Annotated in this window: 53 protein-coding genes (1 of these 53 only partly in view); 27 read left to right on the forward strand and 26 right to left on the reverse strand. The window is 72.6% G+C overall.

The genetic code is table 11. The features are described from left to right. Nucleotides 1-732, forward strand: a 732-nt coding sequence (locus ABD296_RS21690; protein ID WP_344269915.1) for a helix-turn-helix transcriptional regulator, incomplete at its 5' end; no start/stop codon positions are given. A 15-nt stretch (nt 733-747) separates the two neighbouring features. Here ABD296_RS21690 and ABD296_RS21695 read toward each other — a convergent pair. Both ABD296_RS21695 and ABD296_RS21700 read right to left on the reverse strand, forming a co-directional pair. Beyond that, nucleotides 748-1,872 carry an SRPBCC family protein gene (locus ABD296_RS21695; protein WP_344269917.1) on the reverse strand — a complete coding sequence of 375 codons (1,125 nt, stop codon included), beginning with the start codon at nt 1,870-1,872 and terminating at the stop codon, nt 748-750. A gap of 79 nt (nt 1,873-1,951) precedes the next feature. Then, nucleotides 1,952-2,740 (reverse strand): SRPBCC family protein, encoded by a 789-nt coding sequence (locus ABD296_RS21700; protein ID WP_344269920.1) that lies wholly within the window; start codon nt 2,738-2,740, stop codon nt 1,952-1,954. Nucleotides 2,741-3,275: 535 nt separating this feature from the next. Here ABD296_RS21700 and ABD296_RS21705 point away from each other — a divergent pair. The 4 genes from ABD296_RS21705 to ABD296_RS21720 are packed head-to-tail and all read left to right on the forward strand — an operon-like array spanning nt 3,276 to nt 7,275. After that, nucleotides 3,276-4,529, forward strand: coding sequence for an extracellular solute-binding protein (locus ABD296_RS21705; protein WP_344269923.1), 1,254 nt, complete (start codon nt 3,276-3,278; stop codon nt 4,527-4,529). Then, entirely contained in the window at nt 4,530-5,471 is a 942-nt protein-coding gene (locus ABD296_RS21710) for a carbohydrate ABC transporter permease (RefSeq protein WP_344269926.1), read from the forward strand. Then, nucleotides 5,468-6,295, forward strand: coding sequence for a carbohydrate ABC transporter permease (locus tag ABD296_RS21715; RefSeq protein ID WP_344269929.1), 828 nt, complete (start codon nt 5,468-5,470; stop codon nt 6,293-6,295). Before ABD296_RS21710 ends, ABD296_RS21715 begins: the two co-directional genes overlap by 4 nt. Further along, on the forward strand, nt 6,292-7,275 hold the full coding sequence (locus ABD296_RS21720; protein WP_344269932.1) for an ROK family protein: 984 nt from the start codon (nt 6,292-6,294) through the stop codon (nt 7,273-7,275). Before ABD296_RS21715 ends, ABD296_RS21720 begins: the two co-directional genes overlap by 4 nt. Before the next feature lie 32 nt (nt 7,276-7,307). Here the strand turns inward: ABD296_RS21720 and ABD296_RS21725 are convergent, their stop codons facing one another. Beyond that, entirely contained in the window at nt 7,308-7,610 is a 303-nt protein-coding gene (locus ABD296_RS21725; protein ID WP_344269935.1) for an ArsR/SmtB family transcription factor, read from the reverse strand. Nucleotides 7,611-7,700: 90 nt separating this feature from the next. On the opposite strand from ABD296_RS21725, the gene ABD296_RS21730 reads away from it, so the two are divergent. Then, the gene (locus ABD296_RS21730) at nt 7,701-8,057 is read left to right on the forward strand and encodes a VOC family protein (RefSeq protein WP_344269938.1); all 357 of its coding nucleotides are present in this window, start codon (nt 7,701-7,703) and stop codon (nt 8,055-8,057) included. 710 nt (nt 8,058-8,767) lie between these two features. Continuing rightward, nucleotides 8,768-10,042, forward strand: coding sequence for an HNH endonuclease signature motif containing protein (locus ABD296_RS21735; protein WP_344269941.1), 1,275 nt, complete (start codon nt 8,768-8,770; stop codon nt 10,040-10,042). A 641-nt stretch (nt 10,043-10,683) separates the two neighbouring features. On the opposite strand, the gene ABD296_RS21740 is transcribed toward ABD296_RS21735, so the two are convergent. From ABD296_RS21740 to ABD296_RS21750, 3 genes are all read right to left on the reverse strand, one after another. Next, complete coding sequence (locus ABD296_RS21740; protein ID WP_344269942.1) at nt 10,684-11,316, reverse strand: NADPH-dependent F420 reductase; 633 nt, start codon at nt 11,314-11,316, stop codon at nt 10,684-10,686. A gap of 63 nt (nt 11,317-11,379) precedes the next feature. Then, nucleotides 11,380-11,724, reverse strand: a complete 345-nt coding sequence (locus ABD296_RS21745) for a winged helix-turn-helix transcriptional regulator (protein WP_344269944.1) — start codon at nt 11,722-11,724, stop codon at nt 11,380-11,382. 10 nt (nt 11,725-11,734) lie between these two features. Then, nucleotides 11,735-12,643 (reverse strand): LysR family transcriptional regulator, encoded by a 909-nt coding sequence (locus ABD296_RS21750; protein WP_344269946.1) that lies wholly within the window; start codon nt 12,641-12,643, stop codon nt 11,735-11,737. A 71-nt stretch (nt 12,644-12,714) separates the two neighbouring features. Here ABD296_RS21750 and ABD296_RS21755 point away from each other — a divergent pair, with 71 nt between their 5' ends. Next, a complete protein-coding gene (locus ABD296_RS21755; RefSeq protein WP_344269947.1) occupies nt 12,715-13,731 on the forward strand; it encodes a YeiH family protein in 1,017 nt (338 codons plus the stop codon). A 6-nt stretch (nt 13,732-13,737) separates the two neighbouring features. Here ABD296_RS21755 and ABD296_RS21760 read toward each other — a convergent pair whose 3' ends face one another. The 7 genes from ABD296_RS21760 to ABD296_RS21790 all read right to left on the reverse strand — a co-directional run bounded on the left by ABD296_RS21760 (nt 13,738) and on the right by ABD296_RS21790 (nt 22,711). Beyond that, a complete protein-coding gene (locus ABD296_RS21760) occupies nt 13,738-14,823 on the reverse strand; it encodes a DUF5937 family protein (RefSeq protein WP_344269949.1) in 1,086 nt (361 codons plus the stop codon). A 10-nt stretch (nt 14,824-14,833) separates the two neighbouring features. Further along, nucleotides 14,834-16,771: a CocE/NonD family hydrolase gene (locus tag ABD296_RS21765; RefSeq protein WP_344269951.1), complete on the reverse strand. Its 1,938-nt coding sequence runs from the start codon at nt 16,769-16,771 to the stop codon at nt 14,834-14,836. Continuing rightward, a complete protein-coding gene (locus ABD296_RS21770; RefSeq protein ID WP_344269952.1) occupies nt 16,768-17,640 on the reverse strand; it encodes a substrate-binding periplasmic protein in 873 nt (290 codons plus the stop codon). The genes ABD296_RS21765 and ABD296_RS21770 overlap by 4 nt, the downstream gene beginning before the upstream one ends. Before the next feature lie 30 nt (nt 17,641-17,670). Further along, on the reverse strand, nt 17,671-18,432 hold the full coding sequence (locus ABD296_RS21775) for an amino acid ABC transporter ATP-binding protein (protein ID WP_344269953.1): 762 nt from the start codon (nt 18,430-18,432) through the stop codon (nt 17,671-17,673). After that, nucleotides 18,429-19,241: an amino acid ABC transporter permease gene (locus ABD296_RS21780; protein WP_344269955.1), complete on the reverse strand. Its 813-nt coding sequence runs from the start codon at nt 19,239-19,241 to the stop codon at nt 18,429-18,431. Before ABD296_RS21780 ends, ABD296_RS21775 begins: the two co-directional genes overlap by 4 nt. Nucleotides 19,242-19,534: 293 nt before the next feature. Continuing rightward, a complete protein-coding gene (locus ABD296_RS21785) occupies nt 19,535-20,740 on the reverse strand; it encodes a serine hydrolase domain-containing protein (RefSeq protein ID WP_344269957.1) in 1,206 nt (401 codons plus the stop codon). 87 nt (nt 20,741-20,827) lie between these two features. After that, the gene (locus ABD296_RS21790) at nt 20,828-22,711 is read right to left on the reverse strand and encodes an ABC transporter ATP-binding protein (RefSeq protein WP_344269958.1); all 1,884 of its coding nucleotides are present in this window, start codon (nt 22,709-22,711) and stop codon (nt 20,828-20,830) included. Between the two features lie 113 nt (nt 22,712-22,824). On the opposite strand from ABD296_RS21790, the gene ABD296_RS21795 reads away from it, so the two are divergent. After that, entirely contained in the window at nt 22,825-24,024 is a 1,200-nt protein-coding gene (locus ABD296_RS21795) for an aminotransferase class V-fold PLP-dependent enzyme (protein ID WP_344269960.1), read from the forward strand. Between the two features lie 4 nt (nt 24,025-24,028). Here ABD296_RS21795 and ABD296_RS21800 read toward each other — a convergent pair whose 3' ends face one another. Then, nucleotides 24,029-24,448 (reverse strand): CBS domain-containing protein, encoded by a 420-nt coding sequence (locus ABD296_RS21800; RefSeq protein WP_344269962.1) that lies wholly within the window; start codon nt 24,446-24,448, stop codon nt 24,029-24,031. Nucleotides 24,449-24,742: 294 nt separating this feature from the next. Further along, complete coding sequence (tnpB, locus tag ABD296_RS21805) at nt 24,743-26,095, reverse strand: IS607 family element RNA-guided endonuclease TnpB (RefSeq protein WP_344269964.1); 1,353 nt, start codon at nt 26,093-26,095, stop codon at nt 24,743-24,745. A 264-nt stretch (nt 26,096-26,359) separates the two neighbouring features. Here tnpB and ABD296_RS21810 point away from each other — a divergent pair, with 264 nt between their 5' ends. Next, nucleotides 26,360-28,735, forward strand: coding sequence for a D-alanyl-D-alanine carboxypeptidase family protein (locus ABD296_RS21810; RefSeq protein ID WP_344269965.1), 2,376 nt, complete (start codon nt 26,360-26,362; stop codon nt 28,733-28,735). Here ABD296_RS21810 and ABD296_RS21815 read toward each other — a convergent pair. From ABD296_RS21815 to ABD296_RS21835, 5 genes are all read right to left on the reverse strand, one after another. Then, nucleotides 28,732-30,162, reverse strand: a complete 1,431-nt coding sequence (locus ABD296_RS21815; RefSeq protein ID WP_344269966.1) for a pyridoxal phosphate-dependent decarboxylase family protein — start codon at nt 30,160-30,162, stop codon at nt 28,732-28,734. The two genes, ABD296_RS21810 and ABD296_RS21815, sit on opposite strands and share 4 nt — an antisense overlap. Continuing rightward, a complete protein-coding gene (locus ABD296_RS21820; RefSeq protein ID WP_344269968.1) occupies nt 30,152-31,510 on the reverse strand; it encodes an MFS transporter in 1,359 nt (452 codons plus the stop codon). The genes ABD296_RS21815 and ABD296_RS21820 overlap by 11 nt, the downstream gene beginning before the upstream one ends. Next, nucleotides 31,507-32,112, reverse strand: a complete 606-nt coding sequence (locus ABD296_RS21825; protein ID WP_344269970.1) for a TetR/AcrR family transcriptional regulator — start codon at nt 32,110-32,112, stop codon at nt 31,507-31,509. Before ABD296_RS21825 ends, ABD296_RS21820 begins: the two co-directional genes overlap by 4 nt. Before the next feature lie 62 nt (nt 32,113-32,174). After that, nucleotides 32,175-33,383, reverse strand: coding sequence for a PucR family transcriptional regulator (locus ABD296_RS21830; RefSeq protein ID WP_407061496.1), 1,209 nt, complete (start codon nt 33,381-33,383; stop codon nt 32,175-32,177). 317 nt (nt 33,384-33,700) lie between these two features. Continuing rightward, complete coding sequence (locus ABD296_RS21835) at nt 33,701-34,312, reverse strand: TetR/AcrR family transcriptional regulator (RefSeq protein ID WP_344269974.1); 612 nt, start codon at nt 34,310-34,312, stop codon at nt 33,701-33,703. Between the two features lie 167 nt (nt 34,313-34,479). Here ABD296_RS21835 and ABD296_RS21840 point away from each other — a divergent pair, with 167 nt between their 5' ends. Both ABD296_RS21840 and ABD296_RS21845 read left to right on the forward strand, forming a co-directional pair. Then, the gene (locus ABD296_RS21840) at nt 34,480-34,665 is read left to right on the forward strand and encodes a hypothetical protein (RefSeq protein ID WP_344269977.1); all 186 of its coding nucleotides are present in this window, start codon (nt 34,480-34,482) and stop codon (nt 34,663-34,665) included. A gap of 11 nt (nt 34,666-34,676) precedes the next feature. Beyond that, entirely contained in the window at nt 34,677-35,840 is a 1,164-nt protein-coding gene (locus ABD296_RS21845; RefSeq protein WP_344269979.1) for a cytochrome P450, read from the forward strand. Here the strand turns inward: ABD296_RS21845 and ABD296_RS21850 are convergent. Next, nucleotides 35,827-37,047 carry an alpha/beta fold hydrolase gene (locus ABD296_RS21850; RefSeq protein ID WP_344269981.1) on the reverse strand — a complete coding sequence of 407 codons (1,221 nt, stop codon included), beginning with the start codon at nt 37,045-37,047 and terminating at the stop codon, nt 35,827-35,829. The genes ABD296_RS21845 and ABD296_RS21850 overlap by 14 nt on opposite strands. Nucleotides 37,048-37,155: 108 nt before the next feature. Between ABD296_RS21850 and ABD296_RS21855 the strand changes: the two genes are divergently transcribed. Continuing rightward, a complete protein-coding gene (locus tag ABD296_RS21855; protein WP_344269983.1) occupies nt 37,156-37,752 on the forward strand; it encodes a TetR/AcrR family transcriptional regulator in 597 nt (198 codons plus the stop codon). Nucleotides 37,753-37,768: 16 nt separating this feature from the next. On the opposite strand, the gene ABD296_RS21860 is transcribed toward ABD296_RS21855, so the two are convergent. Further along, nucleotides 37,769-38,362, reverse strand: a complete 594-nt coding sequence (locus tag ABD296_RS21860; protein ID WP_344269985.1) for a TetR/AcrR family transcriptional regulator — start codon at nt 38,360-38,362, stop codon at nt 37,769-37,771. 87 nt (nt 38,363-38,449) lie between these two features. On the opposite strand from ABD296_RS21860, the gene ABD296_RS21865 reads away from it, so the two are divergent. Next, entirely contained in the window at nt 38,450-39,592 is a 1,143-nt protein-coding gene (locus tag ABD296_RS21865) for an FAD-dependent oxidoreductase (protein ID WP_344269988.1), read from the forward strand. 17 nt (nt 39,593-39,609) lie between these two features. On the opposite strand, the gene ABD296_RS21870 is transcribed toward ABD296_RS21865, so the two are convergent. Next, complete coding sequence (locus ABD296_RS21870; protein WP_344269991.1) at nt 39,610-40,152, reverse strand: dihydrofolate reductase family protein; 543 nt, start codon at nt 40,150-40,152, stop codon at nt 39,610-39,612. Nucleotides 40,153-40,271: 119 nt separating this feature from the next. Between ABD296_RS21870 and ABD296_RS21875 the strand changes: the two genes are divergently transcribed. After that, on the forward strand, nt 40,272-40,706 hold the full coding sequence (locus tag ABD296_RS21875; protein WP_344269994.1) for a hypothetical protein: 435 nt from the start codon (nt 40,272-40,274) through the stop codon (nt 40,704-40,706). Between the two features lie 123 nt (nt 40,707-40,829). Beyond that, nucleotides 40,830-41,465, forward strand: a complete 636-nt coding sequence (locus tag ABD296_RS21880; protein ID WP_344269996.1) for a DUF2752 domain-containing protein — start codon at nt 40,830-40,832, stop codon at nt 41,463-41,465. Here the strand turns inward: ABD296_RS21880 and galE are convergent. After that, entirely contained in the window at nt 41,462-42,472 is a 1,011-nt protein-coding gene (gene galE / locus ABD296_RS21885; RefSeq protein WP_344269998.1) for a UDP-glucose 4-epimerase GalE, read from the reverse strand. The genes ABD296_RS21880 and galE overlap by 4 nt on opposite strands. A gap of 293 nt (nt 42,473-42,765) precedes the next feature. On the opposite strand from galE, the gene ABD296_RS21890 reads away from it, so the two are divergent. From ABD296_RS21890 to ABD296_RS21930, 9 genes are all read left to right on the forward strand, one after another. Beyond that, the gene (locus tag ABD296_RS21890) at nt 42,766-43,431 is read left to right on the forward strand and encodes a response regulator transcription factor (RefSeq protein WP_344269999.1); all 666 of its coding nucleotides are present in this window, start codon (nt 42,766-42,768) and stop codon (nt 43,429-43,431) included. Between the two features lie 116 nt (nt 43,432-43,547). After that, on the forward strand, nt 43,548-45,020 hold the full coding sequence (locus tag ABD296_RS21895; RefSeq protein WP_344270002.1) for a hypothetical protein: 1,473 nt from the start codon (nt 43,548-43,550) through the stop codon (nt 45,018-45,020). A gap of 69 nt (nt 45,021-45,089) precedes the next feature. Next, the gene (locus ABD296_RS21900; RefSeq protein ID WP_344270004.1) at nt 45,090-46,238 is read left to right on the forward strand and encodes a DegT/DnrJ/EryC1/StrS family aminotransferase; all 1,149 of its coding nucleotides are present in this window, start codon (nt 45,090-45,092) and stop codon (nt 46,236-46,238) included. A 2-nt stretch (nt 46,239-46,240) separates the two neighbouring features. Beyond that, on the forward strand, nt 46,241-47,584 hold the full coding sequence (locus ABD296_RS21905) for an SDR family NAD(P)-dependent oxidoreductase (protein ID WP_344270006.1): 1,344 nt from the start codon (nt 46,241-46,243) through the stop codon (nt 47,582-47,584). Next, a complete protein-coding gene (locus ABD296_RS21910) occupies nt 47,514-48,701 on the forward strand; it encodes a glycosyltransferase (RefSeq protein WP_344270009.1) in 1,188 nt (395 codons plus the stop codon). The genes ABD296_RS21905 and ABD296_RS21910 overlap by 71 nt, the downstream gene beginning before the upstream one ends. After that, nucleotides 48,698-50,143 carry an O-antigen ligase family protein gene (locus tag ABD296_RS21915; protein WP_344270012.1) on the forward strand — a complete coding sequence of 482 codons (1,446 nt, stop codon included), beginning with the start codon at nt 48,698-48,700 and terminating at the stop codon, nt 50,141-50,143. The genes ABD296_RS21910 and ABD296_RS21915 overlap by 4 nt, the downstream gene beginning before the upstream one ends. Continuing rightward, nucleotides 50,140-51,498: a lipopolysaccharide biosynthesis protein gene (locus tag ABD296_RS21920; protein ID WP_344270015.1), complete on the forward strand. Its 1,359-nt coding sequence runs from the start codon at nt 50,140-50,142 to the stop codon at nt 51,496-51,498. Before ABD296_RS21915 ends, ABD296_RS21920 begins: the two co-directional genes overlap by 4 nt. 2 nt (nt 51,499-51,500) lie before the next feature. Then, a complete protein-coding gene (locus tag ABD296_RS21925; protein ID WP_344270017.1) occupies nt 51,501-52,280 on the forward strand; it encodes a sugar transferase in 780 nt (259 codons plus the stop codon). A 25-nt stretch (nt 52,281-52,305) separates the two neighbouring features. Continuing rightward, nucleotides 52,306-53,232, forward strand: coding sequence for a hypothetical protein (locus ABD296_RS21930; protein WP_344270020.1), 927 nt, complete (start codon nt 52,306-52,308; stop codon nt 53,230-53,232). A 28-nt stretch (nt 53,233-53,260) separates the two neighbouring features. On the opposite strand, the gene ABD296_RS21935 is transcribed toward ABD296_RS21930, so the two are convergent. Both ABD296_RS21935 and ABD296_RS21940 read right to left on the reverse strand, forming a co-directional pair. Next, the gene (locus ABD296_RS21935; protein WP_344270023.1) at nt 53,261-53,398 is read right to left on the reverse strand and encodes a hypothetical protein; all 138 of its coding nucleotides are present in this window, start codon (nt 53,396-53,398) and stop codon (nt 53,261-53,263) included. 196 nt (nt 53,399-53,594) lie between these two features. After that, nucleotides 53,595-54,770 carry a Rieske (2Fe-2S) protein gene (locus ABD296_RS21940; RefSeq protein WP_344270026.1) on the reverse strand — a complete coding sequence of 392 codons (1,176 nt, stop codon included), beginning with the start codon at nt 54,768-54,770 and terminating at the stop codon, nt 53,595-53,597. A gap of 680 nt (nt 54,771-55,450) precedes the next feature. Here ABD296_RS21940 and ABD296_RS21945 point away from each other — a divergent pair. Together ABD296_RS21945 and ABD296_RS21950 are read left to right on the forward strand one after the other, a co-directional pair. Next, complete coding sequence (locus ABD296_RS21945) at nt 55,451-56,368, forward strand: sensor histidine kinase (RefSeq protein WP_344270029.1); 918 nt, start codon at nt 55,451-55,453, stop codon at nt 56,366-56,368. Further along, nucleotides 56,365-56,466, forward strand: the 5' end (the start) of a protein-coding gene (locus ABD296_RS21950) for a response regulator transcription factor (RefSeq protein WP_344270033.1). 543 nt of this gene lie beyond the right edge of the window; only the first 102 of its 645 coding nucleotides appear in the window; the start codon lies at nt 56,365-56,367; its stop codon lies off the right edge, out of view. Before ABD296_RS21945 ends, ABD296_RS21950 begins: the two co-directional genes overlap by 4 nt.

The following is a 56,466-nucleotide window of genomic DNA, read 5'->3' on the forward strand; positions in this document are numbered from 1 at the left end:
CCCCCCTCCCTGGCCCTGCCCGCGGACCGTCCCGGCCACCCCCCCGCCCGGCTGCGGCTGCCCGGCGGCGCGGGCCTGGCGCACCCGCTGGCCCGGCTGCTCGCCGCCCCGCACCTGGTGGAGGCGCTGGCCTACACCGGCCACCGGGCGCGCGCCGTCCGCGCGGCCGAGGACTTCACCCGCTCGGCGGACGCGACCCGCACCGCGGGACGGCTCGCGCTCGCCCGCCGCTGCGCCGCGCTGCTCGCCGAGTGCGACGACGAGGCCGCCGCGCACTTCACCGAGGTGCTGCGGCTGCACGAGTCCGCGGACGCGGTGTTCGAGCTGGCCCGCACCGAGCTGCTGTTCGGCGCGCGGCTGCGGCGCGGCCGGCGCCCGCGCGCCGCCCGCGAGCACCTGCGCACCGCGCTGCGGATCTTCGAGCGGTACGGCGCCGTCCCGTGGACCGGTCAGGCCCGCGCCGAACTCCGCGCGGCGGGCGACGCGGGCCCGGCCCCGGACCCGGAGACCGCTGCACCGCGCACCGCCTCCGGGCCCGGGGAGCCGCCCGCGCTGACCGGCCTGACCGCGCAGCAGGCGCACATCGCCCGGATGGTCGCCGAGGGCGCCACCAACCGGGAGATCGCGGCGCGGCTGCTGCTCAGCCCGCGGACCATCGACCACCATCTCCGCAACGTCTTCACCCGGCTCGGGATCCGCTCGCGCGTCGAGCTGGCGCGGATGATCCGCTGACCGCCCGCGCCCGGCCTACCGGGAGGCCTCCTCGTACTCCTTGTCCTTGGCGGTCTTGCCGTCCTTCGTGTCCTTGCTGTCCTTGGCGTCCTTGCTGTCCTTGCTGTCCTTGGCGTCGGCGCCGCGGGTGCTCTTGGAGGCGGACTCGCTCTTGGCCTTCCGCCCGTTCCCGGACTCGGCGTCCTCCTCCTTCAGCGCGTCCTCGTGGGTCTTGACGACCTCGCTGTCGCGGATCTCGCCGCGCCAGCCCTCGATCTCGTCGGCGTGGGTCAGCGACTGGGTCATCACGTGCCGGCGGAAGTGCTTGAGCTCCAGCCGGACGCGGCGGCCCTGCGCGCGCCAGATGTTGCCGGTGCGCTCGAACAGGCCCTGCGGGTGGTACTCCAGGACGACCAGGACGCGGGTGAGGTTCGGCGCCAGCTCATGGAAGCTGACCGTCCCGTCCACGTGGCCCTTGGGGGCCTTGGAGCGCCAGACGACGTGCTCGTCCGGCACCTGCTCGATGATCGTCGCCTCCCAGGTCCGCTTGGACCAGAAGATCTTCGCCTGCCAGTTCAGCTTCTCCTCGTCCGCCTGGTCGACGCTGATGACCTTCTTCATGAAGGACGGGAATTCCTGGAACTGCGTGAACTGGTCGTACACCAGGCGGCGCGGCGCACCGATGTCGGTGTGCTCGATGATGTTGGTGACCTTGACCTTCTTGCCACCGCCGCCCTTGCCGCCGCCCTTCTTCAGGATGCCGCCGACGGTGTCCTTGAGCCGGCCGAACAGGCCCTTGCCCTTCTCACCGGCCTTCTCGGCGGGCTTGCCAGCGGTGTCCTTGGCCTTCTCGGCGGTGTCCTTGGCCTTGTCCACGGCCTTGCCTGCGGTGCCCTTCGCGGACGTTCCGCCGCCCTTGGCCTCGTCGACCTCGTCGGACGCGCCGCCCTGCACGGGCTCGGGCTCGTCGCCCTGACCGCCGCGGCGGCCGAGCGCACGGCTCGCCGCGACGGCGGCTCCGGCGCCGAGCAGGACGCCGCCGGTGGCGCCGAGCGCCTTGCCGCCGGGGATGCCGCTCGGCAGGTTCTGCGTGATCCGGCCGAGGCCCGAGGGGCTCTTGCGGCCGACCGGGAGCCGTTTGGCGATCTGGCCGATGGGCACCGGGCCCACCTTCGTTCCGCGTTTCATGGTGCGTGCCTCCGCACATGTCGGTTTCGGGGGTCTGTTCACTGCGGGTCGTTCACGGGGCCCTGACGACCTCGCCGTCATGGATCTCGCCGCGCCACCCCTCGACCTCGGCGGGGGCGGTCAGCGACCGGGTCATGACGTGGCGGCGGAAGTGCTTGAGCTCCAGCCGGACGCGGCGGCCCTGCGCGCGCCACAGGTTGCCGGTCCGCTCGAAGAGCCCGCCGGGGCGGTACTCCAGGACGAGCAGGACGCGGGTCAGCTCGGGCGCCAGTTCGTGGAAGCTGACGGTCCCGTCCACCCGGCCCTTGGCGGCCTTGGACCGCCAGACGATGTGCCGGTCGGGGACCTGCTCCACGATCGTCGACTGCCAGCTCCGGCTCGACCAGAAGATCTTCGCCTTCCAGTTCAGCTTCTGCTCGGACGCCTGGTCGACGCTCACCACCTTCTTCATGAAGGACGGGAAGTCCTCGAAGCGCGTCCACTGGTCGTAGACGAGCCGGCAGGGCGCGCCGACGTCGATCTGCTCGACGATGTTGGTCAGCCCGCCGCGCCGGCCGCCGCCGAAGAGCCGCTTGAGCGTCTCCTTCAGCGCGGTCCACCCGGCGCTCAGCAGCGCGCGGGCCGGCGACTTCCCCTCGTAGAGCGCCCTGGCTCCGGCCAGCGCGGCCTTGGCCAGCGGTCCGCCGAACTCGGCCCTGGCGGCCAGCCGGCGCACGGCCCGTTCGAGCTTGGCCTCGTACCGGGCGATCACCCGGTCCACGATCCGGCGGCCGAAGCGCCCCGCGGCGTGCGCGGCCAGGAAGCCGCCCGCGCCGACGGCGAGCCCCGTCCGGAAGTTCATCTCCTCGTCACCTCGCCGTCCCTTTGGAGTCGTGCGGCGGGCTACCCCGGTAAAGAGGGGCAAAACAGACCGCAGGCCAGCGCCTCGACCCGGCCGTGCGACGGCATCACCCCACGTCACCGCCTTGTCACCGACCGGACGCCCCACGTTCGCTCACAGTGAACGTGCCAGACGCTCATGGCGGGACCCCGCGACGGCCCGACCAGACCAGTCCAGCGTGCACACCGGACCACGAGCCCCTCCGGTAACGGTTAAGACTCTTGCGTAATGCACCTCTTGAACTGGTACGGACCAGTGTTTATCTTCGTGGCCACCACGCGCGTTTGTGCTCAGTGAGCTATCGCACCGCGCACAATTCTTCATGCGCGAAAGGGAGGAGGGACGGGCGGCCGACGCCGCCCGTGGGAGGACCGCGCCAGGGGTCATGCGACGGCACGCCGCGTGACCGGGCCGAAGCCGGCGCGAACATGCGGGCCGAAAAGACGCACGGACGCGCGGGAGCGTCCGCAAGTGCGAGCCGAAGAAGGCGGGACAGATGAAACGGCACCTCATCGGCGCCATCGCCGCGGGCCTCACCGTGGCCCTCGGCGTCAGCGGATGCGGCAAGGGAAGCTCGTCCGGCGGGGACGACTCCGACGGCAAGACGATCAAATTCGTCGCGGCGATCTACGACGACAACACCAAGCCCTTCTGGGACGCCCTGATCAAGGACTTCGAGGCCAAGAACTCCGGGTACAAGGTGAACCTGGAGATGGTCGACTGGACCCAGATGGACGCCAAGGTGAAGACCTACGTCCAGACCAAGCAGGTCCCCGACATCCTGAACTACAACGCGTTCTCCGACTTCGCCCGCGACGGCCTGCTCTACAAGGCCTCCGAGGTCGTGTCGCCGGCCACGCTCAGCGACTTCACCCCCACGTTCGTCGAGCAGGCCAAGTTCAACGGCGAGCAGTACACGCTGCCGTTCATCTCCAGCGCCCGGCTGATGTTCTACAACAAGGACCTGTTCAAGAAGGCCGGCATCACCGACCCCCCCAAGACCTGGGCCGACATCAAGTCCGACGCGCAGAAGGTCAAGAAGACCGGCGCCATCGGCTACGGCCTGCCGCTCGGCCCCGAGGAGGCGCAGGCGGAGTTCTTCTCCTGGGCCATGAACGACAACGGCGGCTGGGTCGACTCGTCCGGCAAATGGGCGATCAACCAGCCCGCCAACGTCGACACCCTCAACTTCCTCAAGGACCTCAACAAGTCCGGGCTGACCCAGCCGAACCCGGAGAGCACCGACCGCAAGACGGTGTTCAACCAGTTCGCCCAGGGCAAGGTCGGAATGGCGATCGGCGGCCCGTTCACCAAGGCCGGATTCATCACCCCGGCGAACCCGAACCTGAACTTCGGGGTCACCTCGCTGCCGGTGAAGAACGCGAGCTCGCAGCCGAACACGCTCGGCGTCATGGACGTTCTCGACGCGTTCAAGAAGAACGACGGCAAGAACAAGGAGGCCGTCAGGAAGTTCCTCGACTTCTTCTACCAGAAGGACAACGTCTCGCGGTTCCTCGCCAAGGAGGGCTTCCTGCCGACGACGAAGTCCGCCGGTGACGCGCTCAGCTCCGACCCGTACATGAAGCAGTTCGTGGACGCGCTGCCGACGAGCAAGTTCGCGCCGACGAGCAACCCGGCGTGGTCCGCGGTGGCCGGTGCCGTCAAGCAGAGCCTCGGCACCTCGGTCGCCGACAAGGACCCGAAGAAGGTGCTCGACGACATTCAGCAGACCGCCCAGAAGGCCGGCTGAGTGCAGGACGTCGCCGTGAAGCGGGACGCCGGACTCCGTCCGGCGTCCCGCCCCTCCCTGCTCAGGCGCATCGGGCGCGCACTCGTCCCGCTGCTGTGGCTCGGCCCGTCCATCGTGCTCATCGCCGTCGTGGTGCTGTGGCCCGTCATCGAGATGGTCCGCACCTCGCTGCTGAAGATCAGCTCGTCCGGCGTGACGCTCGGCAACCGCGGCTCGGCCAACTACACCGACCTGTTCGACGAGGACGCCCTCATCCCGGTGGTGCTGCGCACGCTGCTGTGGGTCGCCGCCATCGTCGTCGTCACCATGGTGCTGTCGCTGGCGGTCGGCCAGCTGCTCAACGCCCGCTTCCCCGGCCGCCGCATCGTCCGCTGGGCCGTCATCGTCCCGTGGGCGGCGTCGGTCCTGATGACCGCGCTGATCTGGAAGTGGATGCTGGACAACTACTCCGGCCTCGTCAACCGCGTGCTGCTCGACCTGCACGTCATCGACAAGCCGGTGAACTGGCTCGGCCACCCCCACCAGGCCATGATCTGGATGATGTGGGTCGCGGTGTTCGTGTCGCTGCCGTTCACCTCGTTCGTCATCCTCGCCGGGCTCCAGTCCATCCCGTCCGACGTGTACGAGGCGGCGCGCGTCGACGGCGCCGGCGCCTTCCGCACCTACTTCGGGATCACGCTGCCGCTGCTGCGGCCCGCCGTCCTGATCGCCTCCATCATCAACGTGATCAACGTCTTCAACTCGTTCCCGATCATCTGGGCGATGACCGCGGGCGGTCCCGGCCACGCCACCGACACCACCACCACCTTCATGTACAAGCTCGCGTTCTACGACCAGCACGTCGGCGAGTCCGCCGCGATGGCCGTCGTCAACTTCGTCCTGATCCTGGTGATGGTGCTCGTGTACCTGAAGGCCACGCGGTGGCGGGAGGAGGTCCGATGAAACGCTCTCCCGTCCGCAAGATCGTCCTCACCGGGGTGGGGTGGCTGGTCGCGCTGATCTTCGTGGCGCCGTACCTGCAGATGTTCCTCACCTCGCTGAAGACCGAGCACGAGCTGACCAAGTCGCCCGGCACCTACCTGCCGGGGCACTGGCAGTGGTCCAACTTCGTGGACGTGTGGAAGGCCGCGCCGATCTGGACCAACATGCGGGTGTCGCTCGTCGTCGCCGCCGTCGCCACCGTGGTGACGCTGGCGTGCGCGATGCCCGCCGCGTACTACACCGCGCGCAACCGGTTCCGCGGCCGCGGCGCGTTCCTGCTGCTCGTCCTGGTCACCCAGATGTTCGCGCCGACCGCGCTGGTCATCGGCATCTTCCGGGAGATGGTCGCGCTCAACCTGACCGACACGCTGCTGGCGCTGATCCTGGTCAACGCCGCGTTCAACCTGCCGTTCTGCATCTGGATCCTGCACGGCTACTTCTCCAGCATCCCCAAGGAACTGGAGGAGGCCGCCTTCCTGGACGGCGCCGGACGCATCGGCGCGCTGTTCCGAGTGACGCTCCCCATCTCCACGCCGGGAGTCATCACCGCCGTCGTCTACACGTTCATCTCCGCCTGGAACGAGTACATCGTCGCTCTGACCGTCACCGCGTCGCCGAACCGGCAGCCGCTGACCGTCGCGATCCCCTCGTTCGTCACCCAGTACCAGGCGCACTGGCAGTACCTGTTCGCCACCTCGCTGATCGCTATCGTTCCCGTTGTGATCCTTTTCGTCTTCATCGAGCGGTACCTGATCGGCGGCCTCACCGCGGGCTCGGTCAAGTGACGCTCATCGGGCTGGACGTCGGCGGGACGTCGATGAAGGCCGCGCTCGTCTCCGCCCCGTCCGGGGCGGGGGCGGGCGGGGACGTGCTGCTCGCCGAGTCGTGGCCGACCGACCGCACCGACCCGGTCGGCGGGATCCTCGACTTCGCCGCCCACATGGCCGCCCGCGCCGACGCCCTCGGACGGCCCGCCCGCGCCGCCGGGATCGCCGTCCCCGGCATCGTCGACGAGGCGTCCGGCACCGCCGTCCGCGCCGCCAACCTCGGCTGGCGGGACGTCCCGATGCTGCACCTCGCCGCCGAACGCCTCGGCGTCCCCGTCGCCCTCGGCCACGACGTCCGCACCGGCGGCCTCGCCGAGGCCGTCCTCGGCGCCGGACGCGACGCCGGCGACTTCGTCTTCGTCGCCATCGGCACCGGCATCGCCGCCGCCCTGATCCTCAACGGCTCCACCTACCCGGGCGTCTCCGGCTGGAGCGGCGAGGTCGGCCACATCGTCGTCCGCCCCGGCGGCGAGGACTGCGCCTGCGGCAACCGGGGCTGCCTCGAGACCTACGCCTCGGCCGCGTCCATCGCCCGCCGCTACACCGCTCACGCCACCGTCCCCGCGGGCCCCGCCTCCGCCAACGCCGCCTCCGCCAACGGCGCATCGTCCAACGGCGCATCGTCCAACGGCGCATCGGCCGCCCGCGCGGAGGACGTCATCGCCCGAGCCGCCACCGACGAGGTCGCGGCCCAGGTCTGGTCCGAGGCCCTCGACTGCCTGGCCGACAGCCTCGCCGCCACGACGCTCCTGCTGGACCCGGGACTGTTCGTCCTCGGCGGCGGCCTGGCCCAGGCGGGACCCGCGCTCCTCGGCCCCCTCGAGTCGCGGCTCGCCGACCGCCTGAAGTTCCGTCCCGCGCCCCCGCTGGCCGCTACTGAACTCGGCGACCAAGCCGCCGTCCACGGCGCCGCCCTCCTCGCCGCCCGCCTCCTGTAGACGGGCGCCCGCGTCGGGTGCTCGGGAGTTCCCTAACCCAGTTCCTTCAGAACCACGTCGAGCAACCCGGGAAAGCGGACGTCCAGGTCCTCGCGCCGAAGACTGACCATCCGGTTCTTCCCGTCGATCCGCGTGGAGGTCACTCCGGCCTCACGCAGGATGCGCCAATGGTTGGAAAGCGTCGATCGCGGGACCTGGACGCCCTCAGGGCTGCAACTAATCTCCCTGCCGGCGGCCAGGCGGTGTACCAGTTCGAGCCGCACCGGATCGCCCAACGCATGCAGCACGACCGCGATCTCCAGGCTCTCCCTGCCCGGCTCCGGTAGGACGCGCATCACCCCTCCACCTTCGACCCGGTCACCGGGCACTAGTGTGGCACATCGATCCAACGATTCGGGAAAGTCGAATTGATCTAGGAGGGTGACATGAAAGCGCTGAGCACGCTCGCCCGGCTGTACGTCGACGACCTGGACCGCGCACTGCCCACCATCTGCGACCTCACCGGCCGCGAGCCCAGCGCACGCTTCTCGTACGGCGACGTCGAACTCGCGGCCGTCGGCGGATTCCTGCTGGTCGCCGGCACCGAAGAGGCCCTGGCGCCCTACCGCGACGTGCAGAGCACGGTCCTGGTCGATGACCTCGACGCCGTGCCGAACCTGGTTAAGCGACACGGCGGCGAAATCACGTCCGGCCCGAACCAGGTGCCGACCGGCCGCAACCTGACGGCCCGCCACCCAGGCGGAGCGATCATCGAATACGTCGAGCACACCGCCACCACCTAACGCGCGGAGATAACCAGACGCTGGGTATGCGGTGCGTGCTGCCGGGGGTGGGTGTTCGGGTGAGGTGGGCGTTAGGGGCGCGGGTGGGAAGGGCTTCGAGGCGGCGGGGGGAGCGGTATTCGGGGACGTGGGTGGGAGCGGCTGTTCGGGCGGCGGGCTGGAGTAGGTGCCCACGCGGCAGACGGGAGCAGGTCGGCTGGCGGATCGGGCGGGGCTGAGGGCGGGTATGCGGCGGCAGTGGCGGGAGACGCGTTCGGCGGTGGGCGGGCGCAGGTGTTCGAGCGGGGGGCGGGAGGCGTGTTCGGACGTTCGGGTGTGGGGTGGGAGGGGTGGTCGGGTGGCGGACAGGAGGGGTGTTCGTGCGGTGGGGTGGCGCTGGCGTACGGGGCCGCCCCTCCAAAGTCAAGGGCGCCTTCGGCGTCGCTTCGCGATGGACTTCGTCCACCCTTGACTTTGGAGCCTCTGCGGCCCCTGAGGCAGCGCTTAAGGGGCAGGCTCCGCCTGCCCCGCCCCGGTCGCGCCACCCCACCGCCCACGCACGCGTGTTCAACAAAGGATCCCAAATCGACAAATGGGATCAGCGAGGCAATTCGCAAACCCGGCGTGGCGGGCCGGGGGCCACAGGTATATCAAGCTATGCCTTTCTCGAGATCACGAGGAAGCGGCCCTTTCAAGTCGCGATTGTCGGCCACGTAGGGTATGCTTTACCTATGCAATCAGTGACGGTCGACCTTGAGGCCGCGTCCATCATGAAATTGGTGAACGCGGTTTCGGCGATCGCTGCTGAACTCGCACAGCGCCCTGCCCCCGAATCTGCGGCCGCGTGCTTGGAGCTCACCGAAGGATTGGCCGCTGCCTGCGATATCCAGGAAAGCGCGCTGGCCGGTTTCATCGGCCGAGTCGACGCCGCCGGGGAGCAGAAGCGGTGGGGATATCCGTCCACGCGGACATGGCTGCGGTCGCGGCTGGGCATGCGGGAGAACCGCGCCAAGGAACGTCTCACTCTGGCGCGGCAGCGGCACCGACTACCGACCGTCGCCAAGATGCTTGCGACCGGTGATCTCTCCTACGGGTATGCCGGGGCCGTCGCCGACTCCGTGGGCCGCCTGGACGACGTCGAGACCGCCAAGGCCGAGGAATTTCTCCTCGACAAGGTCCACGAAGGATTCTCGGCCGGGAAGGTGGCCTCGTTCGGGCGCCGCATCCGTGATGTCATCGCCGAACGCGACGGCACCGACGAAGCCCCGGAAGACGCCCGGCGCGGATACGAGAAGTCGTGGATCACCACGACCCGTTCCCTGGACGGCGGCCGGTACGTGAAGGGCTGGCTCAACGCCGAGGACGCCGCGATCTGGGACGGCACGCTCGCACCCTTGGCCAAGCCGGCCGGACCCGACGACCACCGTGACGTCGCGGAGCGGACGGCGGCGGCACTGTCGAGTGTGCTGTCGGGCGGACACAAGGCCACCAAGGTCACCGTCATCTGCGACCTGGAGACCCTGACCGGCGGCAACGCTCCGGCCCGCCTCACCGACGGGACGCCGATCCCCGCCGCCCAGGCCCGCCGCATCGCCCTGGCGGCCGGAGTCTCGCCCCTCCTGCTCGGGCGCGGGAACACTCCCCTCTACCTGGGCCACAAGCAGCGGTTGGCCAGCCCGGCCCAGCGCCAGGTGCTCGAGACTCTGTACTCCACCTGCGCGGTAAGCGACTGCGAAACGCCGGGAACCCTGTGCGAAGTCGACCACGTCAACGGCTGGGCACTCGGCTCACCCACCGACATCGATCAACTCGCCCTCTGCTGCGGCTGGCACAACCGCTTCAAACACACCAGTCCGGATCAGATCGCCATCACCAAAGATCAGGCCGGACGATATGTGTACCGGCTACTACCGCCACCGGACGCCCGACGTCCCAGAAGCATTGGCGAGATCATTGGTCCACCGGACGCCACCGGCCCGCCCGGCAACGTCAATTGGGCAGCATAGCCACCATCCCTGATCATCGGACATATCTAGACTGGTTCGCCCGGCTCCATTGGATCCCGGGCGTACCAGCATGTCCTCAGTCGCAGCTCTATGAGAGCGCGCCTACGGCAATCGCCCCTTGGCCCAGATATATCGCCCTGCCAACGCAGGGTGGCATCGAATTGCCGCCGCCGCACCGGACAAGGTGGTCTTGTCGGCCCGGCCTCACCCGTCCTCCGCGTAATCCCGGTTCACCGTCGTCGCCGTTGCCCCTTACGGAAGGGGGCGGTGGGGTGGCGCGACCGGGGCGGGGCAGGCGGAGCCTGCCCCTTAAGCGCTGCCTCAGGGGCCGCAGAGGCTCCAAAGTCAAGGGTGGACGAAGTCCATCGCGAAGCGACGCCGAAGGCGCCCTTGACTTTGGAGGGGCGGCCCCGTACGCCAGCGCCACCCCACCGCACGAACACCCCTCCGCGAAAACTCGGTCAACCCTTCCGCGAACACCCGGCCAGCCCCTCCGAGAACGCCCCTACAACCCGTCCCGAGCGCCTAACAAGAGCAACGAGCAACGCGCACGAGCAACGCGCACGAGCGCCGCATACGAGAGCCGAACACGCTTCTGCCCTCATGGATGAATGCCCTCTTTCTTCACGGTCCTCGACCGATCAGCGACTGGGGGTGGTGAAGGCGAAGACGGAGTGGGGGTCGTGGCCCGAGAACAGCAGGCGGATGATCACGATGGCCATCGCCTCCAGGTTGCGGGTCTGGCGGAGGTCGCCGGCGTCCAGCGGGGCGGCGCCGAGGTCGGTGATCAGGGTGCGGGCGGCGGGCTTGGCCTCGTCGGCGCCGGCGAAGGGGACGGCGAGGGGGCGGCCGTCGAAGGCGGGCGGGGTCATCGCCCAGACGGACGCGTGGGCCTGGTTGAACGCCTTGACGACGTGGGCGCCGGGGGCGAGGCGGGCGATCTCCTCGGCCATGGACGTGCCGTCCTGGTAGGTGACCTGGGAGAAGTCGGTGACGTCGACGGCGTTGCCGCAGTCGATCACGGGCTTGCCGGCGAGGGCGCCGCCGGTGGCGGCGATGGTGTCGGCGAGGCCTTCGCGGCGGACGGCGACGAGGACGGCGTCGCCGAATTCGGCGGCTTCGCGGAGGGTTCCGGAGCGGGCGCCGATGCGCTTGGCGAGCGCCGCGGCCTTGTCGGGGGTCCGGCCGCCGATCAGGACGTCGTGTCCGGCCCGGATCCAGCCGGCGGCGAGGGCCTCGGTCATCATTCCCGCTCCGAGCACACCGATCTTCATGACGGCCTCCTAGTTGGGGTTCCGGGATGGAATGTAGGAGGCCGTGGGGAACCGGCGGGTTCCTTAGGCGGTGCGGGCGTCGAGGAGTGCGTCGGTGTTCTCCTCGGCCCAGCGGGACAGCGCGCAGACGGGGACGAGGAGGCTGTGGCCGAGGTCGGTGAGGCGGTACTCGGTGCCGGGCGGGGCGGTGCGCAGCTCGCGGCGTTCGACGAGGCCGTTGTCGGCCAGGCGGCGCAGCGTCTGGGTGAGCATCTTGTTGCTGATCCCGCCGATCTTGTCGCGGAGCTCGCCGTACCGGGCGGGGCCGCGGCCGAGCGCGGTGACCACGACGACGGACCAGGTGTCGGAGATCAGCTCCAGGGTGGTGCGGGCGGGACAGTCGGAGAGGAACACGTCATGGGCGACCACATCCGGCAGGTTACGCCGCGCCGGCGGGGCGGCGGGCCAGGGCGAGGAGGGCGGCGGGGGGGCCGGCGGGCTCGGTGCCGGGGCGCCAGACGGCGCGCAGGGAGCGTTCCACGGTCAGCCCGGCGATCTCGATCTCGGCGAGGGTGCCGGCGGCGAGGTCGGCGGTCACCACGAGCTCGCTGATGAGGGCGGGGCCGGCGCCGGCGACGACGGCGTTGCGGACGGCGGTGCTCGAGCCGAGTTCCAGCAGCGGCGGGACGGGGTGCAGGCCGTGCGCGGTGAAGGCCTGCGCGGCGGCCTGGCGGGTGCCGGAGCCGGCCTCGCGGCTGATCAGCGGGGTGCCGGCGACCTCGGCGGGGTCGACGGGATGGCGGCGCCGTGTCCAGGGGTGGCCGGGCGGCGCGACCAGGACGAGCCGGTCCCCGGCGACGGCCCGGGAGCGCAGGCCGGACGGGCGGCCGGGCGACTCGATGAAGCCGAGGTCGATCTCGCCGTGCCGGGCCAGTTCGCAGACGCGGGCGGAGTTGGTGACCTGGAGGCCGACGTGCAGGTCGGGGTCGGCGCGGCGGAGTTCCCCGATCCAGGCGGGCAGCAGGTATTCGGCGACGGTGAGGCTCGCGGCGACCGACAGTTGCGCGGTGCGGGCGCGGCGGAGGGCGGCGGCGCCGTCGTCGAGCGCGGCGAGGTCGTCCAGGACGCGGCGGGCCCAGCCGGTGACGAGGGCGCCGTCGGCGGTGAGGGCGGAGCCGCGGCGGGTGCGGTCGAGCAGCCGCAGCCCGAGCCGGCGTTCCAGCCGGGACAGCCGCTTGCTCGCCGACGGCTGGCTGATGCCGAGCTCGGCCGCCGCCGCGGTGAGGCTGCCCTGGTCGGCGACGTGCACCAGCAGCTGGAGGGATTCCACGTCCGGGGGTTGTGCCATGCCCCCAGGCTATGACGTGAGGTCGAATCGACCGCTTCCGGCGGGGCGCGGGCTGCCGGAGGGTCGAACACATGAGCACGGTGGAGGCGGTTCACCCGGAGCGGGTGAGGGTGTGGATGGGGCGGACGGGTCCGGGCGTCGTGGTGGCGGCGGTGGGCGCGGCGGCGGCGATGGTGGTCAACGGGTGGGTGCCGGCGCTGAGCGCGCTGACGGTGGCGGTGCTGCTCGGTGTGCTGGTGGGCGGCGTGCTGCCGGAGGCGACCGCGGACGGGCTGCAGTGGGCGACCCGCAAGTTCCTGCGGATCGGCGTGGTGCTGCTCGGCCTGCAGCTCAGCGTCGGCGAGGTGCTGCGGCTGGGGCCGGGCATGCTGGCCGTGGTGATGATCACCGTCCTGTCCGGGTTCGCCGGGACGCTGGTGCTCGGCCGGCTGGTCGGGGTGTCCGAGGGGCTGGCGCTGATGGTGGCGACGGGGTTCTCGATCTGCGGCGCCTCGGCGATCGTGGCGATGGACAGCGTGGCGCGCAGCAGGAAGGAGGACGTCGCGACCGGCGTCACGCTCGTGACGATCTACGGCAGCGCGGCCATCGCGGTCGTCCCGTTCCTCGGCACGCACGTGTTCGGGCTGGACGACGAGTCGCTCGGCATGTGGGCGGGGCTGAGCGTCCACGAGGTCGCGCAGGTGGTCGCGGCGGCCTCTCCGGCCGGTGCCGCCGCCGTCGGGACGGCGGTGATCGTGAAGCTGACCCGGGTCGTGCTGCTCGCGCCGATGGTCGCGGGCATGGGGCTGGTGGAGCGGCGCAGCGGCGTCCACGCGGAGGGGAAGCGGCCGCCGATCGTGCCGATGTTCGTCGTCGGGTTCCTGGTGATGCTGGCGCTGCGCAGCACCGGCGCGGTTCCCGGCGGGGTCCTGACGGGCGCGAAGGACGTCTCGACGGTGCTGCTGGCGGCGGCGATGTTCGGCCTGGGGTCGGCGGTGCGCGTGAAGGAACTGGTGAAGACCGGACGGCGCGGCCTGGTCCTCGGCGCGCTGTCCACCCTGCTGGTCGGCACGGTGGCGCTGACCGCGCTGACCGTGATCCCGCGCTGAGCCCGGCTAGCGCATGACCGTGGTCAGGACGTCCGAGCCGAGCGACAGCAGGAGCTGCGCGTGCAGCCGGTGGTAGATCATGCGGCCTTCGCGGCGGGACGTGATCAGCCCGACCTCCCGCAGCCGCCGGAGGTGCCGGGACACCTGCGGCTCGGAGATGCCCGTCCGCTGCGCCAGCTCGGACGTGGTGATGGGCTCGCCGAGCAGGTGCCGGCACATCTCGAACCGGCCCGGCTCGGAGATCGCGGCGAGCCGGTCGCGGATGAGGGACTGGCGGGCGGACGGGCGCTGCTCCCAGTCCCCGGCGATGAAGTGGACGACCAGCGGCAGCCCGTCGTCCCCGGTCTTGAGGATCAGGTGCGGCCAGCCGTGCAGGGTCGGGACGAGGAAGCAGCCCCGCTCGACGACCTTCCCCGTCGCCGACTGGAGCTTGTCGTAGTGGACGCGCGCGGGCTGCCCGGTCGCGGTGGCGGTCGGGCTGACCGAGGTCAGCACGGTCAGCGGCGACTCCTTGCGGAGTTGCTCGCGGACGGGCGCGGCGGTGTCCTTCAGGCGCGGCCCGATGCGGCGCCATTCGGCGTCGAAGAACGCGGCGGCGCAGCGTTCGAGGGCGTCGGTGAGGCGGACCCGGAACCCGTCCGGGTCCTCGACCAGGGCGCGGGCCAGCTCGCCGCGGGAGAACGAGCGGCGCTCGCTGGCCTTGACGAAGGCCCGCTGCGCCGCCGCGTCCCGCAGCGCGTCCGCGCCCTGGAACGTCAGCCCGCGAATCGCGAACGCCGCCAGCCGGGTGAACTCGTCCGCGTCGAGGCGGGCGAGGCCGTCCAGCTCGGCGGACAGTTCGCGGTCGAGGGGCCTGCGCATCGGCAGGAACAGCCGGCAGCGGTACCGCGCCCACAGCGGCGCGAAGCGGTTCAGCTCCTGGACGAGGGACTCCGGCAGCGCCCCGCGGGTGCGGGCGAGCCAGGCCCGCGACTCGGGATGGTGCTCGGGCTCGGCGAGGGTGTGCAGGCACGCCATCAGCTCCGCCAACGGCGACGTCCCGACCGCGAAGTGCGATGCCTGCGCCCCGTCCACGTCGAGCGTGACGACCATGGCCCGAATCCTAGTCCCGGCCGGAGCCGTGGCCGGCGGGGTCGTCCAGGACGTGCACCGACAGCCACGACGGGTGCTCCGGCGACAGGTGCACCTCGTTGACGGCCACGACGCGCCGCCGCGCCGCCGCCTCCGGGCCGCCGGTGTTCGGGTTGACGTCGAAGCGCGGGAAGTTGCTCGACGACACGTCCAGCCGGATGCGGTGGCCCTTGGCGAACCGGTTCGCGGTGTCGGGGGCCGTGACCGTGATCTCGTAGACGGTGCCGGGCCGCATCGGCTCCGGGTTCGCGAACGAGTTCCGGTACCGGCAGCGCAGGATCCCGTCGGTGAGGTTCATCGCGTAGCCGTTGGGATAGTCGGCGTTCGGCGGGTGCACGTCGATGAGCCGGACGGTGAAGTCGGTGTCCGGCGCGCTCGACGCCACCGACAGCCGCACGGTGACCGGTCCGGCGGTCGCGACGTCCTGCTCCAGTGGCTCGGTCTGGAAGACCAGCACGTCGGGGCGGGACGCGAGCGGCAGGTGCGGCGGCTCGCAGCCGAAGGTCTCATCGGTCGGGCACTGGTCGAACGCGCCGCCGTGCATGACGGGCTCGCCGGAGGTGATCTGCCCGCCGATCGTGGGGACGGGGTTCGCCGGGTCGAAGTCGTATTCCAGCCGGTCGTCGGCACCGCCCTGCGGCAGGCCCGCGGTGAGGGAACCGTCCTGCCGCAGGTACAGCCGGACGGCGGTCGCCTCCTGCGGCGGCCAGGTGGCGGCGGTGCGCCACTCCCCGCCGTGGTCCAGCCGCCCCTCGGCGTTGCGGTGGCCGCTGCCGCCGCCCATGAGGAAGTACTGGACGCGCGGGAAGTCCTCACCCGCTGCGCCATCACCGGACGGAGCGTCGCCGCCGAGGTGGCGGGCGAACCAGCGGGCCCGGAACTCCCAGTAGTCGGGGGCGAGGTTGCCGTCCAGGACGGCGCGGGGCCCGAAGTCGACATCGCCGGAGTACCGGACGCTGCGCGCGCCGTGCGTCCACGGCCCGACGACCAGGTACGCCGGGCTGGACTTCGCCTCGGTCAGCGCCCGGAAGTTCTCCACGGCGGTCAGGACGTACGGGTCGTACCAGCTGACCATGTGCAGGCTCGGCACGTCCGGGAACCGGTCGTAGGAGCCGCGCCCGAACAGGCCGAGACGCTGCCAGAACTCCCCGAACGCGCCATGCTCCCACTGTTCGAGCAGGTACTCCTCGTACTCGGGGACCGCGCGCAGCGGGGACGCGCCGCGCCGCCACGGCATCGCGTGGAACCAGGCGGGCAGGTCCTGCGACTGCAGCGACGCCCGGACGACGGGGTCGCGGTGCGCGGCGGGGCTGTTCAGCGCGTGCCGGTACGCCCACGTCGCCTGCTTGAGCTCGAACGCGCCGCCCATCCGGATGCCCGCCTCGTACGCGCTGGCGAACCCGCCGGAGTCGACGAACATGGCGGCGAGGTGGCGCGGCGACAGCGCGGCCAGCGCGGTCTGCACGTGCGCGGAGTACGACACGCCGGTGGTGGCGACGCGGCCGTCGCACCAGGGCTGCGCGCCGATCCACTCGACGGTGTCGTAGCCGTCCTCGGCCTCGCCGAGGTACTTCACGAACTGCCCGTCGGAGTCGCCCCTCCCCCGGCAGTCCTGGCGGACGACGTTGTACCCGCGTCCGACGAAGATCGCCGCGGACCGGTCCGGGAACACCGGCTCGCCGTGCCGGTCCAGGCCGTCGGACTCGCGCCGCGCCCGCCGCCCGTACGGGGTGCGCTCCAGCAGGACGGGCCGCGCCTCCAGCTCGCGGTCAGGGCTGTACAGGTCCGCCACCAGGACGGCGCCGTCGCGCATGGCGGTGCGCACCACGCGCCGCCACACCGAGCCGCCGTCCGGCAGCGCTATCTCCTCCGCCTCCTCGGCGACGGCCCCCGATTCCATCACCGTCATGAAGAGGAACCGCCCTGGGTGCCCTCTGCGCCCTGCCCGACCTGGGCGCCGAGCGCGGGCCAGATCTTCACCAGCTCCGGACGCGGCGCCTCGACGAACCACTTCTTGTAGATCTTCAGGAAGGTGCCGTCCTGCACCATCGCGCCGAGCTGCCCGTCGAAGGCCTGCTGGAACTTGGTGTTCTTCTTCTGGACGGCCATCGCGGTCGCGTGGTCCACGGGGGCCGACACCGCGGGCTTGAGGGTGCCGTACTTCTTCAGGTAGGCGTCGGCGTCCGGGCCGCCGACGACGAACGCGTCCAGGTTGCCCGACAGCAGCTGCGAGACCGCGGAGTTCTGGTTCTGGAACTGGACCTGCTTCGCGCCCGGCATCTTCGACTTGACGAACTCCTGCTGGACGGCGCCGGTGATGTCACCGACCCGCTTGCCGGAGAAGTCGGTCAGCTTGGCGGCCGTGGAGTTCTTGCGGGTGAGGACGGTCGTGGTGCTCCAGTAGACGCCCTTGGTGAAGGACACCTGCTTCTGCCGCTCCGCCGTGACGCCGAGCCCGCTCGCCGCCAGGTCGTACTGGCCGGACGACAGGCCCTGCAGCGCCGCCGGGACCGCGCTCGCCTTGTACTCCACCTTCAGCTTCAGCCGCTTGGCGACCTCGTCGGTGAGGTCGACGATGAAGCCCTGCGGCTTGCCGCCCTTGTCGGCGGTCGCGAACGGCGGCTGGTCGGTGGAGACGGCCGCGAGGACGGTGCCGGCCTCCTCCAGCCCGTACGGGTTGTCCTTGCCGGAGTCGCCGCCGCCGCAGCCGGCGAGCGTCAGGGCCGCCGCGGCGACCACGCCGCCCGCCGCGAAGCGGACGCTGAGGACCTTGTTCATCTGCATGTCCTGCCTTTTCGTGAAGGGGGGTTAGAGCACCTTGGAGAGGAACTCGCGGAAGCGGGGGCTGGACGGCGCGTCCAGCACCGCGCGGGCCTCGCCCTCCTCCGCGATCACGCCGTCGTCCATGAACATCACGCGGTCCGCGACCTCGCGGGCGAAACCGATCTCGTGGGTGACGACGACCATGGTCATCCCGGTCGCGGCCAGCTCCCGCATCACCGCGAGGACGTCGCCGACCAGCTCCGGGTCGAGCGCGGAGGTGGCCTCGTCGAACAGCATCACCTCGGGGCGCATCGCCAGGCTCCGGGCGATCGCGACGCGCTGCTGCTGCCCGCCGGACAGGTTCGCCGGCCGCTGCCGCGCCAGGTGCGCGAGCCCGAGCCGCGCGAGCTGCGCGTTCCCGATCTCCTCGGCCTCCGCCCGGCCCGTCCCGCGGACGTGCCGCAGCGCGAGCGTGACGTTGTCGAGCACGTTGAGGTGCCCGAACAGGTTGAAGTGCTGGAACACCATGCCGATCCGGGCGCGCGCGGCGTCCACGTCCACCTTCGGGTCGGTGAGCGCCGTCCCGGAGACGACGACGCTGCCCGAGCTCGGCTGCTCCAGCAGGTTGAGGCACTTCAGCATCGTCGACTTGCCGGACCCGGACGGGCCGAGCACGCACAGCACCTCGCTCTGCGCGACGTCGAAGCTCACCCCGCGCAGGATCTCGGTGTCGCCGTAGGACTTGCGCAGGTCCCGGACGCTGATCGCCGTCGCGGTCCCCTTCGCCGTCTCAGCCGTCGTCGTCATGCCCGCTCCTTCACTGCGGCGCCCGTGGTGGTGTCGGCCGTGCCCGCCGGGGCGACCGCGGCGCCCGGCGCGTCCTCCTGCGCCAGGGCGGCCGGCGCCCGCCGCGCGCCGCCCCCGCCGCCCTCGCGCATCCGCCGGTCCAGCCAGTTGACGAGGTAGGTCAGCGGGATCGTGATCACCAGGTAGCAGAGCCCCGCCGCGACCAGCGCCGAGGCGTTGTAGCTCGCGGCCTGCCGCTCCTGCGCGATGAAGTAAAGCTCCCGCTGCCCGACGCCGAGGCCGAGGAGGTAGACCAGCGAGCTCTCCTTGATGTCGACGATGAACTGCCCCGCGAGGGCCGGCAGCACGTTGCGGATCCCCTGCGGGACCACGACCAGCCGCATCGTCTTCAGGTACGACATCCCGAGGCTGCGCCCGGCCTGCAGCTGCCCGGGCGGCACCGCCTGGATGCCGGACCGGAAGATCTCCGCGCAGTACGCGGCGGAGATCAGCCCGACCGCGATCACCGCGTAGCCGAGGGGGTTGCGGCCGAACGGCCGGACCCCCGCCGCCGGAAGGCCGAGGCCGATCAGGCTTACGGTCACGATGGCGGGCAGCCCGCGGAAGACGTCCACGTAGACGCGGGCGGGCAGCCGCACCAGCCGCCGGCGCGACAGCAGCAGGACGGCCAGCAGCACGCCGACGACCAGGCCGAACACGATGGCCAGCACCGCGATCAGCAGCGTGTTGCGCAGTCCCTCGGTCAGCAGCGCCGGGAGGGCGCCACGGATCTCCGACCAGTCGAAGAACGTATGCAGGAAGTCGCTCACACTCGCTCCGATCGTCACGGCGTCCACCGGCGGTCCCCGGTTCGGCGGCCCGCGGGTCGGCGGCCAGCGGCACGGAGACCGGGGCCCGGCCCGGCCTCGCGTCCACCGCGGGCGGGCGTCGCCGGTGGGCTCACACTAGGCGCAGGGTAAGGGACTGAACAGGATCGTTGCGCCAATGCGTTAATCATTGGCCGCACCCTCACATCGCGCCGCGGCGGGCGAACGGCGAAGGGACCGGCGGTTTCCCGCCCATGTCCGGGCGGGGAACGGCCGGTCCCCTGAAGAGGCGCGCTCTAGTCGTCGATGGCGGCGTAGGCGGTGGTCCAGAAGTCCTGGAAGTGGTGCGGCGGCTGCGGGGAGTCCATGGCGCGCTGGGCGAAGATGATGCCGATCATGTCCTCGCCGGGATCGGCGTAGGCGGACGTGCCGAGGCCGCCCGTCCAGCCGAACCGGCCGGGGCGGACGAACAGGTCGGTGCGGCGGCCGTCGACGGCGACGCCGAAGCCCCAGCCGCCCGAGCCGAGGAACATCTCGTTGCCCGCCTTCTGCTCCGGCGTCAGCTGGTCGCTGGTCATCAGCTCGACGGACGGGCGGGACAGCAGCCGCCCGCCCGGGTACCGGCCGCCGTCCAGCAGCATCCGCAGGAAGGCGCGGTAGTCGTCGACGGTCGACAGCAGGCCGGGGCCGCCGCTGCCGCCGGGGAACACCGGCGGGCGGTCGTAGGCGCCCTCGCGCGGGTCGGGGCGGCGGACGAGCGCGCCGGTGCCGGGGTCGGAGGTGTAGGACGTGGCGATCCGGCCGGCGTCGGCGGCGGGCACGGTGAAGCCGGTGTCGCGCATCCCGAGCGGCTCGAAGATCCGCTCGCGGAGGAACTCCTCGAACGGGCGGCCGGTGGCGCGCGCGATCAGCACACCGGCGATGTCGGCGCCGGTGTTGTAGAGCCAGCCGGCGCCCGGCTGGTGCGCGAGCGGCAGCTCGCCGAGCCGCTTCAGCCATTCGTCCGGGGCGCAGGGCGGGCCCTCCGGGCCGTTGTCGACGCCGGTGTCGAGCATCGCCTGCATGATCGGGGGCGGGCCCTGCGGGGTGAACGTCACGCCGTAGCCGAGCGTGAACGTGAGCGCGTCGCGCAGGGTGACCGGCCGTTCGGCGGGGACGGTGTCGTCGACCGGGCCGTCGAGGCGGCGCAGGACGCGCCGGTCGGCGAGTTCGGGGAGCAGGTCGTGCAGCGGGCCGTCCAGGCGGAGCCGGCACTCCTCGACCAGGACCATCGCGGCGGCGGCGGTGACCGCCTTGGTCAGCGACGCGATCCGGAAGAGGGTGTCGCGGCGCATCGGGGCCGCTCCGCCGGCCTCCAGGGCGCCGGCCTCGATCACGTGCGTGCGGCCGCGCCGGTGGACGAGCGCGACGAGGCCGGGCAGCTCGCCGCGCTCGACGAAGCCGGTCAGCACCCGGCGCATCCGGTCCAGTCCGGCCGGGGACAGCCCGCCGTCGTCGCTCATCCTTCGCTCCTTCGTCGGTTCTCGCAGGGGCAGACCGTCCGGCGCCCCGGAACTCATCGGTGCTCTACCCCGGCCGGGCCGCGGGCCTCAGGCGACGGGTTCGAGGGGCGGGCGGGTGTCGAACTGCGTCTCGTACAGGTCGGCGTAGCGGCCGCCCGCGGCGAGCAGCTCGTCGTGCGTGCCGCGCTCGATGATCCGGCCCTCCTCGACGACCAGGATCAGGTCGGCGGCGCGGACTGTGGACAGCCGGTGCGCGATCACCACGGCGGTGCGCCCGCCGAGCGCCTCGGCCAGCGCCTCCTGGACGGCGGCCTCGGACGTGGAGTCCAGGTGGGCGGTGGCCTCGTCGAGGATGACGACGCGCTGGCGGGCCAGCAGCAGCCGGGCGATGGTGAGCCGCTGCCGCTCGCCGCCCGACAGCCGGTAGCCGCGCTCGCCGACGATCGTGTCGAGCCCGTCCGGCAGCCCCTCGATGAGGGCGTCGAGGCGGGCGCGGCGCAGCACGTCCCACAGCTCGTCCTCGGACGCCTCGGGACGGGCCAGCAGGAGGTTGTCGCGGATCGACTCGTGGAACAGGTGCCCGTCCTGGGTGACCATCCCGAGCGTCGCGCGGATCGACTCGAACGACAGGTCGCGGACGTCCACGCCGCCGAGCCGGACGGCGCCGGCGTCGGCGTCGTACAGGCGCGGCAGCAGCTGCGCGATCGTGGACTTGCCGGCGCCGGACGAACCGACGAGCGCCACCATCTGCCCGGGTTCGGCGCGGAACGACACGCCGTGCAGGACGTCGACGCCGCCGCGGGTGTCGAGCGTCGCGACCTCCTCCAGCGAGGCCAGCGACACCTTGTCGGCGGACGGGTAGGCGAAGGTGACGTCGTCGAACTCGACCGCGACGGGCCCGTCCGGGACGGCGCGCGGCGCGGCCTTCTCGGCGACGAGCGGCCGCAGGTCCAGCACCTCGAAGACGCGCTCGAAGCTGACCAGCGCGCTCATCACCTCGACGCGGGCGCTGGCGAGGGCGGTCAGCGGCGCGTACAGCCGGGTGAGCAGCAGCGCGAGCGAGACGACGGCGCCGGCGTCGAGGTGGCCGCGCAGCGACATCCAGCCGCCGAGGCCGTAGACCAGCGCGAGCGCGAGGGCCGACACCATGGTCAGCGCGGTGATGAACACGTGCTGCACCATCGCGGTGCGGACGCCGATGTCGCGGACGCGGCGGGCGCGCGCGGCGAACTCGGCGGACTCGCGGGCGGGCCGTCCGAACAGCTTGATCAGGGTGGCGCCGGGGGCGGAGAACCGCTCGGTCATCTGGGTGCTCATCGCGGCGTCGTGCCGGGCGGCCTCCCGTTCCAGCCCGGCGAGGCGGGTGCCCATCCGGCGGGCCGGCAGGACGAAGACCGGCAGGAGCAGCAGCGCGAGCAGCGTGACCTGCCAGGAGATGCCGACCATGACCGCGAACGTCAGCAGCAGCGTCACCAGGTTGCTGACCACCCCGGAGAGCGTGTCGCTGAACGCGCGCTGCGCGCCGATCACGTCGTTGTTGAGCCGGCTGACGAGCGCGCCGGTGCGGGTGCGGGTGAAGAACGCGACCGGCATCCGCTGGACGTGGTCGAAGACGGCGGTGCGCAGGTCGAGGATCAGCCCTTCGCCGATGCGGGCCGACAGCCACCGGTTGGCGAGGCCGAGCCCGCCCTCGGCGACCGCCAGCACCGCGATCAGCACGGCCAGCCACACGACGGTGGACGTCGCGGACCGGTCGACGATCGCGTTCACCACCCGTCCGGCCAGCACGGGCGTCGCCACGGCCAGCACCGCCATCACGACGCTGAACAGCAGGAACGCGTACAGGCGGCGGCGGTGGGGGCGGGCGAAGGCGGCGATGCGGCGCAGCGTCGCCTTGGAGAACGGCCTGCGGTCGTCCTGCGCGTTCATGGCGTGGTGCAGCGACATCCACGCGGTGACTTCCATGTCCATCGGGAATCCTCAGCGATCGTCGGTCCGGGACGTCCATCGTGAAACCTCAAGGAATCTTGAGGTCAAGCCGCCACCATGGCCAAGGATGGCGCGCGGGTACGACAATCTGTGAGGTGATCAACGAAGAGGGGCGGAACGTGGGGACCGACACCGGCATCGACGTCGAGAAGGCGCGGGCTGACACGCCGGGCTGCGCGCGGGTGGCGCACCTGAACAACGCGGGGGCGGCGCTGCCTCCCGCGCCCGTCATCGAGGCGGTCGCGGAGCACTTCGCGCTGGAGACGACCATCGGCGGATACGAGGCGGCCGCCCGGAACGCCGAGGCGGTCGAGCACTTCTACGGCGCGGTCGCCGGGCTGATCGGCGCGCGGCCGGACGAGATCGCCTACGTGGAGAACGCGACGCGCGCCTGGGACATGGCGTTCTACGCGATCCCGTTCGCGGAGGGCGACCGGATCCTCACCACGACGAACGAGTACTCGAGCAACGCGATCGCCTACCAGCAGATCGCCGCGGCCAAGGGCGCCCGGGTGGAGGTGATCCCGGACGACGCGAACGGCACACTCGCCCTCGACGCACTGGAGGCCGAACTGGCCAAGGGCGGCGTCCGGCTCGTCTCGCTGAACCACATCCCGACCTACAACGGGCTGGTCAACCCGGCGGCGGAGGTCGGCCGGCTGTGCCGTGAGCACGGCGTCCTCTACCTGCTGGACGCCTGCCAGTCGGTCGGGCACCTCGCCGTGGACGTCGCCGAGATCGGCTGCGACATGCTGTCCGCGACGGGCCGCAAGTACCTGCGCGGGCCGCGCGGGACGGGCTTCCTCTACGTGCGGCGGGAGATCGCCCGGACGCTGGAGCCGCCGTTCCTCGACCTGACCGCCGCCGAGTGGAAGGCGCCGGACGGCTACGAGATCCGCGGCGACGCGCGCCGCTTCGAGACGTGGGAGCGGTACGTCGCCGGGCAGATCGGGCTCGGCGCGGCCGCCGACTACGCGTCAGCGCTGGGAATCGACGCGATCGAGCAGCGCGTCACCGCCCTCGCCGCGACGCTCCGGCGGATGCTGGCCGAACGGCCCGGCGTCACCGTCCGGGACCGCGGCGAACGGCCGTCGGGCATCGTCACGTTCACCGTGGACGGGCACCCGCCCGCCGCGATCCAGGCGGCGGCGCAGGAGCGGGACGTCAACGTCAGCGTCGCGGTACCGAGGGCGCACGGCTATGACCCGCACGGCCTCGACGCGGCCGTGCGGGCCTCCGTGCACTACTACAACAATGAGGACGACCTGGAGCGCCTGCTGGCGGCGCTCCCCTGACCGCTCAGGTGTTGCCGCGGGCCGCGCTGATGTCGGCGAGCGCCGACGCGGAGTCCTTCTCCATCGCGAGGTCGCCGATGGAGACGATGCCGACGGGGCGCCCGTCCTCCAGGACGGGCAGCCGCCGCACCGACCGCTCGCGCATGATCTGCGCGGCCTTGTCGAGCGAGTCGTCCGGCCCGACCGTGGCGGTGACGCTGCTGGCGAGCTTGCCGATCTTGGCCTGGGTGGGGTCGCCGCCCGCGGCCAGCCCGCGCACGACCAGGTCGCGGTCGGTGACCAGGCCCTTCAGGTCGTCGCCCTCGGCGACGAGCACCGCGCCGATGTCCTCGTCGCGCATCGCCCGCGCCACCGTGACGATGTCGAGCTCCGGGGACACCGACGTCGGGGAACCGGTCATGATGTCGCGGATCTTCGTGGCCATTGCACACTCCTCGAGCCTCGTGGTCGTTCCGCCGGGAGCACCGGGACCAGCCGGAAGCGCCCGGGACGGTCCCGGCCCTACCCGACAGAACGGCGGCCACTCATCGAGGCCCGGCCCCAGCCCAGAGGGCCCGTCAAGGGACGCTCCGCCGCGCGCCCGGGGACGTTCCGCACCGCGCCCGGGCGGCCCCGCACCCGCGCTGTTCCTTCCTGAACGGCGCGAACAACCGGTCCAGCGCGGCCCGGGGGCGAACACCAGCCTGTTCAGGGGGTCGGCGATGTATCTCCGCAACCGTCACCCGTAATGTGAGCGGAAGTGAGTGTCCGCTGTTGGGGTGGCCGTCGCTTGCGCGGCGGCGGTCCCGGTCTGACCCGCCGTGACGGCGGTGCCGGGTTCCTGTTTCGCAGGCGGTTGCCCGGCGGGGCCGGGTCTGACATCGCCTCCGCAGGCGTTCTGTCTCTCCGCCCCACTGGCGGCGAGTTCGCGCAGATTGATCGCGGCGTTGACGTCGCGGCCCAGGACCAGACCGCAGACCTCGCACCGGTAGGTCCGCTCGGACAGGACCAAGCTTGGCTTTCGCCCACCACAGCCCGAGCAGGTCTTCGAGGACGGGAACCAGCGGTCGGCCACGACCAGCCGCCCGCCGTTCCATCCGGTCTTGCACTCCAGCATCCGCCGGGCAGCGCCGAACCCTTGATCGGCGACAGCGCGGGCCAGCCGCCGGTTGGCGACCATCCCGGTGACGTTGAGATCCTCGACCACCACGGTCTCGTACCGGGCGGCCAGCATGCCGGTGGCCTTATGCAGAGCATCGGCGCGAATGTCGGCGACCCGAGCGTGGTGGCGGGCCAGCCGTGCGGCGGCCTTGGCGCGGTTGCCCGATCCACGCTGCTTACGGGAGTGGGCCTTGCCCAGGCGCGCAAGCTTGCGGAGCCCGGCCCGCAGTGCCTTCGGCCCCGCGATCTCGGTCACCACACCTTGGTCGTCGACGGCGGTCACCAGCATCTTGATGCCCAGGTCGACACCGACGACCGAACCGGGCCGGGCGTGCCGCTCAGGAATCGCACGGTCGACCTGCACGGTGAAGGAGACGTGCCAGCGGTGCGCGGTCCGCGACACCGTCGCCGACAGGATCCGCGCCGTCCCGTTCTCCAGACGGCGGGCCAGTTTGCGGGTCGACTCGTGCGTGGCGATCGTCCCCAGGCGCGGCAAGGTGACCGTCCGGCCGCCGCAGCGCATCACACCGGCACCGAACCGGAAGGAGTCGCGGCACCGGCCGCGCTTCTTGAACCGGGGAAACCCCAGACGCCGCCCCTTCCGGCTGCCATTGCGGGACCGGACGAACTCGCGCAGCGCACGATCCAGATCCCGGAACGCCTCCTGATAGACGCACTTGGAGTTCTCACTCCACCAGCCCAGACCTGGGTCGGTCCTCTTGATCTGGTTCCACAGCCGGTGCAGTTCGACGCCCGACCACCACTTGGACTCGGCGTCGTAGCGGTCGCTGCAGGCGGCCAGGCCCCAGTTCCAGGCGAACCTCGCCGCTCCGGCATGCGAGCACAGCGCCCGCTGCTGCGCGGGGGTGGGATCCAGCGCGAACCGGTACGCCTGCGTAACCATCACAACCCGCAGCGTAACCTCGGCCACCGACAAAACCCTGGCACCGGCAAAGCCCGCATTGACACACACCCACAGACGAGCAGATTCGCCCACCTCCCACTCAACAATCCTGCACCCCGCAGGGCCCGGCGCGTCCGGTTTCGCCCGCGTTCCGGCGCCGCCGCAGATCACTGATTCATAACAAAGCGAACTCCGTCGCTAAGGTGGACATCTTTCAAGGTGCACGGGGGATCCACGGCGAAGGACCACCCCGTCCGCATGCGCGATCACCGAACTGAGGAGGGGGCGGCCGTGAGCGAGGTCCCGCAGGAACCGGACGCGGCCGACCGCCCGGAGGACGTCGAGCAGGAACGCGGCCGCACCGCCACCGCCGAATTCCGCATCCCGACGGTGAAGGACGCCTCCCGCACCCGGCCCGACATCCGCCGTCCCGGCAAACCGGCGCCCCCCGCCGACGAGACGATCGACGCCGACGATCCGCCGAAGGACGCCGAATCGGAGCCCGAGGAACCGGAGGAGCCCGCCGAGCCGGAGTCCGAGTCCGCGGAGCAGGACGAGCCGCAGGACGAGCCGGACGACACGCCCGACCCGGCCGAAGACGCGGAAGAGGCGGAGGACTCCGAAGACACGGCTGACGAGGACGACGGCCCTGAAGTCGATGAGGCCGAACTCGCCGAACCGGAGCCGGAGCCGGACGAGGTTTCCGGAGAGGCGGAACCGTCCGTCCAGGCAGAGCAGGAAGAACAAGAAGAAGACGAGCAGGACGACGACGAAAGCACGGACGCGGCTGCGGACGACACGTCCGCGGAGCACGTCCTTTCGGAGCAGAAAACGCCCGACTCGGACGACGAGCCGCAGCGGGGCGGATGGTTCGACGAGCGGCCGCACAGGACTTCCGTGCAGCCGGCCGAGCCGGCTGCCGGTGGCGCGGAGGCCGCGCAGTGGTGGGAAACGCCGCCGGAGGACGACGGGCAGGACGAGCAGCCTCAAGCCGCATGGCCGGATGAGCCAGAGCCCGAGCCCGAGCCGGATGCGGTCGAGGACGAGCCGGCTCCGGAAGAGGTCCACGGGCATCGGGCGGGTGATTCGTCGGCGTCGGTGACGCGGGTCGAGCGGTTGCCGGGGCCGTGGGAGGTGTCCGTCCCGCAGGGCGACGCGAGGCCGTGGGAAGCGGCCGCCCCTCAGGCAGCACCGCCGCAAGCGGCACCGCCACAGGCGCCACGGCCTCAGGCGGTGCCGCCGCAGGCGCCCGGTTGGGAGGCTCCGCGGCAGGGGCCGACGGCGGTGGGCTGGGGCACCACGGCGGCGCCGCCGGGGGCACCGGCGGCGCCGGAGTTCCGGCCGCAGGACGTCCGCTGGCAGTCCGGGCAGCAAGGACAGCCAGGACAGACCGGGCAAGCAGGGCAGGCGGGGCCGGGCCAGAGCGGGCCGTGGGAGACCACGGCGCCGCCCGCGGCGGCGGAGGAGGAGGAGCGGCCGAAGCGGCGGCGCCTCGTCATCGTGCTGGTCGCGGCGCTCGTGCTGGTGGTGGGCGTGGTGGCCGGGCAGCTGATCAGGCCCGTCCCGGACCCGACGGTGGAGTCGACCCTGCCGTCCAGCCATGTCTTCAGCGGCGCGGCGCCCACGCTGCCGTGGCCGGCGGTCGGGCAGTCGCAGGTGTACGTGGACGGCCTCGGGACGATGGGGTCGTCCGGCGGCTCCACGCCGACGCCGACGGCGAGCGTCGCGAAGGTGATGACGGCGTACGTGTACCTGCGCGACCATCCGCTGAAGACGGGTGGGGCGGGGCCGGTGCTGGCGGTGTCGCCGCAGGGGGTGGCGGAGATCCCGGCGCGCAAGAAGCGCGGGGAGTCGCTGCTCGGGATCACGGCGGGGCAGCGGCTGACCGAGCGCAAGGCGCTGGAGGCGCTGCTGATCATCTCGGCGAACGACTTGGCGCACGAGCTGGCGCGCTGGGACGCGGGCGGCGACCAGCCGTTCGTCGCGAAGATGAACGCGACGGCGCGTGAGCTCGGGATGACCGGCACCCGCTACACCGATCCGAGCGGGTACGACTCCGGGACGGTCAGCACGGCGGCCGACCAGGTGAAGCTGCTGCGGGCGGCGATGAACGTGCCGGCGTTCACCGAGATCGTGAACCGGCGGGCGTACGTGCCCGACGACGGGAGCCCGGCGCGGCCGGGCGGCAATGTCCTGGTCGGGCAGTACGGGGTGGTCGGCGGGAAGACCGGCTACACCGACGCGGCGGGCGGGAACTTCGTGTTCGCCGCGCGCAAGAAGGTCGGGGGCGTGCCGACGCTGATCCTGGGCGCGGTGATGGCGCAGAAGTCCCCGAGCGCGCAGGGGGCCGTGGAGGCGGCCGGGCAGCTCATCCAGGCGGCGGAGAACGCGATGGCGGCGGCGACCCTGGCACCGAAGGGCGCCAGGGTCGGCGAGGTCGACGACGGGCTCGGCGGGACGACGCCGCTGCGCGCCGCGTCCCCGGTGACGGTCGTGGGGTGGCCGGGGCTGCGGGTGCCGGTCGGCGTCCAGGGCGACCCGCCGCACCAGGGCGGTGCCGGCGAGCGGGTCGGCGAGGTCGCGGCCGGTGCGGCGAAGGTGCCGCTGGTCCTCGGCTCGCCGCTGGACGAGCCGTCCTACCTGAAGCGCCTGATCAGGGTGAACTAGCCGGCGTAGAGGGCGGACAGGAAGCGGACGAGCAGGGCCTCGCGGGTGGCCGGCGGCAGGCCGCTCAGGACGGCGTTGACGACGGCCATCTCGGGGCCGCCGCCGTCGAGCTCGACGCCGACGGCGGCGAGGAGGCCGGTGAACCCGGCGTCGTCGAGGCTGTCCAGGTCGAGGTCGGCGAGGGCGGCGAGGAGGTCGGCCGGCACGTCGGGCGGGCCGGACGCGCGGGCGGCCTTGGCGGCGTCGGCGAGCGCGGACAGCAGCGCGCCGACGTCGCTGACGCCGGTCAGGGTGAAGTGCAGGTTCGGCGGGATGCCCTGGTAGGCGAGCTGCGGCTGGAAGAACCAGCCGCGGGCGCGGGCCTCGTCGGCGATGACGAAGACGTCGAGGGCGGGGTCGTCGGAGGCGACGGCGACGAGCGGGACGGCCGGGTCGCCGAGGACGCGCAGCCCCGGGATCCCGGCGACGCCCGCGCGGAACCGTTCCGCGGTCGTCATGGCGGTCGCGGCGAGGTCGCGGTAGCCCTGCGCGCCGACCGCGTTGAGGGTGGCCCAGGCGGCGCCGAGCGGGCCGGCGCTCTTGCTGCTCTGGACGCCGGCGTTGATGACGGTGTAGCCGGGCCATTCGGCGGACGCGAAGTAGGCGTGCCGGCGGACGGACTCGTCGGCGAACAGCACCACCGACGCGCCCTTCGGCGCGTACCCGTACTTGTGCAGGTCGCAGGAGATCGACGTGACGCCGGGCACCGACAGGTCGAACGGCGGGACGGGCCGTCCGAGGTCGCGGAGCCAGGGCAGCACCCAGCCGCCGACGCACGCGTCGACGTGGCAGAGCACCCCGGCGGACGCGGCGATGGCGGCGATCTCCTCGACCGGGTCCATGACGCCCTGCGGGTAGGAGGGCGCGGAGGCGACGACCAGGACGGTGTCGGGCGTGATCGCGGCGGCGACGGCGGACGCGTCGGCGCGGAAGTCGCCGTCCACCGGGACGCGGTCCACGTCGAGGCCGAGGTAGTGGGCGGCCTTGTGGAACGCGGGGTGCGCGGTGGCGGGCAGGACGATCCGGGGCCGTCCGGCGACCGGGCGGGCGTCGCGGGCGGCCTTCACCGCGAGCATGATCGATTCGGTGCCGCCGCTGGTGAAGATGCCGGTGCCGCCGCCGAGCCTGCCCGCGACGACGGAGACGATGCGCCGCTCCAGCGCGACGATGCTCGGGAACGCGGTGGGGTCGAGGCAGTTGACCTCGAGCATCTCCTGGAAGGCGGTGGCGGCGAGGTCGTGCACGGCCTCGCGTCCGGTGTCGTACACGTAGGCGGTGACCTGGCCGCCGCGCACGGGCAGGTCGGCGTCGCGGAACCGGGCGAGCTCGGTGAGCAGGTCTGCGGCCGGGCGGCCGTGCTCCGGCAGGGAGGTGGGGTCAGACGGCATGGGGCTGCGCTTCCTCGGTCGGTCGGTGGGCGGCGGCGAGCCGGCGGTAGGCCAGCAGGAGCGGGACGGCCAGCAGGAACAGCAGGGCCGGGATGATCGTGAACCCGGCGGTCAGCCCGGTGAGGGCGGAGCCGGTCTGCTGGACGGGCTCGTCGAGGTCCGACGACCGGAACGACGACAGCGACAGGACCAGCGCGAACACGCCGGGGCCGAGGGCGAGGGCGCCGGTCTCGGCGGCCGTCCACAGGCCGGTGAACGCGCCGGGCTGGGCCTGCCCGGTGCGTCCCTTGTCGGCGTGGACGGTCTCCGGCAGCAGCGACAGCGGGAACAGCTGGACGGCGGCGTAGCAGATGCCGGTCAGCCCCGCGAGGACCAGCACGCCGGCGCGGGACCCGGAGGAGATCGCCGGGTAGGACGCGAAGCCGGTGACGGCGAACATCGCGAGCGCCGTCACATAGCAGGGGACGATCCCGTACCGGACGGACATCTTCCGCCACAGCGGGACGGCGAACGCGCTCGGCCCGACCATGCACACGAACATCGCCGAGGTCAGCCCGTAGTCGTCCAGCCGGTAGGTCGCGACGTACGGGGCGCCCGCCAGCATGATGGCGACGGCGAGGGTGTGCGAGACGTAGCCGCCGAGCAGCGCGAAGAACGGGCGGTTGCCGCGCGCGGCGCGCAGCGCGGCGGCGAGGCCGAGCGGGCGCGGGCCGGGCGTGGCGGGGATCCACCGGTTGGCCAGCGCGCTGGTGATCAACGCGGCGCCCATGACGGCCCCGATCACGGCGCCCATCAGCGCGTATCCGGCGCGGCCTCCCCTGGCGGCGTCCGACAGGGCGGGCGCGAGGCCGCCCGCGACGAGGATGCCGACGGTCAGGCACACGACCCGCCACGCCATCGCCCGGCCGCGCTCGGACGGCTCGTCGGAGATCTCGGCGGGCAGCGCCACGTACGGCACCTGGAAGCAGGCGAAGGCGCTCGCGGCCAGCAGGAACGTCACCGCGGCCCAGCCCGCGCCGAACCCGGGCGAGTCGACCGGGACGGCGAACATGGCGGCGAACAGGAACGGCAGCGTCGCGCCGCCGATCAGCAGCAGCCGGGTGCGGTGGCCGGTCCGGACGGCCTCGCGGTCGCTGGCGGCGCCGACGATCGGGTTCAGCACCACGTCCCACGCCTTCGGGACGACGAGCACCGCGCCCGCGATCGCCGCCGAGACGCCGAGGACGTCGGTCAGGTAGTACAGGAGCAGCAGGCCGGGGACGGCGGAGAACACGCCGGTGCCGACCGAGCCCACGCCGTAGCCGAGCAGCCGCCGCCGGGCCAGGGCGGCCGTGGCGGGGGCCGTCACAGCGCGGCCCGGGCGTCGAGGCCGAGGCCCGCGAGGACGAGGCGGTGCAGGTTGGCGCGGAAGCGGGCGAGCGCGGCGGGGTCGTCCATGCGGTGCCGCAGGCCGTCGCCGCGCAGGACGCCGCCGCGGGCGAACCCGTGGGTGCTCCAGATGACGGTCCAGGCGACGTACTCGACGTCGGCGTCGTCGCCCACCGCCGCGCCGACCGCGCCGACGACCGCGTCCATCAGCGGCTTGACGTACCGGGTCTCCAGGTCCGCGATGTCGGCGGCGTCCGACTGCCAGCGGTGCATCCACAGCGCGGGGATCTCCGGATGCGCCGCGCAGAAGTCGATGTAGCGGTCGACGAGGGCGGCGATCCCGGCCGCGGTGGGGGTGAGGTCGGCGAGCGCGGCCTCGAGGGCGGCGCGTTCGGCCTGGTGGGCGCGTTCCATGACGGCGAGGTAGAGGTCGCGCTTGCCGCCGGTGTGGTAGGCGACGGTGGCGATGTTCAGCCCGGCCGCCTCGGCGATCATGCGGGTGGAGGTGCCGTCGTAGCCGTGTTCGGCGAACAGCCGGGTCGCCGCATCGAGGATGCGCTCCCGGCCGGAGTCGCTGGTCATGGGCAGCACCGTAGGGCGCCGCCGCGGACTTGGTCAATCGCTTGATGGAACCCGGGGCGCCGCTACTCGGCGGCGGCGGTGTCCTGCTCGCGGCGGCGCGGGCCGTCCAGCGGGATCACCTCCGCGCCCGGCCGGCCCTCCGGCGGCGTGGTGAGCCAGACGGTCAGCACCATCTCCATCTCCAGCCGCGTCTCCGGGTCGTACAGCCGCTCGCCGAACAGCTCCTCGAGCTGGTGCAGCCGGTACCGGACGGTCTGCGGGTGGACGTGCAGCCGGGTGGCGACCTCGGTGGCGTTGAACCCGTTCTGCAGGCACGACAGCAGCGTCCGCATGAGGCGCTCGCGGTGCCGCGGCCGGACGGTCTTCAGCGGCGCGAGCCGCAGGTCGGCGACGGCGCGCACCAGCTCCTCGTCCTTGAACACCACCAGTGCCGGCATGTGGTCGGCGCAGCGGATCAGCCGGTCGGACACCAGGATGCCGCGGCGCGCGAGCGGCAGCGCCTCGCGGGCCCAGCGCAGCGACTTCGCGGCGTCCTCGGTGCGGACGGTCGGGCCGAGCGCGGCGACCCAGTTGCGCAGCGCCGACTCCAGCATCCGGCCGCGCCCGGGGCCTTCCGGGTCCGGAACGAGCAGGCAGGGCTCGCGCCGGTTGACGTCGGCGAGGACGTCCGGCGGCAGCGACGGGTGCGAGAACGGCTGCTGCCCCCGCTCGTACAGGACGACCGCCGCGACCGTCCGGGGGACGCGCCACTGCGCGAGGCGGGCGAGGTCGGCGACGGCCTGCGGCGCGGCGGGCGGCTCGGCGAGCAGCATGTCCAGCAGCCGCCGGCGGCGGTGCTCCAGCTCGCCGGCCTCCTGCTCGCGGGCCTTGGTGTACCCCTCGGTGGCGGCGCGGGCGATCTCGTCCAGGAACGCGAAGATCGCCTCGGCGATGCTGGCGAGGGTGCGGCGGGAGATGTTGTAGCGCTCGGACTCCGAGGCGAGCCGCCGCCAGGCGACGCGGGCGCCGAGCCGCAGCGAGGTCTGCAGGATGTCGAGGTTGCGGCCCTCGCGGGCCTCGGCCCAGCCGATCTCCCGGTAGACGGCGGCGACGGCCTCCCAGGAGCTCTCCGGGTCCATGATCAGGTCGACGAACTGCCGCAGCGCGCCCTCCACCGCGGCCCGGACGAGCCGCGCGTACTCCTCGTCCTGCGGGCGCGAGTACTCGGGGATCCCGGCGAGGATCTCCTCGATCATCTCCTCGGCGAGGGCCTCCAGGTGGGGCCGGAACATCTCCGACAGCTCGCTGGGGACGCCGGCCCAGGGCTTCAGCGGCGAGCCCCCGCCCCCGTCCGCGCCGGGCGGCGCCCCGCCGCCCCCGGACGCCCCGGAACCCCCGGCTCCGGCAAAAGCTCTCAGGCTCGTCGTCACCTTCGCACCTCCCGCCCCCGATCGGGTCGGTCCTCCGGGGCCATTCCGGAAGCTACCGAGCCGGGCCGGAGCGGGCTGCACGATCGGGCACGCATTGCGGTCGGGCGCTTATAAGCCGACTGACAAAGCGTTCATCGGAATCCACGTCCGCAGGGTGCCCGGCCCCGCGGCCGGCCTGGTCAGGCGGGGGCCGCGTCCGCCAGCGCGCCGGCCAGCACCAGCCGCCCGGACGTCCGGACCATGTCCGTGATCTCCTCGGTGGGCCGGCGCAGCGAGGCCAGGCTGACCAGCGCGGCGAGCAGGATGTGGCCGAGCACGACCTCCACCTCGTCGCGTGCGGGCAGCGGCTCGCCGATCGCGGCCGACAGCCGGTCGCGGACGAACAGGAACAGCACCGTGCGGGCGTCGTCCACGCTGGAGTCGTCCGAGGTCACGGCCTGGATGATGGCCGAGGTCAGGGTCCGCTCCTGCGCGGCCACCTCGACGATCCGCTCCAGCAGCGCGGTGAGCCGCTCGACCGGGGTGTCGCCGACCGCCAGCGCGTCGATGTCGCCGGTGATGCGGTGCGCCCAGGTCGCGGCGACCTCGGTGAGCAGGTGGTCCTTGGTGGCGAAGTAGCGGTACACGGTCGCGCGGGCCACCCCGGCGCGGTCCGCCACGTCGTGCATGGTGACGACCGGGTAGCCGCCCTCGCGCGCGAGATCGCGCGCCGCGTCGATCAGCCGCTCGCGCCTGGCCTGCTGATCCTTGGTCAGCGTCCGCGTGACGGTGAACCGCACATCGCCGCTCAAAGCGCCTCCTCGCTGTGCCCGTCCCCCATTCTCCCGCACCTTCGGCCGTTTCGCGCCGCCGGGCGCGGGCCGGACGGCCCGGTGCGGCCGGTTCCGGATCGTGTACCTACCGCTTGCTTGGCGGCGACGTTAGTTTAGACGGCAGTCTCAAGCCAAGGAGGCACCGGATGGCGGACCCTGCCACCCCAGCGTCCACACCCCGCACGGGCGTCGTCGTCCCCGGCGGCGCGTCCGGCCCCGGCACCGCGAGCGCCCGCGCCTTGGCCGGGTCCGGCCGCCAAGTCGCGCTCTACAACCGCGCCGACCCGTCCGGGAGCACGCCGCGTCGCCGCGTCACCGCCCTGGACCACTGACGGGAGGCCCCATGCAGATCGACCTGCTCGACGGCGAGATGTACGCGACCGACCCGTGGAGCGTCTACGCGCGGCTCCGCGCCGAAGCGCCCGTCTACCACGACGAGGCGAACCGCCTGTGGGGCGTGTCCCGGCACGCCGACGTGTTCGCGATCGAGCGCGACCCGAAGCTGTGGATCAGCTCCCGCGGATACCGGCCGCAACTGCAGTCCGACCCGTCCATGATCGGGATGGACGACCCGGAGCACATGCACCGCCGCCGCATGGTCTACCAGCGCTTCACCCCGCGTGGCGTGTCCCGGTACGCGGAGAAGGTCCGCGCCACCACCGTCGACTGCATCACCACCGCGCTCGACGCCGGCACCGTGGACGCGATCCCGGCGCTCGCCGCGCCGCTGCCCGCCCGCGTCATCGGCTGGCTGCTCGGCTTCCCCGAGGAGGAGTGGCCGCAGCTCGTCCACTGGTCGGCGACCGCCGTGGTCTCGGGCGGCGGCGAGCGCTACGTCACCGAGGAGTCGGTGAACGCCGTCGGCGAGTTCGCGCTCGCCGTCCTCGGCATGGCCCAGGAGCGCCGCGCCCGGCCGTCGGAGGACCTGCTGTCCGTGTGGTCGAACGCGACGCCCGACCAGCCGTGCTACGACGACGAGCACCTCGCCCACGAGGCCCTGCTCCTGCTCGTCGGCGGCGCCGAGACGACCCGGACGGTCATCGCCACCGCCCTCGACGCCCTCATCCGGCACCCGGGGGAATGGCGGAAACTGCGCGACGATCCGTCCCTGATCCCGGACGCCGTCGAGGAGTTCGTCCGCTGGACGACCCCGATCCTCAACATGTGCCGCGTCGCCGCCCGCGACACCGAGGTGGCCGGAGTGCCCATTCCGGCCGGCGGGCAGGTACTGCTGATGTACGGGTCCGCCAATCGCGACGAGGCCGTGTTCGACGCCCCGGACGTCCTCGACGTGACCCGCCGTCCGGGCGACCACATCGCCTTCGGACTCGGCCCCCACTTCTGCCTCGGCGCGTCCCTGGCCCGCCTCGAACTGCGCATCTTCTTCGAGGAGTTCATCGCCCGCGTGGACACCGCCGAATGGGCCGATTCCGAAGGCCCCCGCATGCTCCGCAACTCGTTCGTCCGCGGCGTCACCGAATTCCCGGTGACCCTCACGCCTCGCTGACGAACTCCTCGAACACTTCGAGCAGTGCGCCGGGCGCCTCGATCTGCGGCAGGTGCCCGGCGTGCTCCACCATGTGGAACCGTGCACCCGGAATGGCACCGGCGAATTCCCGTCCGTAATCGGGCGTCATCATCCGGTCGGCCTCTCCCCACACCACGAGCGTCGGCACCGAAACGCCCGCCAGCCTTTCCTTCAGGGTCGGGTCGGACATCGACGCGCCGCCATAGACGCTCAGCGCCTCCCGGTTCCCCGCCGCGATGCGCTTCTGCTCGTCGGTCAGCGCCGAAAGGTCGACCCGGTGCGCATCGGGATCGGCGTAGCTGAGCTCGATGACCTGGTCGAACGCCAACGAGAAGAAGTCGGCCGCGGGATGCTCGGCGCTCTCCAGCCCGGCGGCGTCCAGGAGCACGAGCGCCTTCATGCGCTCCCCCGCGACCAGCGCGAGTTCCGCCGCGATCCAGCCGCCGATGGAACTGCCCACGACGGTCACCTTTTCGAGATCGAGCTCGGCCAGCAGCCGCGCGTAGACCTCGGCGAGCTCGCGGATCGAGTCGAGCCGTTCCGGACGCGGCGTGCCGCCGAACCCCGGATGCACCGGCGTGAGCGTCCTTCGAGAGCCGGCCAGCAATTCGGCGAACCCCGAAACGGAATCGGGACCGGCACCTCCGTGCAGCAGCAGAACGGGGTCGCCCTCCCCGCGTTCCGCGACCGTCAGCGGAACGTCCCCGAGGGACAGCAGGCGCGCACCGTCGGCGTACTCCGTGGCGGGTTCGGTCGCGTACCGCTTCATGACGTCGACCGTCGCCTCAGGGGTGAATTCGGCACCCGACTCGATCATCTCCTTCAAATCCCGGAAGTACTGGACGTACAGGTCGGGCGTGAAAGTGTTCAGCAGCACCAGCGGCTCATCCCCCGGATTGGCGAAGGTGTGCGGCGCGCCCGGCGGGATCATCGCCAGCGTGCCCGCCGGAACGTCATAGCTGGTCTCCCCGACCGTGAAACGCGCGGTGCCCGACACGACGTAGAAACCCTCGTCGTGCCGTGCGTGCCGATGCTGCGGCGGGCCCTCGGTGTGCGGCGCGACGGTGATCTCGCCGATTCCCAGGCGGTGCCCGGTCGTACCGCCGTCTTCCAGGATCCGCATCGTGGTCGACCCGAGCTGCACGGTCTCCCCTTCGTCCGGCCGGACGATCGCGACTCTGTTCATCACCACTCCTTCATGAGAGCGAACTCTCATGACGATAGGCGCCTTTCGCGGCTTCATGCAAGTACACTCTCACGAAGAGAGCGGACCTTCAGGAAGGAGCCGGGACGGATGACGGCCGGGGCAGGGCGCGCGGACCAGAAGGCCAGGACCCGCCGCGCGATCGTGGACGCCTGCCGGGACCTCGCCCGGTCCGGCGCCGAGGTGACGATGCCGCAGGTGGCGAAGCACGCCCTCGTCTCCGAGGCCACCGCCTACCGCTACTTCCCCGACCTGGTCTCGCTCCTGCAGGAGGCCTTGGAGGCAGTGTGGCCGGGGCCTGAGGAGGCGCTCGCACCCGTCGCCGCGTCCTCCGACCCGGCCCGACGCGTCGCGTTCGCCACCGAGTACCTGCTCCGGCACGTCCACACCCACCAGGGCGCCGTCCGCGCGATGATCTCCCACACGATCGCGGCGCCGCCCCGCGCCCGCGCCCGCCCCGGCTTGCGCTTCGCCCTGATCGACCACGTCCTGGCCCCGTTCGACGGCCTGCCGCCCGCCGCCCTGGCCCGCCTCAAGCAGTCGCTCGCCCTGGCCTGCGGCGCCGAGGCGTTCTTCGTCCTCACCGACCTGTGCGGCCTGTCCCCCGACGACGCCGTCGCCACCGCCGTGGAAACCGCGACCACCCTCACCGAAGCCGCCTTCGCCGGGGAGACGCGGAAACGCTGACGGAAGGCGGCGCAGGTCAGGCGCCGCGGACGGGGGTGCTCCAGCCGCTCTCCAGGTGCTCGAAGATCTCCTGGAGAGCGGCGCACGGGTCGGGCGCTTCGCCCGCCAGCTCGGGGACTTCCAGGACGTAGCGGGCCAGGGCCCGGTCCGCCGGGGCGGGTTCGGCGCGGCCGGCCTCCTCCGCCAGCAGTTCGGCCAGCGGGCCCTCCGCGCGCAGCCAGAGGAGGCGCTGGTAGCGGCGCAGCTCCAGGGTGCCCATGACCAGGTCCCGGCGTCGCTGCAGGTCGGGAGGCAGGTCGCGGGCGAACGGGCCGCGCTCGGCGAGGTAGCCGTGCAGGGCCTGCAGCGCGGTCCGGCCGGCGGGCCGCTCCCGCACGGCGGCCAGGATCGCCTCGCGGCGCTCGGCGCCGTCGTCGAAGATCAGCGCCTGCTTCCCGTCCGGCACGTGCTTGAACAGCGTGGCGATCGACACGTCCGCCTCGTCGGCGATCTGGGTGACGGTCACGCCGTCGTAGCCGTGCTCCTGGAACAGCCGCAGCGCGGCGTCGGCCAGCGCCTGCCGGGTCGCGGCCTTCCTGCGTTCGCGCCGTCCCTGGTCCGTCCGTGCCATGGGCTCATCCTACGACGCCTCTGGAATTACTATGAACTCATAGTCGTTATGGTTTCATAGTCGTTCTACCACCTGGAGGCGTTCGCCATGACCACCGCTCACCACTCCATCGCGATCATCGGGGCCGGCCTCGGCGGCCTCACGCTGGCGCGCGTCCTTCAGGTGCACGGCATCGAGGCGGCCGTGTTCGACCTGGAGGCAGGCCGGGACGCCCGCACCCAGGGCGGCATGCTCGACATCCACGAGGACTCCGGGCAGGCCGCGCTGCGCGCCGCCGACCTCTACGAGCCGTTCCGGGCGATCATCCATCCGGGCGGTCAGGCGATGCGCATCGCCAACAGGGACGGCACCGTCGCCATGCAGGAGGAGGACGACGAGACCGGGGGCCGCCCGGAGGTCGACCGCGGGCAACTGCGCGACCTCCTGCTGGACCCGCTCCCCGAGGACACCGTCCGGTGGGGCGCCAAGGCGACCGGCGCCCGGCCGCTGGACGACGGCCGCCACGAGGTGACCTTCGCCGACGGCGCCACGATCACCACCGACCTGCTGGTCGGCGCGGACGGCGCCTGGTCCAGGATCCGTCCGCTGCTGTCCCCCGAACGGCCCGCCTACACCGGCATCTCCTTCGTCGAACTCGACCTGCTGGACGCCGACGCCCGCCATCCCGGCGGCGCCGACCTGATCGGCCGCGGCTTCTTCATGGCCCTGGACGGCCAGCGCGGCATCCTCGCCCACCGCGAGACCGACGGCAGCCTGCACGTCTACACCGCCTTCCGGACCGGCGAGGACTGGCTGGACGGCATCGACTTCACCGACACCGCGGCCGCCAAGGCCGCCGTCCTGGCCCGCTTCACCGGATGGGACGACGCGTTCCGTTCGCTGATCGGCGAGGCCGACGGCGCGCCGGTGCCGCGCCGCGTCCACGCGCTGCCCGTCGGCCACGGCTGGGACCGGGTGCCCGGCGTGACGCTCCTCGGGGACGCCGCGCACCTGATGTCGCCGTTCGCCGGCGAGGGCGCCAACCTCGCCATGCTCGACGGCGCCGAACTCGGCGAGGCCATCGCCGCCCATCCCGGCGACATCGAGGCCGCCCTCGCGGCCTATGAGAAGGCGCTCTTCCCGCGCAGCGAAGCCTCGGCCACCGAGTCGGCCGCCTCCCTCGACCTGATGTTCGGCCCCGACCCCGTCGCCCGCCTGGTCGACCGGTTCACCGCGCACCAGCGGAACTGAACCGCCCGGACGGTCCCTCAGTGGACGACGCGGAAGATCAAGTGCGTCGCCGCCGGGGACTCGACGACGCCGAGGCGTTCGAGCTTCACCGCCGCGGCGTCCGGGTCGTCGAAGAGCCGGACGCCGTCGCCGAGCATGACGGGGGCGACGGACACGAAGACCTCGTCGAGCAGGCCGGCGGCGATGCACTGCGCGGCGACCTGCGCGCCGAGGACGCCGACGTCGCGGTCACCGGCGGCCGCCCTCGCCGCCGCGACACCGCTCTCCAGGTCGCCGACGAAGGTGACGCCGGGGACGGCCGCGTCCGGCGGGCTGTGGGTGAGCACGAACTGCGGCCCGTCCCATCCGCCGCCGTACGGCTCGCCTTCCTGCTCGGTGCCCTTGTGCGGATCGTCGCCGCCGAAGGTGCGCCTCCCCACCAGCAGCGCGCCCGTCCGCCTCATGACCTCGTCCACGGCCGGATCGGGGCCGAGGTAGTCCGCCATCCACGACATGTCACCACCCGGGCCCGCGATGAACCCGTCCAGCGACATCATGCACTGGTACTGAAGTTTGCCCACGCTGTGCCTCCATCGATCGGCCGACCCTGGTTGAGACCATGCTCCGCGCAGAAATTCATCGCGCCGCCATTCCCTCCAGGGAATCGCATCGCCGCAGCTCACGCCGCACACCGCTGCACATGAACGAACGACTCGAACACGATCAATGGGCCGACCGTTACATCGCGCAGTGGAACGAGCCCGACCCCGAGACGCGCCAGACTCTCGTCCAGGAACTGTGGGCCACCGACGGCATCCAGGTCCTGGTGGACCCGCCTCAGGAGATCCGCGAAGCCGCACGCAACCTGGCCTTTCCCATTCCGCCGCTGGAAGTCCGCGGCCACGACGCACTGAACGCCAGGGTCTCGCGCGCCTACGACATGTTCGTCGCTCCCGGGGAGCACACCTTCAAGGCCGCCGAAAAGGCCACCGTCCTCATGCCCAATGTGCTCGCCTTCCGCTGGTCGATGGTCTCGGTCAGCACGGGCGAGGCCGTCGGCGGCGGCCTGGACGTCATCACCCTGGACGGCGAGGGCCGCATCCGCACCGACCACCAGTTCATCGGAGCGAACTGATGCACTTCACCAGAATCGAGGTGCCGGTCACTGACGGCGGATCGGCGCCCCCACCCCACGAGGCCCTCTTCATCCCGACCTGACCGTTTCCTCTTGAGGGCCGTGGCGGGGTAGAACGGGGGGATGACGACGGCCATAGGGCGGCTGGTGCCCGTGCGGTTCAGCTGGGACCGGGACGACCGGCATCGCGGGCTCCGCGTGCTGGCGGTGCTCGGGCTGGCGGCGGGGGCCGCGATGGCGGTGTTCGGGCTGCCGCCGATCGCGTTGCACAGCCCGCTCCGGCTGGTGGGCATGGTGTGCCCGCTGTGCGGCGGGACCCGGGCGGTGCAGGCGCTGATGCGCGGGGACGTCGCCACCGCGTGGGAGTACAACCCGCTCGCGTTCGTGGTGGTGCCGGGAGCGATCCTGGTCCTGGTCAGGTGGGCCGTCGGGCTCTCCGCCGGACGGTGGGTGAACGTGCGGGTGCCGCGTCCGGCCGTGGTGTGGGCGCTGGCCGTCCTCGCCGTGGCGGGACTGTGGGCGTACCAGGCGTCGCACTCGGAGATGCTGCGCCACGGCGACGGCGACTTCCGCCACCAGGTGATGGGCATGGGGCTCGCGATGGCCGTCGCGGGCGCCATCGCGGCGGTCCAGATGCTCGTCGTGCTGCCGGCCGTCCGGCGGTTCGGGCGCGGCGCCCGCCCGGCTCGTCCGGTCCCTCCGGCGGAAGGATGGAGGGAACCGGGCGAGCCCCGGGCGGGCGGGCCGGCGCGGACCTAGGCGACGTCGAGTTCCCGGCGGCGCTCGGCCCACTGCAGCGAGTGGCGGATGGCGTCCCCGATGGTGTACTCCGGCTTCCAGCGCAGCAGCTCCCACGCCTTGGCCGGGTTCACGAACGCGCCGACGACGTCGCCGGGGCGGGCCGGGGCCTCCTCCGCGACGAACGCGTCGCCGACGACCTCGCGGAACGCGTCGACCAGCTCGCGGACGGTGGTGCCGTCGCCGGTGCCGAGGTTGATCACCTCGTAGCCGGACTCCCCGGCCGGGCGCAGCGGCGGGACGATCGAGTCGAACCGGTCCGCCGCCTCGCAGAACGCGCGGGCGATGTCCCAGACGTGGATGTAGTCGCGGACCGCGGTGCCGTCGCGGGTGTCCCAGTCCACCCCGGTGATCTTGAACGGGACGCCCAGCTCGTACGACTCGATCATCTTGCCGAGCGCGTGCGTCGGCTTGCTGCTCTGCAGGCCGGTGCGCAGCCGCGGGTCGGCGCCGATCGGGTTGAGGTAGCGCAGCGAGACGACCCGCAGCGAGGTGGCGCGGCAGACGTCCTCGAGCATCAGCTCGGCCATCATCTTCGAGCGGGTGTAGGGGTTCTGCGGCTCCAGCGCCGAGGTCTCCGACACCGACAGGTCCGCCTCCGGCCGGTACATCCCCGCGGTCGAGGCGAAGATCATCTTGTCCCGGCCGTTGCGGACCAGGTGCTCGGCGAAGTCGCGGGTCCGCCCGAGGTTGACCCGGTAGTAGCGCAGCGGGTCCTTCATCGAGTCGGGCACCACGATCAGCGCGGCGCAGTGCACCGCGACGGTGATCTCCGGGTGCTCCCGGAAGATCGCGTCGACGAGGTCCCCGTCCCCGATGTCGCCCTGGTAGAAGATCTTTCCGTCGGTGAACTCCTGCCGGCCGGTGATGAGGCTGTCGAGCACCACCGGCGTGATCCCGCGTTCGGCGAACGCGGACGCGATCGTGCTGCCGATGAACCCGGCTCCCCCTGTGATCAGGACTTTCATATGGCATCCCCTGCGCCGGTGCGTCCCTGCTCGGTCACGCACAGGATCGGCAGGCGGTCGCGGATGGTCAACGGACCGCGCTCCAGGTTGTCCGGGTCCGGACGGCGGTGAACCGGCGGCCGGTCCGGGGCGTCCGCGCACGGTTCTCCCCCGCGCGCCCGCCACCTGCGGAGATCCCCGGACGGGCGCGCGGGACGGGTTCCGTGCCCGGTGCCCCGGCCGCCGCGGCATGTCCGAAACGACTACAGCGTTTGCGGGATCCGGATCGCGTCCGCACCGGTCATGGTCGGTGGATGCAACCGATCCGGGTCCTGATCGTGGACGACCACGCGCTGTTCGCCGAGGCGCTCGCCGCCCGGCTGGGCCGCGAGCCCGACCTGGTGATCCTGCCGATCGCCGCGGACGTGCGGCGCGCGCTGGCCCTCGCCGGCACCGAGCGACCGCAGGTGGTCGTGCTGGACATGACGCTGGGCGCCGAGAGCGGCCTGGACGTCCTGGACCGCGTCCGCGAGGACCACCCGGACGTGCGGGTGGTGGTGCTGACCGCGATGAGCGACCTGGACACGCTGGTGCAGGCGGTGCGGCGCGGCGCGGTCGGCTGGCTGTCGAAGACCGAGGGCGCCGACCTGGTCGCGCGGGTGATCCGGTCGGCGGCGCGGCAGGGCGGCTGGCTCCCCCCGGAGGTGCTGGGCGAGGTGCTGCGCCGGCTCGCCGCGGGCGACGCGCGCGACGCGGGCGGCACCCGGCTGCTGGCGGACCTGACGCCCCGCGAACGCGAGGTGCTGCAGTGCATGGTCGACGGCCTCGGCCGCGCGGAGATCGCCGACCGGCTCGGGCTGTCGGCGAACACCGTCCGCACGCACACCCAGAACCTGCTGGCGAAGCTCGACCTGCACTCGGCGCTGGAGGCGATCACGCTCGCCATGCGCGCCGGCATGCGCCCGGGCTCCGGCGACTGACCACCGGGCCGACTGGTGCAAACGGCGTAGTGGGGGGTCGTCGTTTGGGCGATTCGGGAGGCCACGGGCCTTCCTACGCTCGGCCGTACCGATGCAGCAGGCCGGAGGGGAGACCCGTGGAGATCGATGAGGTCGCGGCGCGTGTGGCCCGCAGCTACTGGGCGCTCCTGCTGGTCATGACGGTCGTCCCGCTGGTTCTGGTGGGCGGCGTGATGAGCCGGCAGGACCCGCCCGCCGTCGCCAAGACGCGGCTGCAGGCGACCGCGAAGGCGGCGGACGCGGCGGCGGGCGACGCCGGCGTCAGCACCGTGGTCAGCCAGGTGAAGGCGTTCGCGACCAGCGAGAACCTGCTCAACGGCGTGACGGGGCAGCTGCACCTGCACCGGTCGACCAGCGGGCTCGCCAAGAACATCTCGGTCGCCGGGCTCGGCACTTCCACGGTGGTGGAGCTGTCGGTGAAGGACAAGGACCCGCAGGCCGCGCGGAGGCTGACCGACGCGATCGGCACGGCCGTGGTGAAGGAGATCAACGATTCCAACCAGGGCGCGATCACGCAGCAGATGTCCGGCATCGACAAGCGGGTGCGCGACCTGGAGAAGAGGCTCGGGCCGCTGTCGCGGCGGGCCGGCGCGCAGCCGAACCCCGACATCGGCGCCGCGAACGAGCGGGAGCGGGTGCAGGCGGAGCTGACCGACCTGCGGTCGAACCGCTCGGACCTGCAGGCGCAGCTGCTGGCCGCCGGGAACGCCTCGGTGGTGCAGCCGGCGGTGCTGGCGCCCAAGAGCAACCCGGCGGTCATGATGGCGGCGGTCGCGGGCCTGGTCGGGCTGATCGCCGGGATCCTGATCGCGGTCGTGGCGGAGATGGCGCGTCCCACGATCCCGGGGCAGCGGCGGGTCGCGCGGCGGCTCGGCGTCCCGCTGCTCGGGTGGGCGGACCGGGGACCGGCGGAGCTCGCCGACCTCGGCCGGCGGGTCCGGCTCGCCGCCCGCAAGGAGGAGGTCGGGAACGTCACGCTGGTCGGCGCGCCCGGCCCGCTGCCGGCCGACCTGGTGTCGTCGGTGGCGTCGGCGGTGTACGGGGACCGGACGAAGGTCGTCGGGTCCCGGCCCGTCCGGCAGCGGCCGGGCGACGGCGGAGGCACCGTCGCCGGCGCGTCCGCCAAGCCCAAGGACGCCAAGGACAAGGACGGCGCGCCGAAGGACGGCAAGCCGAAGAAGGACGGGCCCGAGGACGGGTCCGCCGGCGGGCCGGCCGACGGCCCGTCGCTGAACAGCTCCGGTCCCGGCACCGGCAGGAGCACGTCGGTGGTCCGCGCCGGGGGCGGCACCGCCGTGATGACGAAGAGGTCCGGCGAGGCGGTCTCCCCATCGGAGATCACCCAGCCGGTTCCGGTGCCCGTGCGCGCGGTGTGCCACGTGCACGCGTTCGAGGACATCGATCCGGGATCGGACGACGAGGTCGGGGTGGTCGTGGTGGTCGGGCCGGTGACGCGGGTGTCGGGCCTGGAGACGGTCCGCGACCTGGTCGCCGCGTCCGGCTGGCCGCTCCTCGGCGTCATCGCCACGTCCCGCAAGATCAAGGGGTAGCAGATGAGTGCAGTACCGTCCGAGGGGGGACGACCCCCCACACCCCCCGGTCCGACTTCGTCGGAATCTGTGGGCCAGTCCACCGTTCCGTTCACGATTCCGTCGCTGTCCGGCGAGGTGTCGGACGCCGTGGTGAAGGTCCTCGACTCGGGGTGGATCACCACCGGGCCGCAGACCGCCGCGTTCGAGCAGGAGTTCGCCGACTACCTGGGCGCCGCGCACGTCGTCGCGGTCGCCTCGTGCACGACCGCGCTGGAGCTGTGCCTGCGCGGGCTGGAGCTGCCGCCGGGGTCGGCGGTGCTGACGCCGAGCCTGACGTTCTGCGGCGCGATCAACGCGATCCTGCACGCGGGGCACCGGCCGGTGCTGGTCGACATCGACGAGGACACGCTGGTGCCGAGCCCCGAGACCGTGGCAGCGGCGGCTGCGCGCACGAAGCCGGCGGCGATGATCGTCCAGAACCAGGGCGGTTACCCGGTGGACGTGGCGGCGCTGGCGGAGGCGGCCGGGCTCGACCGGACGCGGATCGTCGAGGACGCGGCGCACGGGCCGGGCGCGGCGCGCGGCGGGAAGCCCGTCGGGTCGGAGTCGTTCGCGGCGTGCTTCTCCTTCTACGCCACCAAGAACATGCCGATCGGCGAGGGCGGCGCCATCGCGACGAGCGACGAGGGGCTGCAGGAGAAGGTCCGCGCGATGCGGCTGCACGGGATGAGCAAGGACTCGTGGAAGCGGTACCTGCCCGGCGGAAGCTGGCGGTACGACGTTAAGCAGATCGGCCTCAAGGCGAACATGACGGACGTGCAGGCGTCGATCGGGCGGGCGCAGCTCGCCGCGCTGCCGGAGTGGCAGCGGCGCCGCGCGGAGATCGTCGCCGCCTACGACGAGGCGTTCCGCGGCCTGCCCGGCCTGACGCTGCCGCAGCGGAACCTGGACGGGATCCGGCACGCCTGGCATCTCTACCAGGTCCGGGTCCCGGACCGGGACGCGATCAGCTCGGAGCTGGAGGCGGCGGGCGTGTCGACGTCCGTGCACTTCATCCCCGCGAACCAGATGACCTCCTACCGGGACATCCTGGGCGCCGACGAGTGCGCGCGGGTGCCGGTGACCGACCGGGTCGGTGAGGAGCTGCTGTCCCTCCCGCTGTATCCCGGGCTGACGTCCGACGGGCAGGACCGCGTCGTCGCCGCGCTCACCGAGGCACTGCGGGCCCGGAGCTGACCGTGCGATGGTTCCCGCCGCGCCTCACCCGCGTCGCCCGCCGCGCCGCGGCCGCCCCGCCCCCGCCCCCGCCCGTCCCGGTCAGCCCGCTCGCGCTGCTGATGGGACGGGACGAGGTCGCGCTGGCCGGGCTGCGCGGGCGGCGGCTCGTCCGGGGCCGGCGGGTGCTGGTCACCGGCGCCTGCGGGACGGTCGGGTCGGCGCTGTGCCGGCAGGTCGGCCGGCTGGAGCCGGCGGCGCTGTGCCTGGTCGACAAGGACGCGGTCGGGCTCGCGCGGCTGGCCGGGGAGCTCGCCGCGGAGGCCGGCGGGGTCCGGGTCGCGGTCGCCGAGGCGGACGTGCGGGACGGCGCCCGCGTCGACCGTGTCGTCCGGGACGCCCGGCCCGAGCTGCTGTTCCACACCGCCGGGCAGAACGAGCTGGCGAAGGTGGAGCAGGACCCGTGCCGGGGCGTCGCCGACAACGTCGTCGGCACCCGGCACGTGGTCGACAGCGCGGTCCGGCACGACGTGCAGCGGCTGGTGTTCGTCTCCTCCGACAAGGCCGCCGACCCGACCTCGGTGCTCGGGGCGACGATGCGGCTCGGCGAGCTGCTGCTGCAGACCGCGACGGGCGGCCCGACGTGCTTCGCGGCGGTCCGCGTCGGCAACGTCATCGGCGAGGCCGGCGCGCTGCTCAGCCTGCTCGCGCACCGCATCTCCTCCGGCGAGGTCGTCACGATCACCCATCCGGAGGTGGCGCGGCACTTCATGACGGTGGCGGAGGCGGCGGGCCTGCTGATCGAGGCGGCGGCGCTGGCGGAGGAGGCGGAGACGTTCGTGCTCGACATGGGCCGTCCCGTCCCCGTCGTCGAGCTGGTGCACCGGTACGCCGAGCAGCTGCGGCTGCCGGAGGTGACGATCCGGTTCAGCGGGCTCGGGCCCGGCGAGAAGCTCGCGGAGAAGGCGTTCGCCGACTCCGAGCGGCGGATCCGCACCGCGCACCCGAAGATCTGGGCGACCCGGACGGCGCCGCCGCCGGCCCGGGGGCCCCCCGGCCCGGGCTGCCGCAGCTGCTCGACGAGCTGGCGGCGGCGGCCGGGTCCGGCGACGACGGCCGGGTCCGGATGCTGCTGCGCCGGCTGCTGCCGGAGTACCACCCGGTGCGGCGCCCGCTCCCGGCCGGGGACCCGCCGCCGCCCGGCCCTTCTTGTCTGTGTGACGCGGGGTGCAGCCCCGACCCTCCCGGCCTGTGAGGTGCGCGTTGAGTACGAGCAGGAAGCTCCGAGTCGCCACGGTGATCACCCGGTTCAACGGCGGCGCCGGCCAGGTCGCGCTGAACGGCGCGCTCGCGCTGCCGGACGGTGAGTACGAGCGCGCGATCGTCACCGGCGGCGTCGGCATGGACAGCGAGGCGCAGGCTTCGCGCGACACCGTTCTCTATGGCGACGAGGCGGTCGAGAACGCCGCGGCGGGCGACCTGACCCCGAAGGCGCACGCCGCCGGGATGGAGATCGTGCAGGTCGGGCCGCTGGTCCCGCAGATCTCGCCGCGCGACGACCTCGCCGCGCTGAAGACGCTGACGCGGGTGCTCGCCGAGGGGCGCTACGACGTCGTCCACACCCACAGCGCGAAGGGCGGCGTGATCGGGCGGGTCGCGGCGGCCCGCGCGGGCGTCCCGCGGATCGTGCACACCTGGCACGGGTTCCCGTTCAACGAGTTCCAGTCGTGGGCGCGGCGCAGCGTCTACATCCGGCTGGAGCGGATCGCCGCGAAGCGCACCGACGCGTTCCTCGCGATCGGGTCGGAGACGGTGACGACCGCGCTGCGCCTCGGCCTCGCCACGCCGGAGCGGGTCCGGCTGTCGTGGCCGGCCGTGGACGTGGACGCCTACGCGACTGCGGCCGGGTCACGGGCGCAGGCCCGCCGCCGCCTCGACCTGCCGCTCGGGGTGAAGGTGGTCGGCGCGATCGGCCGGCTGACGTTCCAGAAGGGCCCGGAGATCTTCGCCAAGGCGCTGGCGCGGCTGCCCGACGACGTGTTCGGGCTGTGGGTCGGCGGCGGCCCGATGGCCGACGAGCTGGACGAGCTGACCGCCCGGCTCGGGATCGGCGAGCGGATGCGCTGGCTCGGCCACCGCGACGACGTCGCCGACGTGCTGCCCGCGTTCGACCTGATGGCGATGCCGTCCCGCTGGGAGGGCCTGCCGTGCGTGCTGGTCGAGGCGATCGGCGCGGGGATCCCGCTGGTCGCCACGGCCGTCCCGTCCAACCAGGACCTGGTGCTCGCCGGGGAGACCGGGATGCTCGTCCCGCCCGAGAACCCCGAGCAGCTCGCCGGCGCGATCGGCGCGCTGCTGGACGACCCGGCCGCCGCCGCGCGGATGGCCGAGCGGGCCCGCGGCCGGATCGGCGACTGGTTCTCCCCCGCGCACCTCGGGACCGTCCTGGACGAGACCTACCGAGGAAGCTCCAAGCGCCCATGACCGCACTGATTCCGACGCGGTCGGGCCGGAGGGCGCGGAGGGCCGTCCCCCCGCGGGAGGCACCGGCCGAGGCGCCGCCGGCCGCCCCGCCGGAGCCCGGCGGGACGGCCGGACCCGAGCCGCCGGCGCTCCGGCGGCGGTGGCCGCTGACGTCGGTCGCCCTGGTGCTCGGCATCGCGTCGCTGCCGATGCTGATGCCGGCCGGGCTGCCGCCGGGCCCCGGCAACACCGGGCTGCCCGACCTCGCGCTCATCGGGCTCTCCACCGTGACGCTGCTGTGGGCCGGCACGGGGAGGCTGCCGGTGCGCTGGCCGTTCCTGATCCCCACCCTGATGACGATCATCGCGGGCGGGATCGCCGCGGTCGTCAACCAGGCCGGCACGCTCACCCTGGTCAAGGACCTGTTCGTGCTGATGTGGGCGGTGAGCATCGCCAACCTCGGCCGCGACCCGAGGATGCTGCGGCTCGCGCTGCGCGCGTTCGTGGTGATCGGCACCTTCTACGCGGTCGTCGAGATCCTGGGAATGCTCCTCGGCATCGAGGCGATGTCCGGCAAGCAGCTCGACGGCGAGCGCGCGATGTTCACCTTCGGCGACGCCAACTACGCCTCCAACTGGTTCATCTGCGTCTTCTTCATCGTCCGCGCGACCCGGTACCCGCGGAAGACCTGGCACCGCTGGACGGTCTGCGCCGTCATCCTGGTCGCCGAAGGGCTGACCGGCTCCAACGGCGGGCTCCTCGCGCTGTGCGTCGCGCTGCTGCTCGGCTACCTGTTCCGGCTGTTCCGCGAGGGCAAGGCGCACCACGCGCTCGCGGTCGGCGCGCTGGCGTTCCTCATCGCCGGCACCGGCGTCGCCGTGGTCACCGCCGTGAACGTCCAGCCGTACCTGGACCAGGCGAGCCAGATGTCCCCGGTGCTGCGCGACTCCATCGGCCGCACCACCGGGGAGAGCACCGAGTCGCGCAGCTCGGTCAACGCCGCGACCGTCCAGATGCTGGAGGAGCAGACGCGGCCGTGGGGCATCGGCCCCAACCAGACCCGCCCGCAGATGCTCGCGCGGCAGTACGGCTACGTCCGCGAGGCGCACAACGACTACATCGCCGCGGTGCTGGAACGCGGGTTCCTCGGCGGGGTCGCGCTGATCACGCTGCTGTTCGTGCTGATCCAGCGGTGCGTGCGGATCGCGCGGCGGGGCGCGCTGACCCCCCGGTACGCGGCGCTCGTCCCGCATCCGGAGATGTTCGGCGCGCTCCTCGCGGTGTTCCTGGTCTCCGCGCTCTTCTACCAGACCCTGCACTACCGGCACGGCTGGGCCTTCTTCGGCCTGGTCGCCGCCCTCGACCTCTTCGGAAGACGCGCAGCCCCGGAGGGGCGACCCCCTGGAACGCGGACCCGGTCGCGCACTGCCGATGATCCAGACCCGGCGGAGGGAGCCCGATGACGGACACTCAGCGGCCACCGGCGGCCCCCGCCGCCGACGCCGAGGCCGGACGGCTGCGGCGGCGGCTCCTCGCGCTCGTCGCGGGGAACATGGCCGGGCGGATCGGCGCGCTCGGGTCGCTCGGCATCGCGACGATCCTGGTCGCGCGGATCGGCGGGCCGAAGCTCGTCGGCGCGTTCACGCTCGTGCGGATCCTGCCGGGGCTGCTGTGCCAGCTGTCCAGCGCCGGGCTGCCCGGCGCCGCGCCCTACTTCCTCGCCCGCGACTCCTACGACCAGAGCCGGGTGCGGCCCACGCTGGCGTGGCTGACGGTCATCGGCGCGGTGCTCGGCGGGCTCGGCTGGCTCGCTCTCAGCCCGCTCGCCTACCTGGTGTTCTTCAAGTCGTTCGGGATCTGGATCACGATCGCCGCGGCGGCGCCGTCGTTCACCCAGGGGTTCGTGTCGGTCGGCAAGGGGCTGCTGCAGGGCACCGACGACCAGCCCGGCGCGAGCCTCGCCATCGCCGTCGAGGAGTTCGTGTTCGTCCCGATCTACCTGGTGCTGCTGACCGGCTGGTACGGGCCGGGCGCGCTGATCACCGGGCTCGTGCTCGCCGACGTCGCGGCGGCGGCGTGGATCGCGCGGCGCCTCGCCACCCGCGGGTTCTTCCGCGGCTGGGGACGCCCCGACCGGCGCCTCGGCCGGACGATCGCCGGATACGGGGTCCGCGGCTACGTCGGGCAGCTCATCGACCTGCTGCAACTGCGGTTCGACATGGCGCTGCTCGGCGCGCTCGCCGGCCCGAAGGTGCTCGGCGTGTACACGGTCGCGAGCAAGTTCGCCGAGCTGGTGCAGCTGCCCGGCCTCGCCGTGAACTACGTGCTGTACCCCGACTTCGCCAAGGAGGACCGGGGCAAGGCGACCCGGCGCACCGCGCGCCTCATCCTGCCCGCGTTCGGCGTCTCGGTGGTCGCCGCGATCCCGCTGGCGCTCATCGCCGGGACCGCCCTGCCGTGGATCTTCGGGGACGTGTTCGACGACGCGGTCCTGCCCACCTACATCCGGCTCGCCGGCGTCGTCACGTTCGGCGTCACCGGACTGATCATGGCGTACCTGTACGGGGTCGGACGGCCAGGCGCCGCGTCCACCGGGCAGGGCATCGGGCTGGTGGTCGTCGTCGTGATCGGCGCGGTCCTGATCCCCCGGCACGGCGCCGTCGGCGCGGCGATCGCCACGTCCATCTCCTTCGTCGCCACCACCGCCGCGCTGATGGCCTGGTTCCAGCACGTCCGCAAGGCCGTCGCCCGCGAACCCGGCGCCGCGGCCGCCGCGCCCGCCGCAGCCGACGACCCTGCTCCGCACAGCAAGGGGTGACCATGTCCGAGGACCACACCGAACTCGCCACGCGGCCCGTCGACCCGTCCGACGGCGTCGCGCCCTCGGCGGCGCGCCGCGCCCTGGACATCGCCGGCGCGCTCACCGGGCTGGTGCTGCTCAGCGTCCCGCTGGTGCTCGTCTACCTGCTGGTCCGGCTGTCCAGCCCGGGTCCCGGGGTGTTCCGGCAGACCCGCGTCGGGCAGGGCGGCCGGCCGTTCACCATGTACAAGTTCCGGACGATGCGGCAGGGCGTCGGCGGGCTCACCGTCACCGCCAACTGCGACCCGCGCCTCACCCGGATCGGCAAGCTGCTGCGGCAGTGGTCGCTGGACGAGCTGCCGCAGCTGGTGAACGTGCTGCGCGGGCAGATGACGCTGGTCGGGCCGCGCCCGGAGACCTACGACCTCGCGGTGCACTACGACGCGCACGCGCGGTGGATCTTCGACCACCGGCCGGGGCTGACCGGGGTGTCGGAGGTCCGGTTCCGCGACTTCGACGTGCTCGGCCCCGGCGAGGAGGTCGACCTCGTCAACTACATCGAGCGGATCGTCCCGGCGCGGGTCGCGGTGGACGCGGTCTACCTGCGCGACCCGTCGATGCGGCAGACGCTGCGGGCGCTGTGGGACACCGTCAGGCACATCCTCGGGTTCACGATCCCCCCGCTCCAGGTGGCGGCGGACGGAACCGTCGAGGAGGCGTCCGGCCCGGCGCCGGCCCCCGCGCCGACAGCCGACGCGGCCGCCCGCACGCCCGCCGAGGAGCCCGGCTCCGCGGCGTAGAGACCCCGATCGGGGAGAGGGAGACATGGACATCCGGGACGTCCGGTTCAAGGTCTCGGCCGTCGCGGCCGCGGTGGTGCTGGTGGCCGGGTTCCTCCTCTACCTGCAGCACCGGTCGTCGTCCGGCGGGTACGAGCGCTACGGCGGCCCGCCGGCGACGCCCGGCTCGCCCGCCGCCCCGCCCGGCCAGACCCGCCGCATCGCGCTGAACACCCAGCCGTCGGACTACCCGAAGCTGAAGCAGCTCGGCTACGACCTCGTGGACGTCAAACCGCAGGACGCGCTCGTCGCGGGCGTCCCGGACGGGATGCAGGCGCTGCTGTGGGTCGGCAACTTCACCTGCGGCTCCTTCGACCTGGACTACGACGGGTTCACCCGGGCGGTGCAGCGGTACGGGCACAACCCGAAGGTGTACGGGTGGTACCTGTCGGACGAGCCGGACACCGGGCGCTGCCCGAAGATCGCCGGGGAGATCCGGCGGCGCGCCGACTACATCCGGCAGAACGCGCCCGGGCAGGTCTCCTTCGTCTCGCTGACCGACTGGCCGATGAAGCAGCTCGCGCCGAAGCGGGTCGGCGTCGACCTCTACGGCCTCGACCCCTATCCCTGCAAGGGCTCGGCGGACGTGCAGGACTCGTGCGACATCGGGGCGATCGACCGGATGGTCCGGATGGCCGACGACGCCGGCATCCCGCGCGCGAAGGTCGCGCCCGTCCTGCAGACGTTCGGGCAGGGCTGCTCCAAGGGCGACAAGCAGTACTGGCTGCCGACCCAGGCACAGTTCCGCAGGATCCTCGCCCGCTGGGACAAACTCGCGCCGCGTCCCCGGCTGGAGATCTCCTACTCGTGGGGGCACCAGTCCGAGTGGGCGTGCCCGTCGCTGGCGGACGCGTCCGGCGGCGGCCATCCCGACCTGCAGAGCATCATGAAGGCCCGCAACACCGGCAGGTGAGGCTCCCCCGCATCGGCGAGGGGCCAGGTCACTTCTTGGGGTGGTCGGCGACCGCCGGATGCCCGTCCGACGGGAGCGGCAGGTTGAACGACCCGGCCTTCAGCGCCACGACCTCCATACCGCCGACGAGCAGCACGAACGCCACGGCCATCAGGCCCAGCTGCACCCGGTTCGGTTTCCTGACCAGCCTGAGCCTGCGGCCTAGTCCGTCTTTGAAAGCCGCCAAAGCCCCGCGGTTCACGCGCACCCCTTCAACCCCCCATTAACCACGAGAAACCTAACACAACCCCGCACAACAGCCGGGCCGGACACGCCCCTGTCGGCATGCCCGGCCCGAGCCGCGAGCCCCCGTGTTCCGAGGGTCAGGAGACGCGGCGGCTGGTCAGGTTCGCGGCGCGGGCGTTGACGCACGCGCCGGTCGCGAGGTCGAACGCGAAGTTGTGCGCCAGGCAGTGCACCTGGCCCTCGCGGATGACCGCGCCGACCGACAGGTCCTCGCCGGCGTGCGGGCAGTAGCGCGGGATGTCGTAGCACCCGCCGGCCCACTCCACGGTGATCCGCTCGCTCTCGTCCCGGCCCGTCTCGTACGCCTCGACGGCGTTCAGGGCGGGTACGTTCGCGTGCTTGAGCAGCCCCACCAGGTAGTCGTTGTAGACGTCCGGGTCGCGGTACAGGCTGAGCCGGAAGGAGATGAGCAGGTCCTCCCAGGCCATCCGGCCGGTCAGCACGGAGTCCAGCCAGCGGCCGGCCGTGGTGATCCGGTAGTGCGGCCGGACGTCCGGGGCCGCCTTCCCGACGGTCAGCCCGTCCGGGGTGAAGTCCACGTCCCAGACGCCGCCGTTCGGGCCGGTGATCTCGAACCGGACCAGCATCGCGATCTGCCGCAGGAAGTAGTCGCTGAGGCGGCCGAGGTGCTCGAAGTGGGCGGCGAACCGGTCGTACAGGTCCGGGCCCGGCTCCGGGTACTCGGCGAGGACGCCCTCGATCAGCTCCTTGCGGTCCTCGGCGTACTGCTTGAGGTAGGCGGGGCGGTCGTCGTCGGCGAAGGAGAACTCCGCCGAGACGGGGTCGCGGTCGACCTCGCCGGTGTCCAGGTCCACCCGGTCGCCGGGCTTGAAGCAGTCCCAGCGCTGGCCGGGCAGGTGCTCGCGCAGCCACCGCGTGGAGGCCTCGGGGTCGCAGAACGCCCCGTCCCGCTGGCCGAGCACCCAGTTGAGGTGGTCGACCTCGCCGTCCAGGAAGCAGGGCGGCCCGGCGAACGGGACGGCGAGCTCCGGGGCCGTCTGCCGGACGAGCCGCTGCGCCGCGCGCAGCTTGGACGTCCGCTTGTCCATCGAGACCCTGGCCATCTCCTCGGGCGGGTACTCGTAGCAGATCGGATGCCAGGACGCGCCGGAGGTCTGCAGCGCCATCAGGTCGAGCCGGCCGCCCGCCAGGTGCTTGGCGCGGCGGGCCTGCGCGGCGGTGAGCCGGGCGTCGTTGCAGTGCAGGATCCCGCGCCCGTCCGCGACGATGAGAAAGGCCGCGTCATGGCACATGGGCGAGAGTTCCGGAATGACCGTTATCCAGGAGCCCCGATTGTCGAGCGGGAATTGCTCCCAGGGCGCTATCTCGATTACCTGGCGGGAACCCGCGGCTTCCGCCATCCGTTCCCTGAACGCCGGGCCCGGATAGCGCGGAATGAGGATCCGGGTCCGCACCGGAAGCCGGTCGACGACCCAGGGGTCGAAATGATCAAGGTGCTCGTGCGAGACCGCCATCCAGTCCGCGGCGAGCAACCGATCGAGGTCGAGGTGATCGTTTCTGGGGTACTGGTGCCAGGCCCCGATAAAGGCCCCCGTTGGAGCGAGCCACGGGTCTGCGAGCAGGTGGAACGCCCGGGCGTGGACCGACACCCCCGCATGTCCGGTAAATGTGACCGTCGGCATGTTGCGACTGTCTCTCACCGGCCCCGCGAGCGCACCCGCCGCAATGCGCAAAGCGGCTACGCCGTAGGCATGAAGAAAATGTCACAAGCCGAACTGACAATCCTGACTTAGACGCATGGAGAAAGACCCGAGTTTACCCGGATCCGTGCATGTCCACTTCCGGTCAGGCACCGGTCTGTTGCGGTCAATTGACTGGACACGACCAGGCACGCGGGGTGACCGTCGAGGCGGTGCTGGAATATACGGACGGGGGTCCATTCATGATCAACGGGCGGTCACGATCCTCCCCGATGGGCGGTGCGGGCGTGGGGACGCTCGCCGCCGCGCCGGTGCGGGAGGCCGTGCGGGAGGCCGTGCGGCCGGATCCGCCGGCCGCACCGGAGACGGCCGGCGAGCACGCGCTGTGGAAGCGGCGGCTGCGGCACGACATCCGGCACGAGCTCGGCACGATCATCATGCTGGCGTCGGCGGTCGTGGTCGCCGAGGACGTCGGCGACGGCAGCCGCGCGCGGATCGAGCAGCTGCTCGGCGAGACCCGCTGGCTCGACCACCTGCTCCGCCGGCTCGACGAGGACGACGACGACCAGCCCCTGCCGAGCCCGGAGCGGATCCGGGTGGACGAGCTCGCCGCCGAGGTCGTGACCGGCATGCGGCTCGCCGCCCCGCACGAGGTCGGCTTCCGCGGCGGCGAGGCGTGGGCGCACATGGACCCGGTCGCGCTGTGGCGGGCCGTCCGCAACGTGCTGGACAACGCCTGCCGCGTCGCCGAGGGCCGTGTCGACGTCCAGGTGGAGGTCGACCAGGGGTGGGTCGTCATCCAGGTCGACGACGACGGCCCCGGCTTCGGCACCGGCACCGGCCCCACCGCCGGTGCCGGCGTGCACGGCGCGCCGTCGTCCAACGGCGCGCAGCCGGGAGGTGCGCGGTCCGGTGCCGTCCGGCCGCAGGGGCGCCCGGCCGGGGCGCGGCGCGGGCTGGCCTCGCTCGGGCTCGGCATCGTGCACGACCTCATCTCGGGCTACGGCGGCAGCCTGGAGATCCGCACCTGCGAGATGGGCGGGGCCCGGGTGCGCATGCTGCTGCCGTCGGCGCCGCCCGCGCGCGAGCCGGTGCTGCCGCACGCGCCGGTGCCGCCGCACGCGTCCGGCGGCGCGCCGGAGGGGGCGCTGGCCGACGCGCACGCCGACGACTGGCGGCCGCATCCATGAGGGTCGTCATCTGCGACGACCACGCCGTCTTCGCGGACTCGCTGTCGCTGGTGCTGTCGGACGCCGGGCACGTGGTGGTCGGCGTCGCCTACTCGCCG

Source organism: Actinomadura napierensis (genome assembly GCF_039529375.1).
Classification (GTDB): Bacteria; Actinomycetota; Actinomycetes; order Streptosporangiales; family Streptosporangiaceae; genus Spirillospora; species Spirillospora napierensis.

Coding starts and splice junctions, on each gene's coding strand:
- ABD296_RS21775 (WP_344269953.1), bottom strand. CDS start 18,432: ATGACGACGACGGCTGAGACGGCGAAGGGGACCGCGACGGCGATCAGC.
- ABD296_RS21725 (WP_344269935.1), bottom strand. CDS start 7,610: ATGCGCGTCCTACCGGAGCCGGGCAGGGAGAGCCTGGAGATCGCGGTC.
- ABD296_RS21930 (WP_344270020.1), top strand. CDS start 52,306: ATGGACATCCGGGACGTCCGGTTCAAGGTCTCGGCCGTCGCGGCCGCG.
- ABD296_RS21715 (WP_344269929.1), top strand. CDS start 5,468: ATGAAACGCTCTCCCGTCCGCAAGATCGTCCTCACCGGGGTGGGGTGG.
- ABD296_RS21845 (WP_344269979.1), top strand. CDS start 34,677: ATGCAGATCGACCTGCTCGACGGCGAGATGTACGCGACCGACCCGTGG.
- ABD296_RS21730 (WP_344269938.1), top strand. CDS start 7,701: ATGAAAGCGCTGAGCACGCTCGCCCGGCTGTACGTCGACGACCTGGAC.
- ABD296_RS21830 (WP_407061496.1), bottom strand. CDS start 33,383: ATGTTCCGGCCCCACCTGGAGGCCCTCGCCGAGGAGATGATCGAGGAG.
- ABD296_RS21760 (WP_344269949.1), bottom strand. CDS start 14,823: ATGGTCGTCACGCTCGACGTGGACGGGGCGCAGGCATCGCACTTCGCG.
- ABD296_RS21765 (WP_344269951.1), bottom strand. CDS start 16,771: ATGACGGTGATGGAATCGGGGGCCGTCGCCGAGGAGGCGGAGGAGATA.
- ABD296_RS21790 (WP_344269958.1), bottom strand. CDS start 22,711: ATGGACATGGAAGTCACCGCGTGGATGTCGCTGCACCACGCCATGAAC.
- ABD296_RS21740 (WP_344269942.1), bottom strand. CDS start 11,316: ATGAAGATCGGTGTGCTCGGAGCGGGAATGATGACCGAGGCCCTCGCC.
- ABD296_RS21945 (WP_344270029.1), top strand. CDS start 55,451: ATGGGCGGTGCGGGCGTGGGGACGCTCGCCGCCGCGCCGGTGCGGGAG.
- ABD296_RS21800 (WP_344269962.1), bottom strand. CDS start 24,448: ATGGCCACGAAGATCCGCGACATCATGACCGGTTCCCCGACGTCGGTG.
- ABD296_RS21860 (WP_344269985.1), bottom strand. CDS start 38,362: ATGGCACGGACGGACCAGGGACGGCGCGAACGCAGGAAGGCCGCGACC.
- ABD296_RS21815 (WP_344269966.1), bottom strand. CDS start 30,162: ATGCCGTCTGACCCCACCTCCCTGCCGGAGCACGGCCGCCCGGCCGCA.
- ABD296_RS21925 (WP_344270017.1), top strand. CDS start 51,501: ATGTCCGAGGACCACACCGAACTCGCCACGCGGCCCGTCGACCCGTCC.
- ABD296_RS21865 (WP_344269988.1), top strand. CDS start 38,450: ATGACCACCGCTCACCACTCCATCGCGATCATCGGGGCCGGCCTCGGC.
- ABD296_RS21875 (WP_344269994.1), top strand. CDS start 40,272: ATGAACGAACGACTCGAACACGATCAATGGGCCGACCGTTACATCGCG.
- ABD296_RS21890 (WP_344269999.1), top strand. CDS start 42,766: ATGCAACCGATCCGGGTCCTGATCGTGGACGACCACGCGCTGTTCGCC.
- galE (WP_344269998.1), bottom strand. CDS start 42,472: ATGAAAGTCCTGATCACAGGGGGAGCCGGGTTCATCGGCAGCACGATC.
- ABD296_RS21920 (WP_344270015.1), top strand. CDS start 50,140: ATGACGGACACTCAGCGGCCACCGGCGGCCCCCGCCGCCGACGCCGAG.
- ABD296_RS21855 (WP_344269983.1), top strand. CDS start 37,156: ATGACGGCCGGGGCAGGGCGCGCGGACCAGAAGGCCAGGACCCGCCGC.
- ABD296_RS21750 (WP_344269946.1), bottom strand. CDS start 12,643: ATGGCACAACCCCCGGACGTGGAATCCCTCCAGCTGCTGGTGCACGTC.
- ABD296_RS21915 (WP_344270012.1), top strand. CDS start 48,698: ATGACCGCACTGATTCCGACGCGGTCGGGCCGGAGGGCGCGGAGGGCC.
- ABD296_RS21880 (WP_344269996.1), top strand. CDS start 40,830: ATGACGACGGCCATAGGGCGGCTGGTGCCCGTGCGGTTCAGCTGGGAC.
- ABD296_RS21705 (WP_344269923.1), top strand. CDS start 3,276: ATGAAACGGCACCTCATCGGCGCCATCGCCGCGGGCCTCACCGTGGCC.
- ABD296_RS21850 (WP_344269981.1), bottom strand. CDS start 37,047: ATGAACAGAGTCGCGATCGTCCGGCCGGACGAAGGGGAGACCGTGCAG.
- ABD296_RS21825 (WP_344269970.1), bottom strand. CDS start 32,112: ATGACCAGCGACTCCGGCCGGGAGCGCATCCTCGATGCGGCGACCCGG.
- ABD296_RS21840 (WP_344269977.1), top strand. CDS start 34,480: ATGGCGGACCCTGCCACCCCAGCGTCCACACCCCGCACGGGCGTCGTC.
- ABD296_RS21735 (WP_344269941.1), top strand. CDS start 8,768: ATGCAATCAGTGACGGTCGACCTTGAGGCCGCGTCCATCATGAAATTG.
- ABD296_RS21940 (WP_344270026.1), bottom strand. CDS start 54,770: ATGTGCCATGACGCGGCCTTTCTCATCGTCGCGGACGGGCGCGGGATC.
- ABD296_RS21770 (WP_344269952.1), bottom strand. CDS start 17,640: ATGAACAAGGTCCTCAGCGTCCGCTTCGCGGCGGGCGGCGTGGTCGCC.
- ABD296_RS21785 (WP_344269957.1), bottom strand. CDS start 20,740: ATGAGCGACGACGGCGGGCTGTCCCCGGCCGGACTGGACCGGATGCGC.
- ABD296_RS21755 (WP_344269947.1), top strand. CDS start 12,715: ATGAGCACGGTGGAGGCGGTTCACCCGGAGCGGGTGAGGGTGTGGATG.
- ABD296_RS21700 (WP_344269920.1), bottom strand. CDS start 2,740: ATGAACTTCCGGACGGGGCTCGCCGTCGGCGCGGGCGGCTTCCTGGCC.